Raw genomic sequence first — 54956 nt, forward strand, 5'->3', positions numbered from 1 at the left:
AGGTGAGCACCACCACCGCCCAGCGCTTCGCCAGCATCAAGATGACCCTGCTGAGCCTGCACGGCGCGCTGGCCACCCAGTCGCTGCAGCGCATCGCGGAGCAGGGCGCCCAGCTCGACAGCAACCTGGCGGCGGCGCGCGCCAAGGTGGTCGGCAACGTGGTCGCCACCGCCGCCAACGCGCCCGGCGACAACCGCCTGCGCCAGGCCGGGCAGTTGCGCGACATCGTCACCCAGACGGCCGCCCTGCAGCAGGTGGTGGAAGACGCCCGCCGCAGCAATGCCCAGAAGTTCGAAGAGGCGCGTGGCCTACTCTCGCAAGCCCGCACCGACCTGGCCCAGCTCGGCGCCACCATCCGCCCCGACCGGCCCTTCCAGCCCTGAGAGTTCCTTCGCCATGACCAAACTCACCCTCAACCTCGCCAAGCCCGGCGACGCCAAGCCGGCCGCGCTGTCCCTGAACCTCACCAAGGCCGAGCGCTTCACCGTCAAGCTGCTGTGGGACGGCGATGCCGACGTCGACCTGCATGCCCTGCTGTGCCTGGGCACGGCGTCCACGCCGCCGGCGCTGACGCAGGCCGACCAGATCCTGTCCTGCTACAACCTCGCGCCCAACGGCGTGCTGCCCAAGCAGGCCGACGGCCGTTTCGCCCTGCCCGGCGGCGCCCTGGTGCACAGCGCCGACGCACGCGACGGCCGCGCCGACGGCGTGGACGAATACATCGAGATCGATCCGGCGAAGATCCCGCTCGCCCCCGGCCAGACGGCCGAGGTGCCGCTGATCGCCATGCTGCATCCGGGCGACGGCAGCAAGCGTTTCCGCCAGGTGCAGAACGCGCGGGTGGAGATCGTCAACTCCAGCGGCCAGCAGCTGCTGCTGGCCGACCTGTCCGCCCAGTTCGCCAATGCGGTGGGTGTGCAGATGGGCACCATCATGTTGCAGAGCGGGCTGCCCGCCACCTTCTCGCCGGTGGGCGTGGGTTTCGAGCAGGACTTCAACCAGGTGCTCGCCTCCTTCCAGTGAACGCGCCCCTGCAGCCGCCCAAGCCGCGTGTGGTGCAGGGCGCCGCGCCGGCGGCCGAGCCTGTCGCGGCCGTGCCGCGCCAGCCGCGCACGGTGGCGGGCATGCCGGCTGCCGCCGCTCCCGTCGCAGCCGTGGCCGCGCAGGCGCCGCCGATGCCGCGCCGGGTGCCGGGCGTGGCCCGCCGCACCCTGGCGGTGACGGCGGCCGAACTGGGCCGGCTGTTTCCCGAACAGCCCGAGGCGGTGCTGCAGCCGGCCGCCGCGGTCCTGGCCGCCGTCTCGCCGGACGGCTTCGGCTGGCGCCAGGTGCAGGCCCTGGGCGCCGCCGCGCAGGAGCGTTTCGGCCGCGCCTCCGACCGGCTGCTCGCCGTGTCGCGCGACGAAGCCCAGCGGGCCGCCCTGCAGCATGTGGGCCGCCTGGTCGAACTGCTGGGCGAGATGCTGCCGGCCTATGGCGCCAGTGCCGGCCTGTGGTCGCGCCGCCCGCGGCAGCAGGACCTGCAGCGCGGCATGCGTGAGGTGGACCAGCTGCGCAAGACCCTGCGCGACCTGCTGCCCCGGCTCGACGGCCTGTGCGCCGACCTCGACCGCGCCCAGGCCGAACTGGATCAGGCCCGCCTGGAACTGGCCGGCGCCGCCCTGGCCTGCGAATACCTCAGCCGTCCCGAGCTGAACCTGCCGCGCGACGGCGCCGACCGCCTGCCCGAGCGCGGCCTGGAACTCTCGCGCGCCGCCGTCGCCGCCCTGCAGTCGCTGCAGCTGCTTGCCGCCCAGCACCAGTCCCTGGACAGCCTGCGCCGCCAGATCCGCGAGACGGTGCTGACGGCGCTGCCCGCCTGGCTGGCCACCTGGTCGGCCGCGCCGGCCGAGCCCAACGAGACAGAACGCTTCAACCTGCACCAGGCGCTGGTGCGCCTGATCGACACCTTCAAGAGCTGAGCCATGGCCATCACCCTCAACCTCACCAAGTCCGTCCCCAGCCTGAAGCTGGTGCTGGAAAAACGCGGCATCACCCGCATGCCGCAGCTGGAGATGAACATCGTCGCCGACGTCTCCGGCAGCTTCGAGGACGAGCACCGCGAAGGTGTCACCAACGATTTGTTCACCCGCCTGGCGCCCTGGGGCCTGAGCTTCGACCCCGACCGCCAGCTCGACGTGTTCACCTTCTCCAGCGGCCCCGGCTCGGCCCACCACGTGGGCTCGCTCACGGCCGACAACTACCAGGACTTCGTCGCCCGCCAGATCATCGCCAAGGTGCCCGGCTGGAACGGCGGCACCGACTACAGCTATGTGCTGGAGAAGATGCTGCAGCACTACGGCTGGCTGCCCAAGGCGGCCGGCTTCCTCGACGGCCTGCTCGGCCGCAAGCCCAGATCCGCCGCCCGCAAACGCACGCTCTGCGCCTTCATCACCGACGGCGACAACAACGACCATGCCCGCACCCGCCAGGTGCTGGCCGCCTCGCAGGCGCGGGCCGACGATGCCTACATCCTCTTTCTGGGTGTCTCCAACCAGGGCGCCGGGCATTTCCCCTTCCTGGAGAAGGTGGCCGACGAGTTCGGCAACACCGGCTTCAAACGCATCGCCGATGTGCGCTCCTTCGTGCAGAAGAGCGACGACGAGATCAACGAATTCCTGATCGATCCGGAACTGGCCGCCTGGCTCTCGAAGGCCTGAAGGCAGCGCGGCGGGCCGCTCCAATAAATTCTTAATGCGGGGCCGCGACCATCGCGTCCTTCGTGGCGCCCGCCACAACGCTTCAGGATTTTCGATGCCGCATCACCGCTCCGCCTCCGCCCGCCTTTGCCTTCGCCGACCCGCGCTGCTCCTGGGCGCCGCCGCCCTGCTGGCGGCTTCGGCCCAGGCCCAGGAAGTGCCGTCCGCCGCGCCCAGCTGGGGCGTGGGCGGCGGCGTGTTCTACGTACGCAAGCCCTACAAGGGCTACGACAGCGACACCAAGGTGCTGCCCTGGGTCTCCTACGAGAGCGAGCACTTCAGCATCCAGGTGCCGCAGATCGACTACAAGTTCTCGCCCGTCGGCCCGGTCAGCTTCCGCCTGCGCGCCCGCTACGCCCTGAACGACGGCTACGACGCCAGCGACTCGCCCAACCTGGCCGGCATGGCCGACCGCGATGCCAGCGTCTGGCTGGGCGCGGCGGCGGTGTGGAAGAACGACTTCGCCAATGTCTCGGCCGAACTGCTGGGCGCCACCGGCCAGAGCAAGGGCTCCAAATTCACCATCGGGCTGGACCGCAATTTCGGCTTCGGCTCCTTCGTGCTCACCCCGCGCATCGCCGCCGTGTACGCCGACAGGAAATACGTCGACTACTACTACGGCGTGCGCGCCGCCGAGGCCACCGCCAGCCGCGCCGCTTACGACGGCCGCTCCACCACCAACCTGGAACTCGGCCTGCGCCTGGGCTACGGCATCGACGCGCGCCAGAGCCTCTTCCTGGACGTGAGCGGCACCCGCCTGGGCTCCGCCATCAAGGACAGCCCGCTGGTCGACCGCTCCAGCGTCGGCGGCGTGCGCGTCGGCTACCTCTACCGCTTCTGAAGCCGCCCTGGCGATGCGCATCCTGCTGGTGGAAGACGACGAGATGCTGGCCGAGGGCGTCTGCGCCGGCGTGCGCCAGAACGCCTGGACGATAGACCACGCAGCCGATGCCGCCGCCGCCCGCATCGCCCTGGTGGACCACGACTACGACGTGGTGCTGCTCGACATCGGCCTGCCCGACGCCACCGGCTTCACCGTGCTGGAAGCCATGCGCAAGCGCGGCGACGCCACGCCGGTGCTGATGCTCACCGCACGCAGCCAGTTGAGCGAACGCATCAAGGGCCTGGACGCGGGCGCGGACGACTACCTGGTCAAGCCCTTCCAGTTCGATGAACTCGGCGCCCGCATCCGCGCCGTGCTGCGCCGCTCGCAGGGCACGGTGGTGCCGGTGCAGCGCTTCGGCGCGGTGCAGATCGACCGGGGCCGCAAGCTGGTCACCCGCGAGGGCGCGGCGGTCAACCTCAGTGCCCACGAGTTCGCCACCCTGCTGGCCCTGGCCGGGCGGCCGGGCCATGTGCTGTCGCGCCGGCAGCTGGCCGATGCGGTCTACGGCGAGGACGACGGCTCGGACAGCAACACCATCGCCGTCTTCATCCACCAGCTGCGCCGCAAGCTCGGCGAGGACTTCATCACCACCGTGCACGGCCGCGGCTACCTGCTGGCGGAGCCGGCCGCGTGAACTCGCTGCGCCAACGCATGCTCTGCACGCTGGGCGCCGGCATCGTGCTGTGCTGGGCGGTGTGCTGCCTGATCGTGGTGCTGGTGCTGTCGCAGAACCAGACCGGCATCTGGGACGACCGGCTCAAGAGCGTGGCGGTGAAGATCATGCAGGCAATCCCGGCCGGCAAGAAGCTGGCCATCAACCACGGCCCGGCCCTGCAGCTGCCGCTCGACGACCTGGACGGCATCGATCCTATGCACTTCCAGGTCTGGACACGCGAGGGCGATCGTTTCGAACTGCAGGTCCGCACGCCGGAGGCGCCCGCCACCGCGATGGCGCCGGCCTTCCCGACCGAGGGATTCTCCAGCGCCATGATCGAGGGGCGCCAATGGCGCGCCTATTCCATCGCCGACCGCCGCGGGCAGATCTATGTGCAGGTGGGCAGTCCGCAGAGCAGCATCGATGCGCGCTTCCAGCGGCGTGCCATCGGCTTCGTCGCCATCGTCACCTTCTTCCTGCTGCTGGCGGGCGGGCTGATGTTCCGGGTCGTCAAGCGCGCCCTGCGGCCGGTGAACGCGGTGGGCGCCGAGCTGCGCGCCCGCTCCGAATTCGACCTGCGCCCGCTGGCACCCGCCCGCCTGCCGCAGGAGCTGGCGCCGCTGGTGGACGCCTTCAACCACGCCCTGGCCCGGGTGGACCGCGCGGTGCAGGCCGAGCGCCGCCTGGTGGACGATGCCGCCCACGAACTGCGCACCCCCCTGGCCGCATTGCAGGCCCAGGCCCAGGTGGCCCTGCGCGCCGCCACCCTGCAGGACAAGGACGCCGCCCTGCACAAGCTGCTGGTCATCGTGGAGCGCAGCAGCCGGCTGTCGGAGCAGATGCTGGACCTGGCCCGGCTCGATGCCGGCGGCGCCGGTTTCGTGCCGGTGCCGCAGAGCCTGGGCGCCCTGGTCGGCCATGTGGTGCACGAATTCGAGGTGACGGCGCAGCAGTCCGGCCGCACCCTGCGCGCCGAGGTGTCGGACTGCGAGATCGCCTGCGACGTGGACGGCATCGGCATCCTGCTGCGCAACCTGATCGACAACGCCCTGCGCCATGCCGGCCCGGGCGGCGAGGTGGTGGTGGCCTGTGCGCGGGTCGTGGACGCTGCGGCCGGCAGCGTGCGCCTGTCGGTGCTGGACGACGGCCCCGGCGTGCCGCCCGAGGAGCGCCAGGAGATCTTCCGGCGCTTCCACCGGGTGGGCGGGCGCAGCGGCAAGGGGGCGGGCATCGGCCTGTCGCTGGTCGCGCAGATCGCCGCGCTGCACCAGGCCAGCATCGCCACCGGGCCCGGCCTGCATGGGCGTGGTTTCGGGGTGTCCGTCACCTTCGCGGCACATCCGCCGCTGGCCGACGACTGAAGGGCTGCCGGCCGCTCAGAACACCTTGCCCGGATTCAGCAACCCCCGAGGATCCAGCGCCGTCTTGAGCGTGCGCATCAGCGCGATCTGCTCCTGCGAGCGCGCATGCCCCAGCCACTGCCGCTTGAGTGTGCCGATGCCGTGCTCGGCCGACACCGTGCCGCCGTACTCCCGCACCAGCCCGTAGACGATCTGCTCGACCTGCTTCTTCGGCTGCTCGTCCACGCCCGGCTGCCACACGATGATGTGCAGGTTGCCGTCGCCGATATGGCCGTAGAACAGCGTGGTCGAGCCGGGGAAGGTCTCTTGCAGCTGCGTGCGGCATCGCGCCACGTAGTCGTCCATGCGGGCGATGGGCAGACCCACGTCGAAGGCCATGTGCTGCGGGAAATGCTGGTACAGCTCGCCGGTCGCATCGCGCACCGCCCAGAAGGCCCGGCCGTCGGCCACCGACTGGGCGACCACCGCGTTGGGGATGGTGCCCTGGTCCAGTAGGGTCTCCAGCCAGACCTCGAAGCGCGGCGCATCCTGCTCGGCATCGGTGCCCAGGGCTTCGATGAGCACGTAGGCGCCGTGCGGTACGTCGTCGCCCGCGAAGGGGCTGCGCACCAGGCCGGTGGCGAAGTCCCAGTATTGCGGCCACATCACCTCGAAGGCCGACAGCAGCGGGCCCAGGTTCTGCCGCGCCGACTGCAGCAGGGCCAGCACATTGGCGAAATCGGTCGCGGCGCAGATCGCCACCATGGTGGAGGCCGGTTTCGGCCAGAGCTTCAGCACCACCCGGGTGATCACGCCCAGCACCCCCTCGCTGCCGATGAACAGCTGCTTCAGGTCGAAGCCGGCGTTGTTCTTGATCATCTTGTTGAGGCTGGTGAGCACCGTGCCATCCGGCAGCACCGCCTCGATGCCCAGCACCATCTCGCGCGCCATGCCGTAGCGGATCACCCGGTTGCCGCCGGCATTGGTGGCCAGGTTGCCGCCGATGCTGCAGGAGCCGCGCGCGCCCAGGTCCAGCGGGCAGAAGAAGCCGGCGGCCGCGGCGGCTTCCTGCACCGCCTGCAGGGGCGTGCCGGCCAGCACCGTCATGGTGGCGCTGGCGGCATCCAGCTCCTCGATGCCGACCAGGCGTTCCAGCGACAGCGCGATCTCGTCGGAGCCGGCACGCGAGCCGCCGCACAGGCCCGTCATGCCGCCCTGCGGCACCACCGCCACGCCATGGGCCTGGCAGATGCGCAGCGCGGCCGAGACAGCGGCCGTGTCCGCCGGCCGCAGCACCGCCAGCGGGGTGGTGGCGGGCAGGCCGCTGTAGTCGTTGCGGTTGCGTTCGGGCACCGCATCGCCGGCCAGCACCGCGCTGGGGCCCAGGGCGTCGAGCAGTTCTGCCAGCAGGCTGGCGGTGTCGAGGTCGTCGCGTTTCATCATCCCCCCAGCAGGCGCGCGGGCCAGGTCACCAGCGCGGGAAAGGCCACCATCAGGAACATCACCACGAACTCGGCCAGCATGAAGGGCCAGACGCCGCGGATCACGTCGTCCATGCGGATGCGCGCCACCCCGGCCACCACGTTGAGCACGGTGCCCACCGGAGGCGTCACCAGCCCGATCGAGTTGTTGATGATGAAGAGCACGCCGAAGTAGATCGGGTCGATGCCGGCCGCCTTCACCACCGGCATCAGCACCGGGGTGAGGATGAGGATGGTGGGTGTCATGTCCATGGCCGTGCCCACCACGATCACCAGCAGCATGATCATCACCATCAGCAGCATCGGGCTGCCGACGAAGGGCTGCAGCAGCGCCACCACCTTGCTCGGCAGGTCGGCCACGGTGATCAGCCAGGCCGAGACCAGCGCGGCCGCCACCAGGAACATCACCACGCCGGTGGTGCGGGCGGCGGTGACGAACACGCCGTAGATCTGCGCGGGCTTCAGCTCCCGGTAGATCACCGTGGCCACGAACAGCGAATACACCGCGGCCACCACCGCGGCCTCGGTCGGCGTGAACACGCCGAAACGCAGGCCCACCAGGATGATCAGCGGCAGCATCAGCGCCCAGCCGGCCTTGCGCAGGGCGGTCAGCACCTCGGCGCGGGTGCTGCGGCGCGGCGGCGTGACCTGCTCCTTGCGCGCCAGCCACCACCAGGTGATCCACAGGGCCGCGGCCACCAGGATGCCCGGGAAGATGCCGGCCAAAAAGAGCTTGCTGATCGACAGGTTGGCCGCCACGCCGAAGATGACGAAGCCGATCGAGGGCGGGATGATCGGCCCGATCACCCCCGCCGCCGCGATCAGCCCGCCCGAGCGCGCCTTGTCGTGCCCGGCCGCCACCATCATCGGGATCAGCAGGGCCGACAGCGCCGCCGCATCCGCTACCGCCGAGCCCGACAGCGCCGACAGCACGCAGGCCGCCACGATGGCCACGTAGCCCAGGCCGCCGCGCACATGGCCGACGAGGGTCAGGGCCAGGTCCACGATGCGTTTGGACAGGCCGCCGGTGTTCATGATCTCCCCGGCCAGCATGAAGAAGGGCACGGCCAGCAGCGGAAAGCTGTCGGCGCCGTTGATGACGTTCTGCGCCAGGATCTGCGCATCGAACATGTCCAGGTGCCACATCAGGGCGACACCGCAGAGCAGCAGCGAGAAGGCGATCGGGATGCCGATGGCCATGGCGCCCAGGAGGGACGCGAGGAAGACGGTGATGGTCATGTCTCGTCTCCGCTCAGTGCTGTGCCTTGGCCAGGGCGGCCAGGCGGTTCTCTTCGGCCAGGCGGGCCTGAAGGGCATCGAACTCGGCCGTCTCCTCCGAATCCTTCACCATCACCAGCGCATCGCCCTGGAGCTGGCCGCTCAGCACCCGCCACAGGTCCCACAGCAGGAAGACGGCGGCCGACACGGCGAACACCATGCCCACGCAGTAGAACCAGCCCATCGACAGGCCGGTGGTGGGCGCCGTCACATCCATGTTGATCTTCGTCTGCGCCAGGCTGCCCATGAAGAGCAGCCAGCACACCCACAGCATCAGCAGCTGGCCGACCACCACGCAGACCTTCTTGCCCGCATCCGGCAGGCGGCTGACCAGCATGTCCACGCCCAGGTGGCCGTGGTCCTTCATGGCGACCACCGCGCCCAGGAAGGTGAGCCACACGAAAAGCCAGCGCGAGAGTTCCTCCGAGACGGTGATGCCGCTGTTGAAGGCGTAGCGCAGCACCACGTTGCCGAAGACCAGCACCACCATCACGGCCAGGGCGGCGGCCATGAGGAAGTCCAGCAGCCGGCAGTAGCGGTTCATCCAGTATTCCATTGGTCTTGTCTCCTGTTATTTTTTGGAAAAGGCTTGTGTCGTCTCGTCTAGATCGGCCGCGCGTCGAGCAGGCCGCGCCGCGCCAGGTTGCCGATGAAGGCGCGCAGGCCGAAGCGCCAGGGCGGCGCCGTCTCGCTGTGGGTCACCCGGTTGTGCAGGCCGCCCAGGCGGGCGCTGCGGATGCTCACCCGGTCGCCCAGCTTGTGGGTGAAGCCGCTGCCGGGCTGGTCGCGGTCCTCGATGGGCGCGAAGAGCGTGCCGAGGAACAGCATGAAGCCGTCCGGGTACTGGTGCGCGGCGATGGTCTGGCCCACGATATCGGCCGGGTCGCGGCTGATGCTGGCCATGGTGTTGATGCCGCGCAGCTGGTAGCCGTCCTCGCCGCTGACTTCCAGGTGCACCGTCTCGGCGCGCACGTCGTCCAGGCTGAAAGTGCCGTCGAACAGGCGGATGAAGGGGCCGATGGCGCAGGAGGCGTTGTTGTCCTTGGCCTTGCCCAGCAGCAGGGCGCTGCGGCCCTCGATGTCGCGCAGGTTCACATCGTTGCCCAGCGCAGCGCCCACGACCTCACCGCGGCTGTTCACCGCCAGCACCACCTCCGGCTCCGGGTTGTTCCAGGCCGAGTCGGCGCGTATGCCGATCTCGTCGCCGCTGCCCACCGAGGCCAGCACCGGCGCTTTGGTGAAGACCTCGGCATCCGGGCCTACGCCCACTTCCAGGTACTGCGACCACAGGCCCTGCTGCTGCAGCAGGGCCTTGAGCGCCATCGCCTGTTCGGAGCCGGGGCGGATGTCCGCCAGGTTGGAGCCGATCAGCGCCAGCACCTTGCTGCGCAGCAGCAGGGCGCGCGAGGCATCGCCGCCGGCCTGTTCCTCGATCACCCGTTCGATCAGGCTGCTGGCGAAGGTCACGCCGGCGGCTTTCACCACCTGCAGGTCGCAGGGGGCGAGCAGGAAGGGCTTGGCGGGATCGCGGCCGTCGAGCTGGCTGTTGGCCAGCAGCTCGTCGACGCTGCACAGGCGTTTGCCGGCGAGCCGTTTCATTTCGGCGGCCGGGGCGGCCGTCTCCAGCAGCGTGCTCACGGTGGGGAAAAGCTCGCTGATGTCGAACACGCCCTCGGGCCGCAGCACGGCCACCGAAGGGCCGTCGGTCCAGACGCGGGCCAGCAGGGTGCCGGCCAGCCCGTCGTCGGGCAGGATCTGTGGTGCTTGCATGGGAAAAAGGATCTCAGTGGTTGTGCCGGGGCGTCTTCTCGGCGATGCGGCGGTAGGCCAGCGCGAAGTCCAGCGTGGCGCCGTCGGCCAGCTGGCCGGTCTTCTCGCGGTAGAGCTGCTCCCAGGGCGAATGGCTGGCGGGAATCGGCGGGGCGGGCAGCTCGCGCTTGCGCCGGGCGATCTCTTCCTCGCTCACCAGCGCATTGCAGCTGCCGGTGTTGAGGTCGATGCGGATGGTGTCGCCGGTGGCCAGCCAGGACAGCCCGCCGCCCACCGCGCTTTCCGGCGAGGCGTTCAGGATGGAGGGGCTGTCCGCCGTGCCCGACTGGCGGCCGTCGCCCAGCGTCGGCAGGGTGCGGATGCCGGCCTGGATCAGCGCGTCCGGCGGCTGCATGTTCACCACCTCGGCCGAGCCCGGCCAGCCGATGGGGCCGGCGCCGCGCATCACCAGGATGCAGTTCTCGTCGATGCCCAGCGCCGGATCGTTGATGCGGTGGTGGTAGTCGTCCGAGCCCTCGAAGACGACGGCGCGGGCCTCGAACACGTTCTCGTGGCCGGGCTGCTGGAGATAGCGGGCGCGGAAGCTCTCGCCGATCACCGAGGTCTTCATGATGCCGAAGTCGAACAGATTGCCCGACAGCACCAGGAAGCCGGCGTCCGTCATCAGCGGCGCATCGAAGGGCAGGATCACCTCGCGGTCGCGCGACTGCCGGCCTTCGACGTTCTCGCCCACGCTGCGGCCGGTGACGCTGTGGCAGTCGCCGTGCAGCTTGCCGGCCTCGCGCAGCTCCCACATCACCGCCGGCACGCCGCCCGCGCGGAAGAAACGTTCGCCCAGGTACTTGCCGGCCGGCTGCATGTTCACCAGCAGGGGCAGGGCGTAGCCGTGGGTGGTCCAGTCGGAAGGATGCAGCTCCACGCCCGCATGGCGGGCCATGGCCTGGATGTGCACCTGCGCATTGCTGGAGCCGCCGGCGCAGCTGACGACCGACAGGGCGTTGAGGAAACTCTCCCGCGTCAGGATCCGGGAGGGCCGCAGGTCCTCGTGCGCCATCTCCACGATGCGTTTGCCGGTCTCGTAGGCCATCTGGCCGCGCTCGCGGTAGGGCGCGGGAATCGCGGCGCAGCCGGGCAGGGACAGGCCGAGCGCCTCGGCGACCGCGTTCATGGTGCTGGCCGTGCCCATGGTGTTGCAGTGGCCGGCCGAGGGCGCGCTGCTGCAGGCGCGGTCCATGAACTCCTCCTCGTCGATCTCGCCGGCGGCCAGCTGGCGGCGGCTGCGCCAGATGACGGTGCCGGAGCCGACCAGCTCGCCGTCGTGCCAGCCGTCGAGCATCGGCCCGCCGGAGAGCACGATGGCCGGGATGTCCACGGTGGAGGCGGCCATGATGCCGGCGGGCGTGGTCTTGTCGCAGCCGGTGGTGAGCACCACCGCGTCGATCGGATAGCCGTAGAGGATCTCCACCAGGCCCAGGTAGGCCAGGTTGCGGTCCAGCGCGGCGGTGGGGCGGCGGCAGTTCTCGAAGATCGGATGTACCGGGAACTCCATCGGAATGCCGCCCGCGTCGCGTATGCCCTCGCGCACCCGGCGCGCCAGGTCCAGGTGGATGCGGTTGCAGGGCGAGAGGTCGCTGCCGGTCTGGGCGATGCCGATGATCGGCCGGCCCGAGCGCAGCTCGGCGGGCGTGAGCCCGTAGTTCATGAAACGCTCCAGGTAGAGCGCGGTCATGTCCGAGCGTTCGGGGTCGGCGAACCAGTCGCGGGAGCGGAAACGGCGGGGTTCTGGTCTATCGGTCATCGCTGCCTTTGCTTTTTTCGCCTTACTTGCCGCGGGCCTTGTTCAGCTCGGCCATCATTTCGCGGGTGGTGTCCTCGCCGAATTCCTTGCTGAACTTGGCGACCACCGGCTGCAGCTTCTCGCGCAGCTTGGCTTGTTCCGCGGGCGGCAGTTCGGTGATCTGCATGCCGACCTTCTTCAGCTCGCCCAGGGCCTTGTCGGCCAGCGCGCGGATCGCCTTGCGTTCGAACTGGGTGGCTTCGGCGGCGGCTTCGCGCACGATCTTCTGTTCGTCGGCGTTGAGCGTGTCCCAGCTCTTCTTGGACAGCAGGAACACCCAGGTGCTGTAGATGTGGCGCGACAGCACCAGGTGCTTCTGCACCTCGTAGAACTTGCTGGTGAGGATGGTGGCGGCGGGGTTCTCCTGGCCGTCGACGGCGCGCTGCTCCATGGCCGAATACAGCTCGGTGAAGGGCAGGGGCGTGGCGTTGGCGCCCAGGGCGGCGAAGCTGTCGATGAAGAGCGGGCTCTGGATCACCCGCAGCTTCAGGCCGGCGAAGTCCTCGGCCTTGGTGATCGGGCGGCGCGAGTTGCTGGTGTGGCGGAAGCCGTTCTCCCAGTAGCCCAGGCCGATCAGGCCTTTCTCGGGCAGCTTGTCGAGCAGCTTCTTGCCGAAGGCGCTGTCGAGCACCGCGTCGGCTTCCTGCTCGTTGTTGAAGGTCATCGGCAGGTTGAGCACGCCGAAATCCTTCACCACCGAGACGAGGGTGGAGCTGTCGGGAATCGTCATCTCCAGGCTGCCGCCGCGCAGGGCCGAGATCATGGTGACGTCGTTGCCCAGCGTGCCGTTGGCGAACACCTTGGCATTGAGCTTGCCGCCGCTCTTGGCGGCCAGCCCTTCGCCGAAATGCTTGGCGGCGAGCGCCTGCGGATGGTCGTCGGTGATGCCGGTGCCGATCTTGAAGGTGTGCTCGCGGATCTGGGCGAAGGCGGTGCTGCCCAGCAGGGCCAAAGCGGCGGCCAGCGCCATGGTTTTCAGTTTCATGTCTTGTCTCCTGTCGTTGTTGGTTGGAACCGGCAGGCAGACTAAAAGACTCGGATAGCGTGGTCCAATCAGTGTTTAGGACAAGGTCATTCCATTCAGTTATCGGTGGCTTCCAGGATGTCGGGCAAACCCTTATCGATCACCTCGGTGTGCAGCCGGCTGCGTTTTCGGCACCTGCAGTTCCTGGACATCCTGGGCCGCAGCCGCAACCTGCGGGTGACGGCCGAGCAGATGCACATGACCCAGCCGGCGGCCACCAAGATCCTGCTGGACCTGGAGGAGATCTTCGACGCCCGGCTCTTCGACCGCCTGCCGCGCGAGATGCGGCCGAACGAACTCGGCCTCTTCGTGCTGCGTTATGCCGCCGCCGCGCTGCAGGGGCAGAACAAGTTCGTGGAGGAGTTCAACGCCCTGCAGCAGGGCGGGCACGGGCAGCTGGCCATAGGCGCCATCTCGGGCTCGGCCGCCGGCCTGCTCACCCGCACGATAGGCGAGATGCAGCGGTTGCGGCCCTTGCTGGTGCTGAAGGTCTTCGAGCAGAGCAGCGACCAGCTGATCCACTGGCTGAGCGACCGCAAGATCGACCTGATGATCGGCCGCTTCACCGACGAATCGCAGCGCGCGCGTTTCCAGTACGAACGGCTCTCGGGAGAAACCCTGCAGGTGGTCGGCGGGCCGCAGCATCCGCTGCGCGGCGTGGAAAACCTGGAGATGGAAAAGCTGGCGCACTGGCCCTGGCTGCTCTACCCGGAATCGACCGCGCTGAGGAAGGTGTCCGACGGCATCTTCCGCAGCATCGGCATGACACCGACATCGGGCGTGATGGAAACCCAGTCCTTCCTCTTCGCGCTGGAGTCGCTGCGCATCACCGACATGCTCTCGCTGCAGCCCACCGCCCTGGTGGACAAGTACGTGGCCAAGGGCCTGCTCTCGCGCATCTCGGTCGATGTGCCGAAAGTGATGCCCGACTACGGCATGCTGACCCGCCTGGGCGAGGTCACGCCGCCGCCGGTGCTGGCCTTCATGGCGGTGCTGCGGGACGTCGCCGCCGAGGCGTCGGAGCCGCAACCGGAGTGATCTCCTGGGCCGCCGGCTGGGCCTTGCCGGCGGCGCTGCGCAGGCACTGCACCAGCATCTCGGCGGCCGGCGACAGGCGTGCGCCGCGCCGGGTGACGATGCCGAAGGGCTCGTGGCGCGAACGGATCTCCAGCGGCAGGCGGCTGGCGATCTGGTGCTCCTCGCAGAAGTCCATGGTGGCCGAGGAGACGAGGGCCACCAGGCGCGGGTCTTCCTTCAGCATCAGCATGGTGACCAGCGAAGACGAGGTCTCGATGGGGTAGGGCGGCAGGTCGAGCCCGGCCTCGCGGAACTCGCGCTCCAGCAGCTTGCGCAGCGGCATGTTGCCGGGGTAGATGATCCACTGGTATTTGGCCAGCTGCGCCAGCGTCACCCGTCTGGCCTTGGCCAGCGCATGGCGCGGGCCGACGGCCACGGACACCGATTCGTCCATCAGCGGCTCGTAGTCGAACTGCTCCACCTTGCTGGTGACGGTGGTGCGGCCGATGGCCAGGTCCAGCCGGCCGTCGTCGATGGCGTTGAGCAGTTCCAGGCTGGTGCTTTCCCGGATCTCGATGGAGAGCGCCGGCTGCAGCCGGCGCAGCTCGGCCAGCGCATCGATCAGCACCGAATGCAGCGCGCCGGTGATGGCGCCCACGGCCACCCGGCCGCCGCTGCCGCGCAGCACGCCGTTCATCTGCTCGCGCAGATGGCCCAGGTCGGCATCCATCAGCCGGGCATGGCGGATCAGGCACTGGCCCAGCTCATTGGGATAAACCCCTTGTTTGGTGCGCACGAAGAGTTCGGAGCCGAAGGTGGATTCCACCTCGCGCAAGGCCTTGGTCAGCCCGGGCTGGGTCATGTTCAGGCGTTCCGCCGCGCGGTTGACGCTGCCGCATTCCTCCAGCGCCACCAATAAGGAGAGCTGGCGGAAACGCAGGCGTGCGCTGATGGAAGAGAGGCTGGGTATCACCGTAATTCCTCGAAGCTATAACCCCATGTGAAGCTCTCACTATGCAGCAAGCGGGGCGCCGCCGAGAATTTGCGCTCTCAAGGAGACTCTCAGATGAAGTTGCTACGTTACGGCCCCCGGGCCAGGAGCGCCCCGGCCTGCTCGACGCCACCGGCACCCTGCGCGACCTTTCCGCCCATGTGCGCGACATCGACGGTGCGGCCATCGGCCCCGCCTCGCTGGTCAAACTAAAGGCGCTCGACCCCGCCACGCTGCCGGCCGTGCCCGGCTCCCCGCGCCTGGGCGCCTGCGTGGGCAGCATCGGCAAGTTCGTCTGCATCGGCCTGAACTATGCCGACCATGCGGCCGAATCGAACATGCCGATCCCGGCCGAGCCGATCATCTTCAACAAGTGGACTTCCGCGGTGGTCGGCCCCAACGACGACGTGAAGATCCCGCGCGGCTCCGAGAAGACCGACTGGGAAGTGGAACTCGGCGTGGTCATCGGCACGGCCGCCAGCTATGTGGAAGAGGCCGATGCGATGAAGCATGTGGCCGGCTACTGCGTGATCAACGACGTGTCCGAGCGCAACTACCAGCTGGAACGCGGCGGCACCTGGGACAAGGGCAAGGGCTGCGACACCTTCGGCCCCACCGGCCCCTGGCTGGTGACGGCCGACGAGATCCCGGACCCGCACAGCCTGGACATGTGGCTGGAGGTGGACGGCAAGCGCTACCAGACCGGCAACACCCGCACCATGATCTTCAACGTGCCGCAGCTGGTGTCCTACCTCAGCCGCTTCATGAGCCTGCAGCCTGGCGACGTGATCTCCACCGGCACCCCGCCCGGCGTGGGCATGGGCATCAAGCCGCAGGCGGTCTATCTGCGTGCCGGCCAGACCATGCGCCTGGGCATCCAGGGCCTGGGCGAGCAGCAGCAGAAGACGGTCGCCGCCTGAGGCCGCCACCATGGTCCACTACGACTACGAAGGCCGCACCGCGGTCGTGACCGGTGGCGCGCAGGGCATCGGCTTTGCCATCGGCAAGCGCCTGCTCGCGGGCGGCGCCAAGCTCTGCATCTGGGATGCCGACCCGGAGGCGATCGAGGTGGCCAAGGCCGCTTTCGCCAGCGATGCGGTGAGCGCGGTGCAGGTCGACGTGACCGACTACGCCCAGGTGGAGGACGCCGCCGCGCTCACCGAGGCCGTCTCCGGCCCGGTGGCGATGCTGGTGCACAGCGCGGGCATCGCCGGCGCCAACAAACCGGTGGCCGACTACGAGATATCGGAGTGGCGCCGGGTGCTGGGCGTGAACCTGGACGGCGCCTTCCATGTCAACCGCGCCCTGGTGCCCGGCATGGTGAAACGCAACTACGGCCGGGTGGTGAACATCGCTTCCATCGCCGGCAAGGAAGGCAATCCCAATGCCAGCGCCTACAGCGCATCGAAGGCCGGCGTGATCGCGCTGACCAAGAGCCTGGGCAAGGAGACGGCGGCGAGCAACGTGGCGGTCAACGCCATCACGCCTGCGGCGGCGCGCACCAAGATCTTCGAGCAGATGTCGCAGCAGCACATCGACTACATGCTCTCGAAGATTCCGCGCGGACGCTTCGTGGAGGTGGACGAGGTGGCGGCCATGGTGGCCTGGCTGGTGTCCGAGGAGAACTCCTTCACCACCGGCGCGGTGTTCGACCTTTCGGGTGGGCGCGCGACCTACTGATCGCCCGGCATTTCACAAATACAACAGAGACAAAACCATATGAAGACCAACCGGCGCCAAGCCATCGCGGCAGCCTGTGCGCTGGCCTGGGGCGGAGGCTCTACCTTCGCCGTCCAGGCCAGCGACTATCCCAACAAGCCGATCGAACTCATCGTGCCGGTGGCGGCCGGCGGCGGCACCGATCTCGTCGGCCGCGCTTTCGCCGAATCGGCCAAGAAGTACCTGCCGCAGCAGCCGATGATCGTGAACAACAAGCCGGGCGCCAGCGGCGCCATCGGCACGGCGGAGCTGATCAATGCCAGGCCGGACGGCTACAAGATCGGCATCGTCATCTGCGAGATCACCATCATCCCCAACATGGGGATCACCAAGTACACGGCGGCCGACGTGCGGCCGATCGCCCGCCTGAACGCCGACCCCTCGGCCATCTCGGTGCGGGCTGACGCGCCCTGGCAGACGGTGGAGGAATTCATCGCCGATGCCAGGAAACGCAAGGACCCGGTGGCCATCGCCAATGCCGGCATGGGCTCGATCTGGCACATGGCGGCGGCGGCCTTCTCCGAGAAGCTCGGCCTGCCGGTGAACCATGTGCCCTTCCTGGGCGCCGCGCCCGCCGTGGTGGCCCTGCTGGGCGGCCATGTGGATGCCATCACCGTCAGCCCCGGCGAGGTGGCCCAGCATGTGGCGGCGGGCAAGCTGCGCACGCTGGCGGTGATGGCCGACCAGCGGGTCGGCGGCATGTTCGAGAAGGTGCCCACACTCAAGGAGCGCGGCATCGACCTGTCGGTGGGCGTGTGGCGCGGCCTGGCCGTGCCCAAGGCCACCCCGGCCGACATCGTGGCGACGCTGAGCGACGTGGCGGCGAAGGCGGCGGACGACGCCGTCTTCCGCGACGCGCTGCAGAAAGCCAACCTCGGCTGGGCCTACGCGGATGCCGCCGGTTTCCAGAAGACCATCGACCACGACCGCGCCTTCTATGCGGAACTGGTGCCCAAGCTGGACCTGAAGAAATGAAGCGATTGCAAGGCAAGACGGCCGTGGTGACGGCCGCGGGGCAGGGCATAGGCCGGGCCACGGTGCTGGCCATGGCGGCCGAGGGCGCCGAGGTATGGGCCACCGATATCCGGGCCGACCTGCTGGCCTCGCTCGACGGCACGCCGGGCGTGCGCACGGCGGTGCTGGACGTGCTGGACCATGCGGCCATTTCCAGCTTCTTCGAAGGGCTGGCCCGGGTGGACGTGCTGTTCAACTGCGCGGGCGTGGTGCATTCCGGCACCGTGCTGCAGGCCAGCGACCGCGACTGGACCTTCGCCATGGACCTGAACGTGCGCTCCCAGTTCTGGACCATCCAGGCGGTGCTGCCCGGCATGCAACGCCAGGGCGGCGGCAGCATCGTCAACATGGCCAGCGTGGCCAGCAGCGTGAAGGGTCTGCCGGGGCGCTGCGTGTACGGCACCAGCAAGGCGGCGGTGATCGGGCTGACCAAGTCGGTGGCGGCGGATTTCGTCGGCGCGCGGGTGCGCTGCAACAGCATCTCGCCCGGCACGGTGGACACGCCCTCGCTCGGCGACCGCATCGCCGCCAGCGCCGATCCGGCCAAGGCGCGCGAGCAGTTCATCGCCCGCCAGCCCCTGGGCCGGCTGGCCACGGCCGAGGAGATCGCGCCGCTGGTGGTGTTCCTGGCCAGCGACGAGTCGTCCTTCGTCACCGGGCAGAACTACGCGATCGACGGCGGCATCTCGATCTAGTCGCGCGGGATTTCAGCCCGCGGCCGGCGCCTGCCGGTCCCAGCCCCCGCCCAGGGCCTTGACCAGCAGCACACTGGCCAGCAGGCGCCGGCGCGCCAGGCCGACCGCCAGCCTTTCGTTGTTCAGCGCGGTGGTCTGGGCCAGCACCACGTCGGTGTAGGGCACCACGCCCAGGCCATAGCGGCGGGTGAGCAGCGCCAGCGCCTGGTCGCTGGCATGGACCACCCGGTCCTGCACCAACGCCTCCTGCCGCAGCACACGCAGGGCCTGCAGCTCGTCCTCCACCTCCTGGAAGGCCACCAGGGTGCTGTGCCGGTAGTCCTCCACGCTGGCGTCGTAGCCGGCCTGTGCCTGCGCGGTGCGGGCCTGGCGGGCGCCGCCGTCGAAGATCACGCCGGCCAGCGCCGGGCCCAGGGCCCAGAAGCGGCTGGGCGCGCTCAGCAGCTGCGACAGGGCGGCGCTCTCCACGCCGCCGCTGCCGCCCAGGGTCAGGGCCGGGAACATGCTGGCCTCGGCCACGCCGATCTGGGCGTTGGCCGCGGCGGCGCGGCGTTCGGCCGCGGCCACGTCCGGCCGGCGCTGCAGCAGCTGGGAGGGCAGGCCGACCGGGATGTCCGGCGGTGCGGCGATGGCGCTCCGTCCCGGCCGGGACGCGTCCGCGGCCGGCGCCAGCGTGTAGCTGGAGGCCGGCACGCCGATCAGGGTGGCGATGGCGTGTTCGGCCGCGCCGCGCTGCAGCGCGATATCGGCCAGCTGCGCGCGGGCGCCGTCGAGCTGGCTCCGTGCCAGGGAGATGTCCACGCCGGAGGCGATGCCGATGCGCTGGCGCTCCTGCGTGATGGCCAGGGCCTTGCGGTAGGCCTGCACGGTGGCTTCGAGCAGGCGGCTTTCCGAATCGAGGGTGCGCACCAGGAAATAGCTGCTCGCCAGGTCGGCATGCATGGCCAGGCGCACCGTCTCCACATCGGCCGCGCTGGCCTGGGCGCCGGCGGCGGCGGCTTCCTCGCCGCGGGCGATGCGGCCCCACAGGTCGGGCTCCCAGGACACCGACACGGGCAGGATGAAGTCGTTGGTCGTTCTGCCCGCCAGCGAGCGGCCCAGCACGTTGTTGGACACCCGGGCGCGCGAGGCGTTCAGCCCCACGCCGACCTGCGGCGCGCCGGCCGCCTCGGCGATCCGGATCTGCGCCCGGGCCTGGCGGTAGCGGGCCATGGCCGCGCGCAGGCTGCGGTTGTCCACGTCCACCCGGGCCTGCAGGCGGTCCAGGACGGGATCCCGGAACAGGGTCCACCAGTCGCCGCGCAGTTCGGCGTCGGCCGGTTGCGCGCGCGCCCAGCCGGGCGTTTCGCGGAATGCCTGCGGTGTCTCCACCACCGGCGGCCGGTAGTCGGGGCCCGCGGCGCAGGCGCCCAGCAGGGTGGCGGCGGCCAGTGACAGGGCGGCCAGGGCCGGCAAGGTGCGGACCATGGTCAAGCTCCCGCCTGGGGCGTGACGACCTGCACGGCCTGGCCGGCCAGCAGGGAATCCGGCGGGTTCAGCACCACCGCCATGGCGGGCGTCAGGCCCTCCAGCACCTGCACCTGGGTGCCGCTGTTGCGGCCCAGCCGCACCGGCTGCAGGGCGATGGTGTTGTCGGCCCGCACCACCGCCACCCGCACGCCTTCGGGCCGCATCAGCAGGGCGGTGGAGGGCAGGCTGAGCCGGGGCTGGTTGTCTGCCAGACGGAAGCGCACCTGGGCGAAGCTGCCGGGCAGGAAGACATGCTCGCGGTTGTCCACGTCCACCTCCACGTGCAGGGTGCGGGCCACCGGGTCGATCGCCTCGGCGCGCCGGCTGATGGTGCCGGCCAGCATGCGGCCGGGCTGGTCGGGCGCCTCCACCGTGGCGGGCTGGCCGACGGTGGCGGCGTAGGCGTCGGCCTCGGGCACGTCGGCGGCGATGCGCAGTCGGCTCGACGATGCGATGTGGAACAGCTCCACGCCCGCGCTGGCGGCCGAGCTGCCGGCGTTGATCAGCGTGCCCACCTCCAGGTTGCGCGCCGTCACCACGCCGTCGAAGGGCGCCAGCACCTGTTTGTACGAGGCGGTCTTGCCCAGGCGGGCCACGTCGGCCTGGGCCTGCGCCACCAATGCGGCCTTGGCCTGCGCGTCGGCCACCTTCTGGTCGATCTCCTGCCGGGTCACCGCTTCGGTGCTGCCCAGCGCCTGCCAGCGCTCGGCGGTGACACGGGCCAGGTCGGCATCGGCCACGGCGCGGACCTGCGCCGCCTGCGCCTGGCGCAGGCTGTCGTCGAGTTCGGGCGCCTCGATCTCGGCCAGCAGTTGGCCGGCCTTGACCGGGGCGCCGATGTCGACGGTCCAGCGTTTCACATAGCCGCTGGTGCGCGCATAGATCGGCGTGTCGGCGAAGGCCATGACACGCGCCGGCAGCAGCAGCTCGCGTGTCGCCGGGCCGGTTTGCGCATGCACCACCGCCACCGGGGTTAGGGCCTGGGCCTGCGTCTGCTGGCGCAGTCCCGCCTGCGCGTGGATGCGGGCCGGCAGCAGCAGCGCCACCAGCACGCCTGCCACCAGGAAGGGCGCTGCCATCGCGGCGAGGCGGAATGTTCGGGAGTGGCCGGCGCGGGCTGTAGGGTTCGGAATGCTTTGGGCCATGGTTCAGGCTTCGAGGATGGAGGGGGATGCGGTGTTCGAGGCGATGCGGCGCCGGGCGCGCCAGCCGTGCACCAGGGCGAAGACCAGGGGAACGAAGAACAGGCTGACGACGGTGCCGAACAGCAGGCCGCCGAGCACCGCGCGGCCCAGCGGCGCGTTCTGCTCGCCGCCCTGGCCCAGGCCGATGGCCATGGGCACCATGCCGATGAGCATGGCCAGCGCCGTCATCAGCACCGGCCGCAGCCGGCCGGCGCCGGCTTCCAGCGCGGCCTGCGCCGCCGCCATGCCGCCGGCCAGCTTCTCGCGGGCGAAGTTGATGACCAGGATGCTGTTGGCGGTGGCGATGCCCACGCACATGATCGCGCCGGTCAGCGCCGGCACGCTGATGGTGGTGTGGCTGAGGAACAGCATCCAGGCGATGCCCGCCATCACCGTGGGCAGGCCGGTCAGGATGATCAGCGGATCGAGCCAGGACTGGAAGTTCACCACCATCAGCAGGTAGACCAGCAGGGCCGCGAACACCATGCCCTGGGCCAGGCCGGTGAAGGATTCGTGCATGGTCAACACCTGGCCGCGCACCACCACGCTGGCGCCCTTGGGCAGGTCGGCCCGGCTGTCCTGGACGATGCGCTCGATTTCGGTGGCCACGCCGCCCAGGTCGCGCGACTGCACCGAGCCGAACACGTCCACCACCGGCTGGGCGTTGTAGTGCGAGACCACCGCCGGGCCGCTGGCGAAGCTGAAGTCGCCCAGGTTGCCCAGCAGCGCGCCCACGCCGCCCGCCGGCTGGCCGGCACCGGTCACCGGGATGTTGGCCAGGGCCTGCAGCGAGTCCATCTGGTACTGCGGCGTCTGCACCGCGATCAGGTAACTCACGCCGTTGGCCGGGTTCAGCCAGAAGTTGGGCGTGGTCTGCGCGCTGCCGCTCAGGCTGACCAGCAGGTTGCCGGCCGCGTCGCGCGGGCTCAGGCCCATCAGCTGCGCCTTGGTGCGGTCGATGGCCACATGGATGCCCGGCTGGTCGCCCGGCTGCTGCACCCGCAGGTCGGCGATGCCGGGGATGGTGCGCAGGCGCGCCATCAGCCGGGCGGCGTAGGCGCGGTTGGCCGCGCCGTCCTTGCCCACCACCTGCACGTCGATCGGCGCGGGCGAGCCGAAGTTGAGGATCTGCCCGACGATGTCGGCCGGCGGGAAGGAGAAGGTGGTGCCGGGGAAGGCCCGGGGCAGCTGTTCGCGCAGCTGCGCCAGGTAGCCGGCGGTGGGGGCGTGCCGGCCGGCCAGGGTGATCAGCACTTCCGAATCCGATGCGCCGATCACGCCCGAATTGCTGTAGGTTAGGTTGATGCCGCTGACCGGCACGCCGATGTTGTCGAGCATGCTGCCCAGCTCGGCCGGCGGCACGATGCGGCGCACGGCGGCCTCCACCTCGTCGGTGAGCCGGGCGGTTTCCTCGATGCGCAGGCCGGTGCGGCCGCGCAGGTGCAGGCGGATCTGGCCGGTGTCCACGCTGGGGAAGAAGTCCTGGCCCAGCGTGGGGATCAGCAGCAGCGAGCACAGCGAGAAGGCCAGGAAGAGCGCGGCCACCGTGCCGGCCGAGGCGATGCCGCCCTCCAGCACCCGGGTGTAGCCGGCGCGCAGCTGCTCGAAGCGGCGCTCGAAGCCCTGCTGGAAACGCTGGGCCATGCCCGGGCGGCGGCCCTTGTCCGCCTCCTCGTCCCGGGCCTTGAGCAGGTAGGCGGCCAGCGTCGGCACCACGGTGCGCGACAGGATGTAGGAGGCGATCATGGCGAACACCACCGCCTCGGCCATGGGCACGAAGAGGTAGCGCGCCACGCCGGTCAGCAGGAACATCGGCAGGAAGACGATGCAGATGCAGCCGGTGGAGACGAAGGCCGGCACCGCGATCTCGCCCGCGCCTTCGAGGATGGACTGATGCAGCGGCCGGCCGTTCTGCAGGTGGTGCTCGATGTTCTCGATGGTCACCGTGGCGTCGTCCACCAGGATGCCCACCGCCAGCGCCAGGCCGCCCAGCGTCATGATGTTGATGGTCTGGCCGATGGCCGACAGCACCACCAGGGAGCACAGGATGGACAGCGGAATGGTCACCACGATGATCAGGGTGGCCCGCCAGCTGCCCAGGAACAGCAGGATCATCAGGCTGGCCAGTGCCGCGGCCAGCACGGTCTCGTGCACCACGCCGTCGATGGCGGCGGTGACGAACACCGACTGGTCGGCCAGCGCCTGCAGCGTCACGCCCGCGGGCACGGCGGCCTGCAGCTTGGGCAGCATGGCCTTGACCTGGGCGACGATGTCCAGCGTGGAGGCGCCGCCGCTTTTTTCCACCTGCAGCAGGGCGGCGCGGCCGCCCGCCTGCTTGACGATGTTCTGCTGCGGCGCGAAGCCGTCGTGCACCGTGGCCACGTCGCGCACATAGGTCACGCCGCCCTTGCCGTCGCGGCCGGAGCGGATCGGCAGGTCGTTGAGTTCCTGGATGCTGGCCGGGCTGCCGTTGGTGTCGATGTTGTATTCCAGCGTGCCGATGCGGGCGCTGCCGGTGGGCAGGATCAGGCTCTGGGCGTTGATCGCGTTGACCACGTCCATCGGCGCCAGGCCGCGCGCCTGCAGGGCCGGGCCGTCGATGTCCACCATCACCTGGCGCACCTTGCCGCCGAAGGGCAGGGGCGTGGCCGCGCCGCGGATGGTCGCCAGCTGGGTGCGCACCACCGTGCCGGCCACGTCGTAGAGCGCCTGCTCGGGCAGGGTCTTGCTCGACAGGGCCAGCTGGATGATGGGCACGGTCGAGGCGTTGTAGGCCAGCATCAGCGGCGGCTGCGCGCCCGGCGGCAGCTGCTTGACGGCGGCGGCGGATTCGGCGGCGATCTCGGCCAGCGCCCGGTCCAGGCTGGCGCCGGGCTGCAGGAAGATCTTCACCACCGACACGCCGCTCAGCGCCTGCGACTCGATGTGCTCGATGTCGGCCACGCTGGTGGTCAGCGCCCGTTCGTAGCCCGAGACGATGCGCTGCTCCATCTGCTGCGGCGCCAGGCCGTTGTACGACCAGATCACGCTGACCACCGGGATGTTGATGTCCGGGAAGATGTCGGTCTGGGTGCGGTAGATCGTGAGCGGGCCGACGATGAGGATCAGCAGGGCGAGAACGATGAAGGTGTAGGGGCGGCTCAGCGCGAGCTTCACGATCCACATGGAGGGTCTACCTTTGGCTTCGGGGCGATGGAGCGCCGATTCTTGGAAGACCCCGCGCACGCCTTGCGCACAGCTCCATTGCAAATTTGTCATCATCGGCAGCCTCGAAAGCAGGCAAGGTGGCGCCCATGCGGATACTCGTGGTCGAAGATGAGAAGCGGCTGGCCGACTACCTCCACAAGGGGCTGGCCGAGGCCGGCCATGTGGTGGACGTGGCGCACGACGGCATCGACGGCCGCCACATGGCGCTGACCGGCAGCTACGACGTGGTGGTGCTCGACGTGATGCTGCCCGGCATCGACGGCTTCGAGGTGCTGGCGGCGATCCGCCAGGGCTCGCAGGCCGCGGTGCTGATGCTCACCGCCCTGGACGCGGTGGACGACCGGGTGCGCGGCCTGCATACCGGCGCCGACGACTACATGGTCAAGCCCTTCGCCTTCAGCGAGCTGCTGGCCCGGCTCGATGCCCTGCAGCGGCGCGGCGTGCGCTCCAGCACCCGCGACGCGACCACGCTGCAGGCGGCCGACCTGGTGATGGACCTGATGCGCCGCCGGGTGATGCGCGGCGGCACCCGCATCGAACTCACCGCCAAGGAGTTCAAGCTGCTCGGCCTGCTGCTGCGCCGCCAGGGCGAGGTGCTGTCGCGCACCGTGCTGGCCGAGCAGGTGTGGGACATCAACTTCGACAGCGGCACCAACACGGTGGACGTGGCCATCCGCCGCCTGCGCGCCAAGATCGACGACGCCTTCGAGCCCAAGCTGCTGCACACCGTGCGCGGCATGGGCTACATGCTGGAAGCGCCGTGAGGCTGCTGCCGCCGACGGGATCGATGGCGCTGCGCCTGGCCGCCATGCTGGCCCTGCTGGCCGTGGTGGTCTTCGCCAGCGTGGGCGCGGTGCTGCACTGGAGCCTGGCGCAGGAGCTGCGCTTCAGCGAGCAGCTGCAGATGGAGGCCAAGGCCCATGCGGTGGAACTGCTGCTGGAGCGCAGCCAGGCGCCGGTCACGGATTTGCAGCGCGAGATCGCCGAGCTGCAGGCCGGCGACGGCGACCTGCGCATCTGGCTGGTGGACCGGGCCGGCCATATCGTCTTCGGCCGCCCGGACCTGCCGTTTGGCGCGGGCGAGGACAGGCAGCCGCTGGTGACCATAGAGCGCACCGTGGACCGCTCCGGCCCCCATGCCGGCCTGCGCATCGTCGTCGGCCTGCATCCGCGCGCGCGCCTGGCCCTGATGCGGCGCTTCGACCGCACCACGCTGCAGGTCTGCCTGGGCGGCATCCTGGCGACCGGCCTGCTGGCGGTGCTGGTGGCGCGGCGCGGCCTGCGGCCGCTGCGCCGGCTGTCGGCGGACGCGGCCGGCATCTCGCCCCTGTCGCTGTCGCAGCGCCTGGCCGCGCCGGCCGGCGCGCAGGAACTCGACCCCCTGGTGGAGAGCTTCAACCAGACGCTGGACCGGGTGGAGCGCGCCTACCGGCAGCTGGAGAATTTCAGCGCCGACGTGGCCCATGAACTGCGCACGCCGCTGGCCGTGATGATGGCCGGGCTGGAGGTGTCCCTCTCGCGCGAGCGGCCGGTGCAGGAGATGCGGGAGACCGTGGGCACGGCGCTGGAGGAGGTGCGCGAACTCTCGTCCATCGTGGACGACATGCTGTTTCTGGCGCGCGCCGACCGCGGCGAGGCGGCCGCCGACCTGCTGCCGGTGGCGCTGGAGGAGCAGGCGGCCCAGGTGATCGACTTCCTGGACGCCTCGATCGAGCAGGGCGGCCACCGCGTGCGGGTGGAGGGCCGGGCGACGGTGCAGGCCAATGCGGCACTGGTGCGCAGGGCCATCTTCAATTTGCTGGGCAATGCCTTGCGCCACGGCGCGCAGGGCAGCGAGGTGGTGCTGTCGCTGGAGCCGACGCAGCACGCGGGCGGCGCGCGGCTCTCGGTGCGTAATGCCGGGCCGGGGCTATCGGAGGCTGACTGCGGCCGCATGTTCGACCGCTTCTGGCGGCGCGAGGGATCGCGCTCGCGCTCGCACGAGAGCGAAGGCCATGGCCTGGGGCTGAGCATCGTGCGCGCGGTGGCGCTGATGCATGGCGGCGATACCTTCGCCTCCTCGCGCGGCGGCGTGACCACCGTCGGCCTGAGCCTGCAGGCCAAGGATGCCGGCGCGCGCGAGGCTTGAAGGCGCCGGCTTATTCCTGGCCGGTGGGCAGGCCGCCGGCATGCACCGCACGCGCGGCGCTGGCTTCCACCCGCTTGCGGGCCATCTTGTCGTGCTCGATCTGGGCCTGGTCGACCTGGCCGTAGCCCGAGATCACGTTGTAGGCGAAGGGGGCGGTCGTGGGGCCCTTGGCCGGGGCGGCCGCCGGGGTCGGGGCGAAGGCCTTGCCCGAAGGCTGGCTCTGGTCGACCTGGCCGTAGCCGGAGACCACGCTGTAGGCGAAGGGTTGGGCGGCCATGGCCGGTGCCGAGACGGCTGCGGCGACCAGGGCTGCGGAGGCGAGGAGGGTGCGGTAGAGCGTCATGAGAGTTCCTTGAAAAACCGCCGCGCTGACAGAGGAGGGTTGGCGTCGGTGAAGGTGACTCTAAGAATCGGCCGGGCTCAGATTCCGCACGATCGGATTACAAAACTGCCATCTGCCGTGCGTGTGCACGGCGCCGTTCAGCCCGCCGCCAGCAACCGCGCGATCGCCTCGGGCAGCCCCTGGTGGGCCTTCTGCGGCGGCGGCGCGAAACTGCCGCTGCGCGCCCGCCCCGGCTGCAGCGCCACCATCGAGACGGCATGGCGCACCGCGCTGGAAACGCCTTCGACCACCGGCACCGGCAGCTGCCCGCGCAGGCTGCGTGCCAGGCCCGCCAGCGGCGCGCCGGCCAGGATGATGACCTCGGCGCCGTCCTCGGCCACCACCTGTTCGCACAGCGCCTTCAGGCGTTCGCCATGGTCGGCCTGCACCGCGCCTATGCTGGCCAGCGGCCGGTCGAGCGCGCGGATGCTGGCCAGGCGCTGCTGCAGGCCGTGCCACTCCACCACCTCGCGGTACCAGGCCTGGATGCGCTGAGAGATCGCCACGATGGAGAAACGGTGGCCCAGCAGGCAGGCGCTGGCCAGGGCCGATTCGGTCAGGCCCAGCACCGGCACCGGCAGCACCTCGCGCAGGGCGGCCAGGCCCGGGTCGCCGAAGGCCGCGACGATCACCGCGTCGTGGCCCGCATGGTGTTCGGCCGCCAGCTGCGCGGTGGCGTAGGCGCCGATCAGGGCTTCGAAGCGGGTCTCGATATAGGCCACGCCGAAAGGCGCGGTCATGACCGTGATCTCGCAGCCCTCGGGCGCGCTGGCGCGGGCCTCGGCGGCGATCAGCTCCGAGACGCTGTCGGAGATGTTGGGGTTGATGAGCAGCAGTTTCATCGGGGTGCCCGCCTGCTCAGCGCTTGCGCGGCATCAGCGTGGGCGCGCCGCAGGCCAGGAACTGGCCGCGGCCGGCGCGGCCGTGGAAGGTGCTGCCGTCCCACACCACCTCGCCGCGCGACAGCGTCAGGCCCGGCCAGGCCCTGAGCTGCATGCCGGCGTAGGGCGTGTAGTCCACCTCGTGGTGCAGCATGGCGTTGTCGAGGGTCAGCTCGCGTTCGTCCCACACCACCAGGTCGGCATCCGCGCCGATGGCGATGCTGCCCTTGCGGGGGTGCAGGCCGTAGGCCTTGGCCGGGTTGGTGGCGGTGAGTTCCACGAACTTCTGCGCGGTGAGCCGGCCGGCCAGCACGCCTTCGGACCAGAGCAGGGGCATGCGGGTCTCGATGCCCGGGATGCCGTTCGGGATGTGGCGGAAGGCCACCTCCTCGCCGCCCGGATGCTTGCCTTCCACCCCCTCGTACTTGAAGGGCGCATGGTCGGAGGAGAACACGGTGAAGAGGCCATCGGCCAGGCCGTTCCAGATCACGTCCTGGTTGGACTTGTCGCGCGGCGGCGGGCTGCAGACGCAGCGCGCGCCCAGGTAGCTGCCCTGGCCGTCGCTCTCGATGCCCAGGTCCTCGGCGGTCAGGAACAGGTACTGCGGGCAGGTCTCGGCGAAGATGTTCAGGCCCAGGCCGCGCGCCCAGCGGATCTGCTCCACGGCGTCCTTGCCCGACACATGCACGATGAGGATGGGCACGTCCACCAGCTGCGACAGCGAGATCGCCCGGTGCGTGGCCTCGCGCTCCACCAGCATCGGCCGCGAATGCGCATGGAAACGCGGCGCGGTGCGGCCCGAGGCTTCCAGGCGTTTGGTCAGCCATTCGATGCAGTCCGAGTTCTCGGCATGCACCATGGCCATGGCGCCGTGCTTTCGCGCCACGTCCAGCACGTCGAGGATCTGGCCGTCGTCCAGCTTCAGATCGTCGTAGGTCATGTAGAGCTTGAAGGAGGTGTAGCCCTCGGCGATCAGGGCCGGCAGCTCGCGGTTCAGCACATCGGGCGTGGGGTCGCTGACGATGAGGTGGAAGGCGTAGTCGATGTGGGCCTTGCCGTTGGCGCGGCGGTGGTAGTCGTCCACCGCCTCGCGCAGCGAATGGCCCTTCTGCTGGGCGGCGAAGGGGATGACGGTGGTGGTGCCGCCGCAGGCGGCGGAGCGGGTGCCGGTGTCGAAGTCGTCGGCCATCCTCACCGGCGGGGCAGTGGGCTGGTCGAGATGGCAGTGGGCATCGACGCCGCCGGGGGTGACGTTGCGGCCGGCCACGTCGATCTCGCGCTCGCCCGGCGCCAGGCCGCGGCCGAGGGCGGCGATCATGCCGTCCTTGATGCCGATGTCGCAGTCGAATTCGTCGGCGGCGGTGATGGCGTGGGCGTTGCGCAGCACCAGGTCGAAGGCGGGGGATGGGGTGGTGTACATGTCTTGTCTCGCGGTGGGGGAGAGGTTCAGGAAGCCATCCAGCCGCCGTCCACCATCAGGGTGGTGCCGGTGACGAAGCTGGTCTCGGGGTCGGCCATGAAAAGTACGGCCTGGGCCACGTCCTGGCTGCGGCCCAGGCGCGGCCAGGGGGTGCGGCGGGTGGCGCGGTCGAGCACGACCGGATCGACCGCGCGGCCGCCCGCCCCGGTCTGGATCTTGCCGGGGGCGACGGCATTGCAGACGATGCCGGCGGCAGCGTAGTCGGCGGCCACCTGGCGGGTGAGGTAGTCGATGCCGGCCTTGCTGGTGCCGTAGGCCAGGTCGCCGGGGGCGGCGATCATGCCGTGCTGGGAGGAGAGGTTGACGATGCGGCCGCGCACGCCCTGGGCATCGGCGGCCTGGCCGGCCATCTGGCGGATGGCGGCGCGGCAGCAGCGAAAGACGCCGCCCAGGTTCACGTCCAGCACGCGCTGCCAGTCGGTTTCTTCCAGTTCCAGCAGCGGCCGGGCGTGGCGGATGCAGGCGTTGTTGACCAGCACGTCGAGGCGGCCGAAGCGGGCGACGGTGCCGTCCACCAGGGCCTGCACCTGGGCGGTGTCGGAGACATCGGTGCGCTCGAAGACGGCGGTGCCGCCTTCGTGAGCGATGACCTCGGCGGTCGGCGCGCCGCCCTCGATCACCTCGGTCGTCACATCGGCCAACACCACCGTGGCGCCATGCCGGGCGAACAGCCGGGCGATGGCGCGGCCGATGCCCGAGGCCGCGCCGGTGACGATGCAGACCTGGCCGGCCAGGCGTTGCGCGGCGGGGGCCAGTGCGGCTTGTGGGTTGTCGGTGTTCATGGCGCGTGGGCCCGCCAGGCCAGGAAGTCGGCCGCGGCGGCGGGAAGGTCGTAGGAGGGCGGAAACCGATGTCGGCGCGCAGGGCCTCGATGTCCATGCTGGCGCGGTCGTAGGCGGCGTAGTAGTCGATGTTGGGGGGCTCGCCGGGGGCGGCGATGCGCCAGTCCAGGCCGGGCAGGTCCAGCGCCAGGCGGCGGCACCAGTCGCTCACCGTCCATTCGAAGCCCGCGGCCAGGTTGTAGACGGCGCGCGGCGGGCGCGGCATGTCGAGCAGGGCGGCCAGGGCGGCTGCGGCGTCGCGCACATAGAGCCAGTCGCGCCGGCCCGGGCGGGGCAGGCGCACCGGCTCGCCGCGCTCGGCCCGGCGCAGCACCTGCAGCGGGGCGCTGGGGGTGTCGCGCAGCTCGCTGCCGCCTTCGTAGGGGCCGAAGCAGGTGCCGATGCGGCCGACCGTCAGGTCCAGGCCGTGGAGTGCTGCGAGTCGCAAGGCGCCGGCCTCGGCCGCCTGCTTGCTGATGCCGTAGAGGCCTTCGGGGCGCTGCGGTGTCAGGTCTTCGTAGAGCGGCGTCGGCTCCGCGCCGCAGGCGCCGTAGACCGATCCCGAGCTGCCGTGCACCACCCGCTCGACGCCGCACTGCGCGGCGGCCGCGATGGCGTTCCAGGTGCCGCCGATGTTGACGGCCGCGATGGCCGCCGGCGTGCCGCGCTCGCGGGCCGCATCGGCGGTGATGGCGGCCAGGGTGACCAGCCGGCGCGGCCGGTGCCGCTGCAGGGCGGCGCCGAGCGCGGCCGCGTCGGTGACGTCGCCCGTCTCCATGAGGAAGCGGCCGGGCAGGGCGGCGAAGTCGGCCAGCACGGAGGGCAAGGGCGCGGCCAGGTCGAAACCCACCACCTCCCCGCCGCGCCGCAGCAGGTGTTCGGCCAGCGCCAGGCCGACGAATCCGCTGGCCCCGGTGATGAAGGTCGACATGCCCCGTCCGCTCAGGCGAAGGCCTGCATGGCCGGCACTTCCTCCGGCCGCAGCAGCGAAAGGATGTGGCGCTTGTAATCGTTGAAGCGCGGCGAGGTGGAGTCGCGCGGCCGCTCCAGGTCGATGGGCAGCAGTTCGCGGATGCGGCCCGGCCTTGCGGACATCACTGCCACATGGGTGCCCAGCGCCAGCGCCTCGTCGATGCCGTGGGTGACGAAGACGATGGTGCTCTGGCTCTCGCGCCAGATGCGCACCAGCTCGGCGTGCATGTCCATCTTGGTCTGCTCGTCGAGGGCGCCGAAGGGCTCGTCCATCAGGATCACCTCGGGGTTCATCAGCAGCGCCCGGGCGATGCCCACACGCTGGTTCATGCCGCCGGAGAGTTCGCTGGGAAAGTGGTTCTCGAAACCCTTCAGGCCCACCATCTCGATGAAACGCTGGGCTTTCTCGCGCCGCTCGGCCTTGGGCGCGCCGCGCATCTGCAGGTGAAAGGCCACGTTCTCCCACACCGGCAGCCAGGGCATGAGGTTGGCCTGCTGGAAGACCACGCCGCGGTCCGCGCCCGGCTGGGTGACGACCTGCCCGCCCACCGTGACGGTGCCGGTGCTGGGGTGGTCGAAGCCCGCGATCATGTTGAGCAAAGTCGATTTGCCGCAGCCGCTGGGGCCCAGCAGGCAGAGGAATTCGTTGCGCGCCACGCTGACGCTGACCTCCTCCAGCGCGACGACCGGCTTGCCGCGCTTGGCATCCTGGAACAGCCGCGAGACGCGGTCGATGGTGATGAGTGCCATGGGTTTCAGCCTTCCTTGGCCTGCAGGGTGGAGCCCTTTTGCCAGCGCAGCACATGCGCGGCGACGAGCTTGATGACGAGGTCGCTGAGAAAACCCAGCAGCCCGATGCTGGCCATGGCGGCGATCACCAGGTCGTAGCGCAGGAAGTAGTACGAGTCCCAGAGCACGTAGCCCACGCCGCTCTTCACCGCCACCATCTCGGCGGTGACGGTCAGCATCCAGGCCGAGCCGATGGCGATGCGCAGGCCCGAGAAGATGCTGGGCAGCGCGGCCGGAAAGACGATGTAGCGCAGCAGCTTGCCGGGCGATCCGCCGGTCATGGCACCGGCGCGCAGCAGGTTGCGGTCCACCGTCTTCACGCCGTGGATGGTGGACAGCAGCACCGCGAAGAAGGAGCCGAGAAAGACCAGGAAGATGGCCGGTTTGTCCGCGATGCCGAACCAGATGATGGCCAGCGGAATCCAGGACACCGGCGGCACCGGCCGCAGGATCTGCAGCGTGGGCTCGATCAGCTTTTCCACGGTGCGCGACCAGCCGATGGCCATGCCGAGGCCGATGCCGAGCAGGCCCGCCAGGGCGAAGCCGGCGAAGACCCGCATGGCGCTGTGGGCCACGTCGAAGATCCAGTTGCCGCTGTAGTTCTGGGTGTTGCCGTCGATGGCGAAGATCCAGTCGGCCCAGGCCAGGAAGACCTGGGAGGGCGCCGGCAGCAGGGCCGGCGGTAGCACGCCCGAGCGGGAGAAGACCTCCCAGCCGGCCAGCACCAGCACCGGCACGATGGCGCGCTCGATGCGGCGGTAGAGCCGGCGCCAGGGCGCCAGCGGCGCCGCGGGTGCCGGCGCAACGGACACGGGCGTGGACGCCATCTCAGTAGCCCAGTTCGGTCTTGGGCTTGCCGGTCACTTTTTCGAGGAACTGGTAGTCCATGTTCTTCTCGATCTTGGCCGACACGTCGGAGTTGATGTATTTCAGGTCGCGCATCATGGCGCCGATGGCCACGGCCGAGGCGCGGTGCATCTGGTAGTCGGGGTAGAGGTTGTCCACCGCGCCGGCGGCGATGGCCTGGTCCAGGCCGGTGATCTTCTGGATGGTGGCCACGAAGAGCGGCTTGTCCTTGCCGATCAGGTCGTTGACCTTGACGATGGAACGCACGGTTTCCTCGACCGCCTTGGGCTTGGCGGCGATCACGTCGGGCCGGGTCAGGATCAGGTTGGTGAGCTTGCCGGCGGCCTGGTCGTAGGGGAAGGCGAAGAACTTGGCGGCCTTGACCTGGCGGATCTGGGTGGCGAAGGGATCGACCGAGCAGATCAGCTCCACCTCGCCGCGGCGCAGGGCCTGCACATGGTCCGAAGGGTTGGGGATGTTGATGAACTGCACGTCCTTGTTGACGTCGATGCCGTGCTTGGCGAAGGCGCCGCGCATGTGGATGTCCTGCGCATTGCCGCGCGAGGCGGCCACGCGGAAGGGCTTGCCCTCGGCCTTGTACTTGGCGATGAGTTTCTTCAGGCCGTCCCAGTCGTTCTCGGCCAGGGGCAGGTCGTTGCCGACCAGGATCTGCGAGCCGCCGTTGACCTGGCCGGAGATGGCGACCAGGTCGAAGCCCTTGTCCAGCGCCGTGGCGTAGTGCAGGTAGGTGACCTGGGCCACGTCGATGCTCTTGGACAGCAGGGCGGTGAGCACGTCGTTGCCGGTGTTGAAGCCGATGGCTTCGAGCTTGATGCCGGTGGCGTGCTCGGGTGTCAGCGCCAGCGGGGTGCAGTGGGCGCACTTGGCATAGCCGAGCTTGATGGTGTTGTCGGCCTGGGCATGGCCGGCCAGCGGTGCCACGGCGGCCACTGCGAGCAGCAGTTTCGCGATCAGTCTGAACATGGTGGGAACTCCTGGAGGGGAAGGGCGGAGAAGGGGTCTCCGTCTTTCCGAGCAAGGGGCGTGCCATGTGTGTATCCAATGCGATTGCATTATGGATACAGTTTTCGGGGCGCCATTTTCCCCGGGGAGCGGGCTCGGACCGGATGGCTTTTTGGTGCCGCCCATGCACCGTTTCGACAAACCGGCGCACTGAATTGGATACACCTTCTGGTGCACCGGCGTTCAGCCGAGCAGGACTTCCTCCAGGTCGACCTCGACCTCCTGGCCCCGGTCCAGCCGCAGGGCGCTTTCGATATGGCGCAGGTGCTCTTCCATCAGGCCGGTGGCGGTCGCCACGTCGCCGGCCTCGATCGCATCGATCAGCCGCAGGTGCTCGTCGTTCGGGCAGGCCGAGGCCAGGGGGGTGTCGAAGGTCAGGATGGCCAGGCAGGTGAGCGGGGTCAGCTCCCGCATCATCCGCGCCAGGATGCTGCTGCCGGACAGCTCGGCCAGCAGCACGTGGAATTCGCCGGACAGGCGCACGGCGGTGCGCCGGTCGCCATCGGCGTGGGCCTGGTGTTCGCTGCGCACCAGGGTGCGCAGCTGGGCGACGGCGCCTTCGGCCCGGCCGGCGGCCATGCGTTCGATCAGGCGGGCGACCACCGAGGGCTCCAGCGTGCGGCGCACCGCCAGCACGTCTCGGGCTTCCTCCACGGTGGGTGTGGACACGAAGGCGCCGCGGTTGGGTATCAGCGTGACCAGCTGCTCCACGGCCAGGCGCTGCAGCACGCCGCGCACCTGGGTGCGGCTGACGGCGAAGAGTTCGGCCACCCGTTCCTCCGGCAGCTTGGTGCCGGGCAGCAGCCGGTGTTCGACGATGGCCTTGTAGATGCGCTCGTGGATATCGGCTTTGGAGAGCGGCGCGGCGCGGGAGGTGGAGCGGGGCATGGGGTATTGGATACAGGAACTTCAGGGATCGTACTCAAAACCCGTGCCGATGGCACGAATCTCGCGTCATGCCCCGCATTCCATCACCGAGACCCGACCCCCATGAACCGCCATCTGCTCGGCATGCTGACGCCGTCCTCCAATACCGTGCTGGAGCCGGTGACCTCCGCCATGCTGGCCGAAGTGCCCGGCGCCAGCGCGCATTTCGGGCGCTTCCGGGTGACCGAGATCGCGCTGTCGGGTTCGGCCCTGGCGCAGTTCGATCCGGCCGGCATCCTGACCGCGGCCGGGCTGCTGGCCGATGCGCGCTGCCCGGTGATCGGCTGGAGCGGCACCTCTTCTTCCTGGCTGGGCTTCGATGCGGACGAGCGGCTGTGCGCGCAGATCCAGGCGCATACCGGCGCCTTGGCCTGCACCTCGGTGCTGGCGCTCAACGAGGTGTTGAAGACGACGGGTGTCTCGCGCCTGGGCCTGGTCACGCCCTACCGGCCGGATGTGCAGGCCGCCATCGTCGCCAATTACGCGGGCCTGGGCATCGCCTGCACCGAGCGCCATCTGGGGCTGCAGGACAACTTTTCTTTTTCGGAGGTGGACGACGACCAGATCCGCCGGATGGTCGCGGAAGTGATGGACCAGCCCGAGGCGACCCGGCCGCAGGCCATCACCATCCTCTGCACCAATGTGCGCGGCGCCCCGCTGGTGCCCGAGCTGGAGGCGCGCCACGGCGTACCGGTGTACGACAGCATCGCGACCGTGGTGTGGAAGGCCTTGCGCCTGGACGGCGCGCCCCTGGCGCCGCTGGCGGGCTGGGGCTCGATCTTCTCGCTGCCGCAATGACCGCTCAGGCGCTGGCCCGGACCTTCTCGGCCCGCTGCGGCAGCAGCAGCACGGCCAGCACGATGAAGACCAGCAGCGCGGCCGAGGCGCCGTAGCGGCTGAGCGCCAGGCCGCCGTTGGCCAGGGGTTTGTCCAGGAAGTCGCCCACGGTGGCGCCCAGCGGGCGGGTCAGCACGAAGGCGGCCCAGAACAGGGCGGTGCGGGAGATCTTCGTGCCGTAGTAGAGCCCGATCACGACGAGCAGGCCCGCGCCGAACACCACCGCCCCCCAGGCGTAGCCCAGGCCCAGCCCGCCCTTGTCGTCGGCGGTCCAGTCGCCCAGGGCGGTGCCCAGGGTCTGCGAGAACAGGATGGTGAGCCAGTAGAAGAATTCGGCCTTTCTCGAAACGATCGAGTCGATCGAGATCGAACCCTGGCTGCGCTGCCAGGTGAACAGCGTGGCCAGCAGCAGCGCCACCAGGATGCAGGTGCCGCCCAGGTAGCCGATGCCGAGCGAGCGGTCCAGCAGGTCGGCCAGGGTGGTGCCGACGGTGGTGGTCGTCACGATGACGAGCCAGAAGAGGGCGGGGTGGAATCTGGTCGCGCGCACCTGCAGGGCGACGGTGGCCAGGAAGGCGACGGCGAAGATCGCGGTGCCGACCGCATAGCCCAGGTTCATCGACATGGTGACGGCGTCGCCGCCGGTCTCGCCGAGCGTGGTGGCCGCGATCTTCACGATCCAGAAGCCCAGCGTGAGCGCGGGGACCTTGCCGAGTGTCTCTTCGAGTTTTGCCACTTGCTGCCCTCCGGATGGTGGATTCGAAAGGCCACCTTAGGGCCGCGACACTTAATCCAGGATTAAGGGCCTGCGCGGCTGGCTCATTCCACCATCTGGCTGGCCACGCCTTCGAGCAGTTCGCGGTCGTGGATGGAGGGCAGCTCCATCAGCGGGCGGCGGCTCACGCTCCACAGTCGCATGTCTTCATCGGTGTGGAAGACCTGCTCGGTCGGCATCTTCGGCCACGCATCCACCCGCAGCCACATGCGCAGCAGATGGCGGCGCTGCGACAGCTCCTTGTGGTCCTGGTAGTCGGTGCGGCCGTGCACCATCATGCGGTTGTTCAGGAACTGGATGTCGCCTTCCTTGAAACCCATGTCGAGATAGTGCTCCGGCGATGCGGCGGCCTTGCGGGCCAGCAGCAAGGCCTGGGATTCGGCTTCGCTGAAGGGGCGCTCGCCGCTCTTCTCGGCCAGGCGGGCGTAGCCGGTGGGCAGGTAGCAGGTGATCTCGCCCTGGTGTTCGGTGAAGAAGGGCACCGGCTTCTCGCTGAAGGTGCGGGTGGCGCGGCGGCCGTCTTCCTCGGTGCGCTTGAGCCAGAGGCCTTTGCGCAGGATGTCCAGCGCCTCGGGATGGTGTTCGGCCAGGTAGTTGTGCACGGTGAGCGCGCTGCTGATGCGGCTGTCGCCGCCGCTGATGGCGGTGCGCAGGCACATCAGGCCGATGATGTCGCAGGAGTCGGTATGCATCAGCTGGCCGCCGCCCTTGCGGTAGCCGCGGCCCTTGGGATCGAGGTCGCTCACGTCCACCACATGGCCGAGCAGGTCGCCCAGGTAGGACTGGGTCATGGTGCGGCCGATGTAGCTGCCCAGGCCGAAGTAGATGCGGGCCATGTCGTCGTCGGAATACTGCTGGCGCGGCAGGCCGCGCAGCATCAGGAAGCCGCAGCCTTCGCGCAGGCGCTGGGGCAGGGAGGCCATCAACTGGCCGACGCTCTGCAGCGGGAAGTTTTGCGGCGTGATGTCCGGGAAGTCGACATCGCCCTGGGCGAGCAGGTGGCGCAGCGCCTGGTCGATCTCCTGCAGCTGCGCGGGGGAGAGTACGTGCAGGCCCTGCTGGGTCCAGTCGATCTCCGGGCCTTTCCAGGCACCGGGCGAGACGATGGGCGAGCCGAGGTGGTTGATCTTGGGGTTCATGGCGGTCTCCTGTCGGGCGGTGGATGTGTGGATGGGATCAGGCGGTGGCGGGCGCGCGCCGGCCGGTCGAGATGGCGCCCTCGTCCACCAGCCGCTGGAATTCGCTGTGCGGCAGCAGCGGCGACAGCAATTCCCGGTTGTGCTGGCCGAGCGTGGGCGCCGGCATACGGAAGGCGCCCGGCGTGGCTTGCAGCCGGGGCGTGATGTTGTGCATGGGCAGGCTGCCCAGCTCGGCGTCGGGCAGCTGCACGATGCTTTCCCGCTCGATCACATAGGCATCGGTGCCCAGGTGGCGGGCATCCTGGATCGGGCCGATGGTCACGCCGGCCCGGTCGAAGAAGGCCAGGTTCTCGGCCAGGGTGCGGTCCTGCACGAAGGCGCCGACCAGGCGGTCGACCTCCTCGATGTTCTTCAGCCGAGCGGCGTTGGTGGCGAAACGCGGGTCGTCCAGCAGCGCGCCGTGGCCGATGCTTTCGAAGAGCCGCCGCGCCATGCTGTGCGAGGCGGTGGACAGGCACACCCATTCGTCATCGAGGGTGCGGTAGGCATTGCGCGGCGCGGTGGTGCTGGAGCGGCTGCCGGTGCGGCTCTTGAGTTTGCCGGTGAAGTGGTGGTTGGCCACCTGCGGGCCGAGGATGGACAGGGTGGGTTCGAACAGCGACAGGTCCACCACCTGGCCGGCGCCGCCCTGCACCTTGACGTTCCACAGCGCCGTCATGGTGGCGCTGGCGCCGTAGAGGCCGGTGGTCATGTCGCCCAGGAAGATGGGCGGCAGCACCGGCTCGCGGTCGGCGAAGCCGTTGATCGCCGCGAAGCCGCTGTAGCCCTCCACCAGCGTGCCGAAGCCGGGCTTGTGGCGATAAGGGCCGGTCTGGCCCCAGCCGGAGATGCGGGTGATGACCAGGCGCGGGTTGATGGCGTGCAGCACTTCCGGCGCCAGGCCCATGGCTTCGAGCACGCCGGGGCGAAAGCTCTCCACCAGCACGTCGGCGCCGGCCACCAGCTGCTTGACCAGCCCGATGCTCTCCGGCCGTCGCAGGTCCAGGCCGACGCTGCGTTTGTTGCGGGAGTAGGTCTTCCACCAGATCTCCATGCCCTCGGTGGTGAAGTGGCGCAGCGAATCGCCTTCGGGCGGCTCGACCTTGATGACATCGGCGCCGAAGTCGGCCAACTGCAGCGTGAGCATGTTGCCGGCCACCAACCGGCTCATGTCGATGATGCGCAGGCCGTGCAGCGGACCGCGGGCGGCGGCATCGAAGGTCTTGGAAGGCAGAGCGGACATTTTTTGAAAATAGACGAGATGTCTATTATTGATTCTGGTCAAAGGGGACGGGCCTGTCAATCGCTTAGGATCGAATCCGAACCAGCGCAAACCCGAGGAAGAGGACGATGAAGAAAGCAGCGCAGCCAGACATCGAAGAGGCCGGCGACAAGGCAGAAAAGGGCGAGAAGGGCGAGAAAGGCGTGGCCTCGGTCAACCGCGCGCTGTCGGTGCTGATGGCCTTCGAGGACAGCGTGGACGGCATGACCCTGGCCGAGCTGACCGCCGCCACCGGCCTCTACCACAGCACCATCCTGCGGCTGTGCGAATCGCTGGAGCAGTTCCGTTTCCTCAAGCGCCTGCCGGACGGGCGCTACCTGCTGGGGCCCATGCCCTTCCACCTGGGCATGGTCTACCAGGGCTCCTTCCACCTGCGCGACCATGCGCTGCCGGTGATCCGCGAGCTGACCCAGCGCACCCACGAGACCTCGGCCATCTATGTGCGTGAGGGCGAGGACCGGGTCTGCCTGTTCCGCGTCGAGATGCCGCGGGCGGTGCGCATGAACGTGCGCGAGGGCGAGCGGGTGGACCTGGACAAGGGCGCGGCGGGCAAGGTGCTGCTGGCCTGGTCGGAGGCAGCGTCGCTGCCCGGCGGCAAGGGTCGCGGCGAAGGCGCGGAGTACGACCATATCCGCCGCGCCCACTACGCGATCTCGCTGGCCGAGCGGGAGACCGACAGCGCGGCCATCGCCTGCCCGGTGTTCGGGCTGGGGCAGAAGGTGGTCTGCGCGATCTCGGCCGGCACGCCGCTGTACCGCTTCGACCAGGCGGCCTTCGAGAAGAACCTGCCGCTGGTGATGGCCGCGGCGGCGAAGCTCAGCACCGACCTGGGCGGCGACGGCTCGGTGTTCGCCGCGCCGCATGCCGCGCCTTTCCGCAAGATTCCGGCGCGTCGGCATTGAGCCCGTTCAGTCGGCGGTGATGTTGCGTTCCTGGGCCAGCTTGCGCCACTTGACGACCTCGGCCTGCAGGTAGTCGCCGAACTGCTCGGGGCTCATATTGCTGGGCTCGGTCGATTCGCGGGCGAAGAGTTCGCGCATCTCGGCGGTGTCGGCCACGCTGCGGATCTCGCGGTTGAGGCGGTCCACCAGGGGCTTGGGTGTCTTGGCCGGCGCGAACACGCCCCACCAGGATTCCACGCTGAAGCCCGGCACCGATTCGGCCAGCGCCGGCAGGCCGGGCATGAAGTTCGAGCGTGTGGGCGAGGTCACCGCCACCGGCCGGATCATGTTGCCCTTGAGCGGGCCGGCCACCGAGGCGGCGGTGGTGATCATGATCTGCAGGTTGCCGCCCATCATGTCGGCCACCGCATTGGAGATGCCCTTGTAGGGCACGTGCACCGCATGGCCGCCGGTGCTGGAGTTGAGCAGCTCGCTGGCCATCTGGCCGATCGAGCCCAGGCCGGCCGAGCCGTAGTTGATGTCCTTGGCGGGACTGCGGATGGCCTTGAGCACATCGGCCGGGGTCTTGTAGGGCGTGGCGTTGCCGACGATCAGCAGCATCGGCCCGCGGTTGAGCAGGGCCACCGGCGCGAAGGACTTGATGGGGTCGTAGGGCAGCTTGGTGGCGACCGCGGCATTGGTGGTGAAGCTCACCGAATTCAGCAGCAGGGTGGCGCCGTCGGGCTCGGCCGTGGCCACCGATTGCGCGCCGATGGCGCCGCTGGCGCCCGGCTTGTTCTCGACGATGAAGTTGACGCCCAGCTTGACGGAGAGCTTCTGCCCAAGCGCCCGGGCGAAGAGGTCATTGCTGCCGCCCGGCGAGAAGGGCACCACGATCTTGATGAGCTTGGGCAGGGCCGGTTCCTGCGCCTGCAGGGCCGAGGCGCCTAGCAGGCAGCAGAGGGCGAGCAGGCCCCGGGGCAGCATCTTTTTCATCGTGTCTCCGTGAATAGACGGGTTGTCTAAAATTTGGAGGCCAGTCTCGATGAAATAGACGCGATGTCCAATCATGGAATTCCCGGGGCCGGCGGGCCGGTTTGTCAGCGCCGGTTACATGGCGCAGATCTTCTCGCGCAGCGGCGCCGCGTCGCGGCTGAAGTGGCGCAGGGTGCCGGTGGGGTTCCAGTCGTCGCCGTCGATGCTGTAGCTGGAATCGAAGGGCCGGGCGTTGGTGGTGGACTGCGCATACAGCGGCGTGGTGTAGGCCGCCAGCACCGCCAGGTGGAACCGGCCGTCGGGGCCGAAGGCCAGGCCTTCGCCCTCGGTGCGATTGGGCTCGTCGTAGTGCAGCAGCTCGATCACCGAGCCGCTGACCGGGTCGACCTTGTAGATGCGCTTCCTCTTCAGGTCGCTGCCGGTGACGGCGTCCTTGGTGTCGGCGGCTGCGTAGAGCATGCCCTTGTAGACCTTGGCGCCCTGCACCCGTTTGCCGTCGAAGCTGCTTTGCAGCGGCACCGAGCGCAGCAGGGTGAAGGTGGCCAGGTCGAAGACATTGAGCTTGCCCGCGGCGGCGGTGCTCCAGGTGACGGTGTAGGCCAGCTTGCGCGGGCCGTCCACGGCCACCCATGGCACGCCGTCGGCATGTTCGGCGCGCGGCAGGGCGTATTTGGTGCCGGTGTAGAGCAGGGTCCTGGCGTCGAAGACGGCGATGTAGGCCTGCTGGGAGGAGTCGTCCTCGTCCTCGATCGGCGCATAGAGCTTGCCGTCCAGGATGTCGATGTCGCCGATATGGCCCAGGTGCACGCCGGCCGGGTTGGCGGCGTATTCGGCCTGGATCTCGCTGGGCAGGGCCAGCGGCTGGGTGAGGGTGCCGGTGAAGCTCGCATCGGCCCGTTGCAGGCCGTAGCGCCAGGAGAAGACGGGCGTGTCGCCGTCGTAGGCCATGCCCTGGCCCTTGAGGGTGGCGGGAATCTTCGCGGCCTCGTCGTTGCTGAGGTAGGCGAAGCCCGAGAGGTCGCCGGCCGCGCTGGCCAGCACGGCCTGGACGCGGTCGAGGTAGCTCTGCAGCACCGACATGTCGTTGGTGAACAGCGTGCGATGGGCGGTGTCCTCGGTCCAGGTCTCGGCATCGAGCACCGCGTTGGCGGCCTGCAGCGCGGTGGCCACCGGCATGCTGCGGCCGACGAGGCGGGTTTCCAGCACCATCAGATCGGCCTCGGACAGGGCCGAGAGCTGGGTGCCGGCGGCGGCGGGCGTGGCGATGGCGGGGATCTCGACGCCGTTGCTCGGGTCCTGGTCCTTGTCCAGGGCCAGCAGCAGGCTGAGCAGCTTGCCGAGGTCGGCGCTGCTGCCGCAGTCGCGCGTGGGCAGCAGGTCGAACAGGGTGATGCTGGCCTTGGGCGCCAGGGTGGCGAGGGTGACGCCGGCCAATTCGAAGCTCAGGCTGCTGGCGGTCTTGGCGGTGAAGCTGGTGCTGCCAGCGGCCAGCGCCACGCCATCGACCTTCACCGTCAGGCCGGTGAGGCCGGGCCATGCGGAGAGCTGGACCTGGGTGGTCGGCGCGATCGCCGGCACGTCGGGTACGTTCGGCTGCACGATGGCGGGCGCGGTGGCGTCCGCCACCACCGTCTGGTTGCCGCCGCCGCAGGCCGCCAGCGCCAGTGCGCAGGCGACGGACAGGGCCGTGGGACGAAGGCTGCGGCGCTGCGCGCGCAGGGAGATGCGGAGGCTTTTCATGCGGATGGGCGGCTGGTGGGATGAAGCCGTCCATTCTTCGGCGCCGGTATGACGTGCTTGCTAAGAACCGGGCCGATGCATGAATTTGGAGGAAATTGTCGAAGCTTGCGCGGACTTACTGCGCAGCTTCAGCCGCCGAGGTGGCCGGCATCCAGCGAGGGCGGACGCAGCAGGTCCCGGTCCACCCCCATCGCATCGCTGGCGCGTTCCACCGCCTGCCAGAGGGCGGCGGGCATCTTCAGGATTTCCTCAGGCGTTTCGGCGCGTGCGATCCATGCGCCGACTTCGGCATGCTGCTCGGGGGTGAGCAGGTCGAGGTTGAGCATTTCGTCGATGGTCTTCATTCGTTCGGTCCCTGGCTGGTCATGCCGCATCGTAGGCGACATGGCCAGCCGGCCTATTCAGCCGTGGCGCCGGATCGGCGTACGGCATCGCCCCACTTCAGGATCTCGGACTGGATGAAGCGGTCGAACTCGGCGCCGGTGGAGGGCGAGGCGATGGAGCCGCGGTCGCCGATGAAACGCACCATCTGCTCGGACTTCAGGATGTCGGTCACTTCCTGCTGCAGCCGGGCCATCACCTCGGGCGGGGTGTGCGCCGGCGCCATCAGGCCCAGCCAGCCCACGCCTTCGAAGCCCTTGAGCGCGGCGATGCCGGTCTCGCGCATGGCCGGCACATCGGGCAGCTGCGCCGAACGGGCGGCGGAGGTGACGGCCAGCGGCACCGCGCGTTTGCTCTGGATCAGCGGCAGGGCGGCGGTCACCGAATCCACCATCAGCGGCACCTGGGCGGCCATGAAGTCGGCCTGCGCCGGGCCGCTGCCGCGGTAGGGGATGTGGGTGATGAAGGTGCCGGTGGCGGCCTTGAACATCTCGGCCGACAGGTGCTGGGTGCCGCCCACGCCGGCGCTGGCGTAGTTGAGCACGCCCGGCTCGGCCTTGGCGCGGCGCACCAGTTCCGCGATGGAGGTGATGCCCGAGGCCGGCGTGGCCAGGAAGACCAGCGGCACCTTGGCGATCAGCGAGATGCCGGCCAGCTCGGTCTTCACGTCGTAGGGCAGCTTCTTGTAGAGCGTGTGGTTGACCGCCATGGCGCTGCCGGCGACCAGCAGGGTGTAGCCGTCCGCCGGCGCATGGGCGACCAGCTCGGTGCCGATATTGCTGCCGGCGCCGCCCTTGTTGTCCACCACCACCGGCTGGCCCAGGCGCTTGCCGAGCTGCTCGGCCAGGGCGCGGGCGAAGATGTCGGTGGCCTGGCCGGGCGGAAAGGGCACCACCATGCGGATCGGCCGGTCGGGCCAGGCGGCGGCCCGGGCGGGCAGGGTGCCGAAGCAGGCGGCCACGGCGGCGGCTGCCGCGAGGCGGATCAGGGTTTGTCTCTTCATTTTTTCTTCTGCCGGCATCGGGGCCGGCCTTCGCGGTGAATCCGCGTTTTTAACCCGGATTCGGGTGGCTGCTAGCGGGCGTCCTCGTCCTCGACGAATTCGGCGGTGATGCGGTCGGCGCCGATGGCGGGTTCGACCAGGTCGCCGCGGCTCGGCAGGATCTCCCAGCGCTTCTCGCGCAGGCCGCCGCGCACGGCGACCACATGTAGCTTGAGCTGGATGTTTTCCTCCACGGCGTCCCAGACGCCGCGGTAGACCAGTTCGCCGTCTTCCTCGACGAAACCGTTGGAGATGTCGATGCCGGAGAACTCCTCGGCATCGAAATACAGGCCGAGCAGGGTGGAATCGCCGCGGATCTTGTAGGTGACTTCGACCGATCCGTTCAGCTGGAAGCGCATGTCAGGTCCTCTCTGGTTGGAAGCCGAGGATTCTGGCGCCTGCCGGTGCGGCTGGTGTAGCGATGTTTCCCCGGGAAACCCCGATGCGGCTTCAGCGCAAAGCCGCTGCCTGGCCGGCGCTGACGAAGGGGCGCTCGCGCATCCACTTGGTGGCCACCCACTTCTCGCCGGCCGAGACGGCGCTGCTGGCATGCAGCAGGGCGGGATCGACCTCGCCGCTCTCGTTGCAGTATTCGAAGTAGACCGCGTTGCCGCGCTGGGGCGACACCGATACGCCGAGTTCCGGGAACACCGTCTCGCCGCCGCCCTCGGGTTCGTGCAGGTAGGTGACCAGGGTGCTGACCCGCTGGCCGCTGCGGGCGATGGAGGCCTGGTTGGCCTGATTCGACGGCTCCAGGTAGTCGTGGTGCGGCGCGCTGCCGGCACCGGGCGGGTAGTACAGCAGCTGCAGGCCCTCGCCGTGCGACTCGGGCAGGTTCATGAGTTCGGCGCAGAGACGGTCGATGCGCGCGACCAGCGGGTTCTCGGCCGGCAGGAAGAACATGCCCAGGCTGCCGCGCAGGCCGGTGACGGTGTCGCGGCCGGTGGCCGGATCGACCACGGTGGAGGGCTTGAGCCGTGGCCGCGCCATGCCGATCAGCCGGGCACATTCGTCCGCATCCAGCACGCCCGACAGCACGGCGCCGGCCTGGCGGTGGAAGCGTGCGGCCACGCGGACGGCGCGGCCGGCGGCCTGCAGCACAGGGCCGGGCGGCAGGCGGGCGATGTCTTCCAGCTCGACGGTATGCAGGGGCGGCGGCAGGCCCAGCGAGCGGGCGCGTTCGAAGGCGCCGACGATGGCGCGCGAGGCGCGCGGCGGGATGCCCTGTTCGTCCAGGGCTTCGACCACCGCGGGCGGTGCCCAGCCCTGGGCGAGCTGGGCGGCGATCCAGTCGCCCAGCGCGGGCGGGAAGCGGGCGAGTGTGGGCATGGCGGTGTCGGGCCTAGAGCTGGTCCACGGCCACCCATTGCGGGTCGCGCCACTGGAAGGTTTCCTGCAGCTGGGCCTTGCCGGCGCCGTGCACCACGCCGGCCACGACCGGGAAGACCTGCTGGATCTCGCTGTCCTGCGTCCACGGCGCGGCCTCGACCTGGTAGGTGTAGCTGACGACCGCCTGGCGCTGCGCGCCCTGGCCGTTCAACTTCCAGCCGACGACCTTGTCGAGCGTGAGATGGGCGGCGCAGAAGTCGTGCGCCGGCACCGGCTTGCCGCCCTGGTTCATGGTGCCGTGCACGATGTAGAACTTGCGGCCGGCGTCGGTCAGGTCGAAACGGCGCACCTTCATGTGGTGAAGGGTGCCTTCGTCGTCCACATCGACTTCGGCCACGCCGGAGGCGACCAGGCCCAGGCGCTCCAGGGCCGGCATCTGGCGTGCGTCGCGGCTGCCGACGTCGATGTCGTGCTGGGTGACGTCGATCGGCCAGCGGCTCTTGCCCAGGCAGAGGTCGCCGCGATCGGCCAGGTATTTCTGGGTGGCGGCGCCCAGCACTTCGGCATTCGGTTCGCTGGTGTGGGAGCAGGCGGACAGGGCCAGGGCGGCTGCCAGGGCGGCGGCGGAAAGAGTCGTCTTCATCGGGAAATCGTTCATTGGATGCAGGGGCTGCCGGCGGGCGGGGCGGGCGCGTCGGCCGCCTGGGTCTTGTAGCCGTCGTCCAGGGTCTTGAGGAAACACTGCAGGTCGGCCAGGTCCTGTTCGGACATGGGCGGCTTCGTGTGGCGGGCACGGCCGTCCATGGGCATCTGGGTGTCGATGTTGGCGACGAAACGCGGGGGCAGGTCGTCGTACTTCTGCACCTTGCCGCCGACGTACTGGGTGGTGATCAGGCCGTAGGTAGGGAAATCGGCATCCGGTTGGGCCTTGGGCTTGCCGCCGACGGTGGGATACCAGATCTCGGGCATGGTGTCGCGGGTGTTGTAGAAGCGCAGGACCTGCTCCAGCGAATGCATGGCGCCGTTGTGGAAGAAGCTCTTGCGGGTGGCCACGTTGCGCAGCGTGGGGGCCTTGAACATGCCGCAGAAGGTGTTGCCGGCGACGGGCGGATGGTCGCTGCGGTCGGGGCCGCACAGGCCCAGGTCGAAGTGCCTGGCGTCCTGGTTGGCGGCGATCTCGCGGTTGCGCGGCACGCCGATGGCCTCGTAGGAGAAGTCGGTGAACAGCGCCGAGGCGCCGTTCAGGCCCGCGCCCTGGTAGTGGCAGGAGGCGCAGTTGCCGGTCTGCGGATTGGAGAAGACACGCAGCCCGCGTGCCTCGGCGGCGGTGAGGGTGCCGCCGATCTTGTTGCCGGCGTAGCGGTCGAACTTGCTGGTGTAGGGGTGGAAACTCACGTCTTCGAGCTGGTAGGCCTGCAGGGCGGAGGTGGCCTGCATGAAGGCCTTGTGCGGATCGTCGAAGACCTGGGCGCCGAAGGCCTGGCGGAACTGCTCGGCATAGGGGCCGTTGCGGATCTTCTGGATGACGTCGGCTTCGCTGGTGTTGCCCATTTCGTTGGGCGCCAGCAGAGGGATGGGGGCCTGATCGGCCAGGGTGGCGGCGCGGCCGTCCCAGGCGAAACCGCCGCCGGGGCCGGGAACACTCACGCCGTCGGGGTTGTCCAGCAGGTCGGCGTAGGGCGGGGTGGTGTCCTTGTAGCGCAGCGAGGGCACGGCGCGGGTGCCGGGCGAGGCCAGGTCGCCGCCGCCGAGCTGCACCGCCAGGTCGTTGGGCGGGCCGTAGGCGTGGCCAGGATCGTGGCAGGTGGCGCAGGACATCTTGCCGGAGCCCGAGAGGCGGGCATCGACGAACATCACCTTGCCCAGTTGCGCGGCGGCGCTCAGCGGCCGCTGCACGGGTTCGAAAGGATCGCGGGGCGCGGCCGGTGCGCTGGCGACGGCCGCCGGTTTCTCGGGGACGGCCGAGGCGGTCTTCGCGCCGCCGTCGCAGCCCGCGAGCGTGGCCAGTCCGAGCAGGCAGCACAGGCCGACGGGGCCGAGCACGGAACGGCGCGCCCGGGCGCGCCAGGGGGAAGTTTTTTGCATGGTCTGAAAAGAGGACCGGGCCGCGGCGCAATGCCGCGGCCCGGCCTGGGGGGGCAGGCTTACTTCAGTGCCCAGACGTTGGTCTGGACGGCATCAGGTCCGACCTGTGCGGCGGTCGCCACGTCGGCCGACTGCTTCTGCGTGTAGGTCGCCGGGGCGGTCCACGCATGGTTGATCGGGCGGACCGAATCGAAGTGCGTGTCGGCGCTGCCGGCGTACTCGGGCAGGTTCAGGATGTTGGCGGCGATGAAATGCTCGGTGTACTTCGAGCGGTTCATGTAGGAGCCTTCCACGGCCGGGTCGGCCAGGCCGAACATGTCCTGGAAGGTGCGCACCAGTGCGAAGTGGCTGTAGGCGTCGCCGTCCGACACACCCTTGGGCGCCGTGCCCTGGTTGGTCAGGATGCCGAAAATCGACTGGCCGTGGCCGCGATTGCCCTTGAAGTAGTTGTTGACGGTGGTGTCGGGCGAGAAGGTGCCGTCGGCGTTCTGCTTGAGCGGGTTGGCGACCGTGCTGTTGGACACGTTCCAGCCGCAGCAGGAGTTGAAGCCGGAGGTGGCATTGCCTTCGTCGAACATCAGCACGATCGCGACACGCTTCTGCGGGTTGTTCCACAGCGGCGAGGCCTTGATCTTGGCGACCAGCTTGTCCACGGCGTTGTCGCCGCGGGTGATGATGGCGCCGCCGGTGGCGTTGGGCACGTTGTTGGCCACGCTGACGCAGTCGCTGGCGGTGCGGGTGGTGCCGGTGGACGTGTCGGTGCCGGTCAGGCCGATGCCGTGCATGTCGTCGCACTGGTCGGGCACGACGAAGTTCAGGGTGCCGACATTGCCGCTGGCCAGGTCGGTGCCGAGCTGGTCGACGTCGTAGCTGGCCGGCACGGTGTACTTGGTGCTGGACTTCAGCACGGCGTCCCACTGGCCGCCGCCCATGGTGCGGTTGCTGTACTTCCATTCCGGCGCGCTGCGCACGTTCTGGTAGGCCATGCCCGGATGGTGCTTGGTCTTGTACAGGCCGGCCGGCAGGGGCAGGTTGAGGGTGGCGCTGCCGAGCGCGGTGGTGTTGCCGCCCACGGTGCCGACGGCATAGGTGTGGTCGACCGCGCTGACGGTGCTGTCGGCCACGCTGTCGGTGCGGTAGTCCTGGCCCGGGTTCATCGACTCGTTGTAGGTGCGCCAGGTCATGCCGGCGGCGCTGAGTGCGTTGAACAGGTTGGGCTTGCCCACGATGTTGTGGTTGACCGCGGCGGTCTGGGTGCAGCTGGCGGCGAAAGGCGAGCTGGCCAGGCCCGGCTGGTCGCTGGTGGGCAGGGGCAGGTCCTGCGGAGCGTTGGCGCCGGTGGCGTCGCAGTTCCACTGGCTGTCGTCGGTGATGCCGAAGTCGTCGGCGCCGCCGAGGGCGGTGTAGTTGGGCTCGCTGGGGTTGCCGGTGGCGTAGTAGCTGGTGAGCTGATTGCCGGCCTTGAGCAGGGCGTTGATCTTGGGCGCGTAGGCCGAATTCAGGATCGACAGCGTGGCCTTGTTCTCCAGCATGACGACGAACACGTTGTCGTAGCGCGGGATGCCTTCGACGTTGAAGGCGGCCTGCTGCGACTGCGCGAAGGTGATCTTGGCGCGGGTGTCCTTGGCGGTGGGCACGGTGGCCTGGGTGACGTTGGTCATGGCGACCAGGCGCGGATCGCCGCCCGGGGTGGCCAGGTCGTCGGGATACAGGTCGCCGCGGTCGAGCTTGGTGGCGGCGTAGGTGAAGCGGTTGTCCAGCGACTTGGCTTCGGCGAGCATCGCCTTCTGGTCGGCGCCGGTGACGGTGGCGGCGTCGGCCAGCACGTTGTTCACGGACACGCCGATGCGGGTGGCGACGTTCTGCTTCTCGACGGCGTAGGTGGTGCCGTTGGCTTCGGTCAGGCGGGTGACTTCGCTGGACAGCGGGCTGATCACCACGCCGCCGGTCTGCTCGACCACCTGGGCCAGCGAGGCGCGCAGCACGTCGCGGCTGGCGACCTTGGCGCCGGTGCCGCTGTTGGTGGCGCTGGTGCCGATGTCGGCCAGCAGCGCGGCGCGTGCCGGCAGCACGATGCTGAAGGCGCCCTTGCTGTCGGTGGTGACGGCGCTCTCGCCGGCATCGCAGACGCCGTTGGCGTTGGCATCCACGCAGACCTTGGCGCCCTGGTAGTAGGCCGCGGCGATGGTCGGGTCGGTGGCGCTGCCGGCGGTGAAGTTGGTCGCGGTGACGACACCGGTGAGGGTGACGGTGGTCGGCGAGGTCGAGGCCGAGCCCGGATCGACGACCATCGAATTGCCGCCGCCGCCGCAGGCGGCGAGTACCGCCGTGGCCAGCAGCGTCAGCGTCGTGTTCAGGACGCGCGCGTGGGGTTTGTACATGTGGATTTCCAGGATGTTTGTGAATGCCGCCTGCTCCGGATCCGCTTCATTTGCGTATGAATGGCGGTGGAAGGTTGCCGGCGGACATTAATTTCCTGTCATGACAATTCATTGACGAAGCATGAATGTTTACCTGGGCGGTACTTCATTGGAAGCGGATTGAAAGCTTCCGGAAGGCTGCGCTGGTCGCCCCTGCTTCTGGATATGCAAGTGCTTGTGGTTTCAGATGATTTGTTTGGATCGAATATCGCATCGATTATTCGAGTCGAATGTCGATAATTCGATCGACGAAGACTGCGATTTACCCGGGTTTCTCTCTTGGAATATCCCTGTCGCGATTATTGTTCGCGATGCCTCGCCCTTCGCCGGCGCAAGGCTAGACGGCCCGCGGCATGTGTTTGTCGATCACCCGCCGGATCAATGACCCCACTTCGCGCGCCGCCCGCGATGCGGGCCGTGCGGGCGTGCGGCCCAGCACCAGCTGACGCTGGATCTGCGGCTCCACGATCAGCGAGGTGCGCATCGGCCGGTTGGCGGGGATGCCGGCGACCGAGTGGCCCGAGGCGATCGCATAGGCCTTGCCGCAGGAGGCCAGGGCCTGCTGGATCTGGGTGGAGTCGGCTTCGGCCACCACGTTGAGCACCACCTCGTGCTTGCGCGCCAGCTGCTCCAGCAGGAGCCGGGTGGAGCTGGGCGCGCTGGGCAGGATCAGCGGGGCGCCGCCCAGCGCCTTGAAGGGCACCTGCGGGTTGCGGGTCAGCAGGCTGTCGGGTGCGCCGGTGAGGTAAGCCTCCACATCGCACAGCAGCTCGAATTCGGAGGACTTGCGGCTGCCGTAGCGCAGGGTCACGCCGAGGTCGACCGCGCCGCTGGACAGCCACTGTTCCACATGCCCGGCGGAGCCTTCCTGCATGCGCAGCACCACGCCGGGAAAACGCAGGCGCAGTTCGTCGAACAAGGGCACCAGCAACACATCGCAGAGCGAAGGCAGCAGGCCCAGGCGCACTTCGCCGGCGGGCTCGGCGGCGCCGGAGACGATGTCGCGCGACAGGTTCTCGGCTTCCCGCAAGACCGCCTGGGCGCGCGGCAGGATGCGCTGGCCCAGGTCCGACAGCTGCAGGCCGCGGCCGGTGCGCAGGAAGAGTTTGCCGCCGCACTCGGCTTCGAAGCGGGCGAGTCGTCGGCTCACGGCGGGCTGTGGGGAGCCGACCAGCGCCGCCACGCGGGTCAGGCTGCCCTCGGCCACGATCTGCGCGAAGAGCTGCAGATGCGACAGGTCCCAGTGCGGATCGGTTTTGGTGCTCATGCTTTTTCCGGTATGGCTGCTATGCGCCAGCACAGCCAAAACCGGACGGCGCGCGATTCTATAGTGGCCCGAAGAACAACCAAGGAGACAGCCAGATGACCTTCGGCCAGGGCGCGCTGCGGCGCGCCATTCTTTTCTCGGCCCTCGTGGCGGCGGCTGCCGCGAGCCCGCTCGCCCATGCGCAGAACTATCCTGACAAGCCGGTCCAGCTGATCGTGCCCTACACCCCGGGCGGACTCACCGACAGTCTGGGCCGGATCATCGCCACCAAGCTCGCCGAACGCTGGGGCAAGCCGGTGCTGGTGGACAACCGGCCGGGCGGCGGCTCGACCATCGGCACCGCCCATGTGGCGGCCTCGCCGGCCGACGGCTACACCATCCTCGAAGGCAGCATAGGCCTGATCACCAACCCCTACCTGATGCCCAAGCTGGCCTACGACCCGAAGTCGCTGGCGCCGGTGGCGCTGGTGGGCACGGCGCCGCTGATCATCGTGATCAACCCCAAGATCCCGGCCAAGACCCTGCCCGAGTTCATCGCCTACGCCAAGAGCCGGCCCGAGGGGGTGACCTTCGCCTCCTCCGGCAACGGATCGAGCCCGCACATCACCGCGGCGCTGTTCGCCGCCAAGGCCGGCATCAAGGTGACCCATGTGCCCTACAAGGGAACGGCGCCGGCACTCAACGACCTGCTGGGCGGGCAGGTCAATGCCGCTTTCGACACCCGGCTGACCGAGCAGTACCTGCAGGCCGGCAAGCTGCGCGCCATCGCCGTGGCGGACGACCACCGCATGGCCAGGCTGCCCGACCTGCCCACCATCGCCGAGGGTGGCGTGCCCGGCGTGGTGGCCAAGAGCTGGTTCGGCTTCTTCGTGCCGGCCGCCACGCCCAAGGCGGTGCGCGACAAGCTGGCGCGCGACATCCTGGCGGTGGCGCAGATGCCCGATGTGCGCCAGCGCATTTCCGACATCGGCCTGGAGCCGGAGACCCTGGACACCGCGGCCTTCGAAAAGTTCTACCAGGAAGAGAACCGCAAATGGGGCGAGGTCATCAGCACCCAGCACATCACCCTCGAATGAACGCCATGGAATTCCAGACCCTGCAGCTGTCCGTCGATGGCGGCGTCGCCGTGCTCACCCTGGCGCGGCCGCCGGTCAATGCGCAGAACGCCTTGCTGCGCGCCGAGATCACCCAGGCCTTCGACATGCTCAACGACAGCGAGGCGGTGCGCTGCATCGTGTTGACCGGCCAGGGCAGCTGCTTTTCGGCCGGCGCCGACCTGAAGGACCGGCCCTCGGCCGAGGAGCCCGGCGCCTTCTGGCGCCACAACCGCCATGTGCGCGAGAGCTTCAACGCCATCGCCGAATGCAGCAAGCCGACCATCGCCGCCATCAACGGCGCGGCCATCGGCGCGGGCTTCGCGCTGGCGGTGTCCTGCGACATCTGGCTGGCCGCCGACAGCGCCTATGTGCAGATGCCGGAGATCAACGTCGGCCTGGCCGGCGGCGCGGCGCTGCTGCAGGGCGTGTTCGGCAAGTCGCGCGCCCGGCGCATGTTCTTCACCGGCATGAAAGTGACGGCCCAGGAGCTTTACCGCCTGGGCCTGGTGGAGGCCTGCGTGCCGGCGGCCGAGCTGATGCCGCAGGCCCTGGCCATCGCCCGCGAGATCGCCGCCAAGAGTCCCACCGGCCTGCACTACGCCAAGGAAGCGATGCGGCTGACGGCCGTGATGCCCGAGCGCGAAGGCTACCGGCACGAGCAGAACATGACCCATGCGCTGTCGCGTACCGCCGATTCACAGGAGCTGCGCGCGGCCTTCCTGGAAAAACGCGCGCCGCGCTTCGACCGCAGCTGAGCCGCATGCCCACCGACACCCTTGACCGCATGACATCCTCACCCTCGCTCCTGACCCCGCAAGAAGAAGCAGCCTTCCGCGCCGAAGTCGAGGCCTTCGCCCGCGAACATTGCCCGCCGCAGGTGCGGGCGGCGGTGGCGGCCAATGCCAAGCTGCACCGCGCCGAATACAGCGCCTGGCAGAAGGCGCTGCATCGGCGCGGCTGGTCGGCCCCCGGCTGGCCGGTGGAGTACGGCGGCACCGGCTGGGACCAGAAGAAGCGCTACGTCTTCGAGGAAGTCACCGCCGCGCTCGACTGCCCGCCGCAGTACCACCACGGCATCGGCCACATCGGCCCGGTGCTGATGGCCTTCGGCAGCGACGAGCAGAAGGCGCGCTATTTGCCGGGCATCCTGAACGGCGAGGACTGGTGGTGCCAGGGCTATTCGGAGCCCGGCGCCGGCTCCGATCTGGCGTCGCTCAAGACCCAGGCGGTGCGCGACGGCGAGGACTACATCGTCGACGGCCAGAAGATCTGGACCTCGCACGCCCAGGAAGCCGACCTGATGTACACGCTGGTGCGCACCGATGCCAGCGGCCGTAAGCAACAGGGCATCACCTTGCTGCTGATCCCGCTGGATACGCCGGGCATCACCCGCCGGGCGATCCAGACCATCGACGGCTGGCACCATGTCAACGAGATCTTCCTCGACAAGGTGCGGGTGCCGGTGGCGCAGCGGGTGGGCGAGGAGGGCCAGGCCTGGTCCTATGCCAAGTACCTGCTGGACCGCGAACGGGTGGGCGCCAGCGCCATCCCGCAATTGACGCAGCTGCTGCGCTCGGCCCAGCGGGCGGTGCGGGCCCATGTGGATGCGGCGCGGCTGCCGCGCGGCCGTCACGCGCTGGAGGAGCGCCTGCTCTTGGCCGAGGCGGCGCTGATCGGCGTGCGCGAGCTGGCGGTCAAGGCGATCGACGATGCCAGGCACGGCCGGCCGCTGGGCTCGCGGCCCTCGGCGCTGAAGCTGCGCTGCTCGGAGCTGTCGCAGGAGATCGTCGCCATCGGCATGGATGCCGCCGGCCCGGCCTTGGCGAGCAGCTTCCGCGACCCGGAGCAGCAGGGCGGCGCCGAATGGCTGGGCGATGCCAACTGGCTGCACAACTACCTCTTCTACCGTTCCAAGACGATTGCCGGCGGCACCAGCGAAGTGCTGCGCAATGTGATCGCACGCGAAATTTTCGGAGCCTGAACCCATGGCCTTTCAAGCACAGCCGGCCTTTGCCGGCGAGATGTACGACGCCGCGCTGCGTTTCGCCGCCGACGTGAGCGCACGGCAGCACGACGCCCTGGGCGCCGTGCAGGATGCCGCGCGCACCGCTGGCGAACTGGGCTGGCCGGCCCTGCTGGTGCCCGAGGCGCTGGGCGGGCTGGAAGCCGGCCTGCCGGACCTGGCCGCCGTGGCCGAGGGCTGCGGCCGGGCCGGCCTGTTCCTGCCGCTGGCCATGCTCTGCCATGCGGTGCCGCTGGCGCTGCGCCGCTGCGGCAGCGCGGCGGCGCTGGCCTTGCTGGCGCGGGTTGCCGACGGCAGCGCCACCGTCGCGCTTGCGGCGGGCGACCTGCGCGCCACCCTGGCCGAGGACGGCGGCTGGCGGCTCGACGGCACGCTGCCGGGCATCGCCGCGGTGCGTGCCACCCACTATTTGATCGATGGCGGCCAGGCGGACCAGCCGCTGTGGATCGTGCCGGCGCACGCCGCCGGCCTGCAGGCCGGCGCCGCCTATCCCGGCATGGATGGCGCGCCCCGCCTGCGCTTGCGCCTTGATGGCATGGCGGTGCCGGCGGCGCATGCGCTGCAGCCTGGCCCGGGCTGGCACGAAGAAGTGCTGCAGGCCGGCGTGCTGGTGACTTCGGCGCTCTGCGTGGGCGCCATGGGCCGGCTGGTGGAGCTGACCATCGAATATCTGTCCACCCGCAAGCAGTTCGGCGTGGAGCTGGCGAGTTTCCAGGTGCTGCGCCACCAGGTCGCCGACATGTATGTGGGCTACGAGAACTTCCGGGCGCTGGCCCAGTCGGCCATCGATGCCGCCGAAGGAGAGCGCCTGCCGGCGCCACGCCTGGTCTCGCTGCTCAAGCTGCAGCTGGGCCGCACCGGCCGCCGCATGGGCGAGACGGCGATCCAGGCGCATGGCGGCATGGGCATGACCGAGGAGCTGCCGGCCGCCCGCCTGGCGCGCCGCCTGGTGGCGGCCGAATTCGAATACGGCGGCAGCGCCGAACATCTCGAACGTGCGCAGGGCACGGTCTTCGCCCACGAGGTAGC

Annotated in this window: 50 protein-coding genes and 2 pseudogenes (2 of these 52 running past the window's edge); 20 read left to right on the plus strand and 32 right to left on the minus strand. The window is 69.5% G+C overall.

Annotation, left to right across the window (positions count from 1 at the left end; genetic code table 11):
• From GT347_RS22380 to GT347_RS27875, 7 genes are all read left to right on the plus strand, one after another.
• On the plus strand, positions 1-383 hold the end of the coding sequence (locus tag GT347_RS22380) for a hypothetical protein (protein WP_160554289.1). The gene continues 847 nt to the left of window position 1, outside the view; 383 of the gene's 1230 nt are visible here — the last part of the coding sequence; its start codon lies off the left edge, out of view; its stop codon occupies positions 381-383.
• Between the two features lie 13 nt (positions 384-396).
• Positions 397-1023: a TerD family protein gene (locus GT347_RS22385; protein ID WP_160554290.1), complete on the plus strand. Its 627-nt coding sequence runs from the start codon at positions 397-399 to the stop codon at positions 1021-1023.
• A complete protein-coding gene (locus GT347_RS22390) occupies positions 1020-1961 on the plus strand; it encodes a hypothetical protein (RefSeq protein ID WP_160554291.1) in 942 nt (313 codons plus the stop codon). Before GT347_RS22385 ends, GT347_RS22390 begins: the two co-directional genes overlap by 4 nt.
• 3 nt (positions 1962-1964) lie before the next feature.
• Positions 1965-2699: a VWA domain-containing protein gene (locus GT347_RS22395; protein WP_160554292.1), complete on the plus strand. Its 735-nt coding sequence runs from the start codon at positions 1965-1967 to the stop codon at positions 2697-2699.
• 94 nt (positions 2700-2793) lie between these two features.
• Positions 2794-3579: a MipA/OmpV family protein gene (locus tag GT347_RS22400; RefSeq protein ID WP_229722434.1), complete on the plus strand. Its 786-nt coding sequence runs from the start codon at positions 2794-2796 to the stop codon at positions 3577-3579.
• A 13-nt stretch (positions 3580-3592) separates the two neighbouring features.
• Positions 3593-4258, plus strand: coding sequence for a response regulator transcription factor (locus GT347_RS22405; protein WP_160554294.1), 666 nt, complete (start codon positions 3593-3595; stop codon positions 4256-4258).
• On the plus strand, positions 4255-5640 hold the full coding sequence (locus tag GT347_RS27875) for an ATP-binding protein (protein WP_160554295.1): 1386 nt from the start codon (positions 4255-4257) through the stop codon (positions 5638-5640). Before GT347_RS22405 ends, GT347_RS27875 begins: the two co-directional genes overlap by 4 nt.
• A gap of 15 nt (positions 5641-5655) precedes the next feature.
• Here the strand turns inward: GT347_RS27875 and GT347_RS22415 are convergent, their stop codons facing one another.
• The 6 genes from GT347_RS22415 to GT347_RS22440 are packed head-to-tail and all read right to left on the minus strand — an operon-like array spanning position 5656 to position 12970.
• Complete coding sequence (locus GT347_RS22415) at positions 5656-7062, minus strand: FAD-binding oxidoreductase (RefSeq protein WP_160554296.1); 1407 nt, start codon at positions 7060-7062, stop codon at positions 5656-5658.
• Complete coding sequence (locus GT347_RS22420; protein ID WP_160554297.1) at positions 7059-8339, minus strand: TRAP transporter large permease subunit; 1281 nt, start codon at positions 8337-8339, stop codon at positions 7059-7061. Before GT347_RS22420 ends, GT347_RS22415 begins: the two co-directional genes overlap by 4 nt.
• Positions 8340-8352: 13 nt before the next feature.
• Positions 8353-8934: a TRAP transporter small permease gene (locus GT347_RS22425; RefSeq protein WP_160554298.1), complete on the minus strand. Its 582-nt coding sequence runs from the start codon at positions 8932-8934 to the stop codon at positions 8353-8355.
• Positions 8935-8981: 47 nt separating this feature from the next.
• Positions 8982-10148, minus strand: coding sequence for a fumarylacetoacetate hydrolase family protein (locus GT347_RS22430; RefSeq protein ID WP_160554299.1), 1167 nt, complete (start codon positions 10146-10148; stop codon positions 8982-8984).
• A 13-nt stretch (positions 10149-10161) separates the two neighbouring features.
• Complete coding sequence (locus GT347_RS22435; protein ID WP_160554300.1) at positions 10162-11946, minus strand: IlvD/Edd family dehydratase; 1785 nt, start codon at positions 11944-11946, stop codon at positions 10162-10164.
• Positions 11947-11968: 22 nt separating this feature from the next.
• Positions 11969-12970 (minus strand): TRAP transporter substrate-binding protein, encoded by a 1002-nt coding sequence (locus GT347_RS22440; protein WP_160554301.1) that lies wholly within the window; start codon positions 12968-12970, stop codon positions 11969-11971.
• Between the two features lie 117 nt (positions 12971-13087).
• Between GT347_RS22440 and GT347_RS22445 the strand changes: the two genes are divergently transcribed.
• A complete protein-coding gene (locus GT347_RS22445; protein ID WP_160554302.1) occupies positions 13088-14047 on the plus strand; it encodes a LysR substrate-binding domain-containing protein in 960 nt (319 codons plus the stop codon).
• On the opposite strand, the gene GT347_RS22450 is transcribed toward GT347_RS22445, so the two are convergent.
• Positions 13992-14999, minus strand: a complete 1008-nt coding sequence (locus GT347_RS22450; protein ID WP_160554303.1) for a LysR family transcriptional regulator — start codon at positions 14997-14999, stop codon at positions 13992-13994. The two genes, GT347_RS22445 and GT347_RS22450, sit on opposite strands and share 56 nt — an antisense overlap.
• 93 nt (positions 15000-15092) lie before the next feature.
• Between GT347_RS22450 and GT347_RS22455 the strand changes: the two are divergent.
• From GT347_RS22455 to GT347_RS22470, 4 genes and pseudogenes are all read left to right on the plus strand, one after another.
• A pseudogene (locus tag GT347_RS22455) lies at positions 15093-15937 on the plus strand (fumarylacetoacetate hydrolase family protein).
• A 10-nt stretch (positions 15938-15947) separates the two neighbouring features.
• Complete coding sequence (locus GT347_RS22460) at positions 15948-16697, plus strand: SDR family oxidoreductase (protein ID WP_160554304.1); 750 nt, start codon at positions 15948-15950, stop codon at positions 16695-16697.
• 39 nt (positions 16698-16736) lie between these two features.
• Positions 16737-17711: a tripartite tricarboxylate transporter substrate binding protein gene (locus GT347_RS22465; protein WP_160554305.1), complete on the plus strand. Its 975-nt coding sequence runs from the start codon at positions 16737-16739 to the stop codon at positions 17709-17711.
• On the plus strand, positions 17708-18445 hold the full coding sequence (locus GT347_RS22470; protein ID WP_160554306.1) for an SDR family oxidoreductase: 738 nt from the start codon (positions 17708-17710) through the stop codon (positions 18443-18445). Before GT347_RS22465 ends, GT347_RS22470 begins: the two co-directional genes overlap by 4 nt.
• 12 nt (positions 18446-18457) lie before the next feature.
• On the opposite strand, the gene GT347_RS22475 is transcribed toward GT347_RS22470, so the two are convergent.
• The 3 genes from GT347_RS22475 to GT347_RS22485 form a co-directional block, all read right to left on the minus strand.
• Complete coding sequence (locus GT347_RS22475) at positions 18458-19912, minus strand: efflux transporter outer membrane subunit (RefSeq protein ID WP_160554307.1); 1455 nt, start codon at positions 19910-19912, stop codon at positions 18458-18460.
• 2 nt (positions 19913-19914) lie between these two features.
• Complete coding sequence (locus GT347_RS22480) at positions 19915-21033, minus strand: efflux RND transporter periplasmic adaptor subunit (RefSeq protein ID WP_160554308.1); 1119 nt, start codon at positions 21031-21033, stop codon at positions 19915-19917.
• Positions 21034-21102: 69 nt separating this feature from the next.
• Positions 21103-24303: an efflux RND transporter permease subunit gene (locus GT347_RS22485; protein ID WP_160554309.1), complete on the minus strand. Its 3201-nt coding sequence runs from the start codon at positions 24301-24303 to the stop codon at positions 21103-21105.
• Between the two features lie 128 nt (positions 24304-24431).
• On the opposite strand from GT347_RS22485, the gene GT347_RS22490 reads away from it, so the two are divergent.
• Positions 24432-25109 carry a heavy metal response regulator transcription factor gene (locus tag GT347_RS22490; protein ID WP_160554310.1) on the plus strand — a complete coding sequence of 226 codons (678 nt, stop codon included), beginning with the start codon at positions 24432-24434 and terminating at the stop codon, positions 25107-25109.
• On the plus strand, positions 25106-26473 hold the full coding sequence (locus tag GT347_RS22495) for a heavy metal sensor histidine kinase (protein ID WP_160554311.1): 1368 nt from the start codon (positions 25106-25108) through the stop codon (positions 26471-26473). Before GT347_RS22490 ends, GT347_RS22495 begins: the two co-directional genes overlap by 4 nt.
• Positions 26474-26483: 10 nt before the next feature.
• On the opposite strand, the gene GT347_RS22500 is transcribed toward GT347_RS22495, so the two are convergent.
• The 9 genes and pseudogenes from GT347_RS22500 to GT347_RS22540 all read right to left on the minus strand — a co-directional run bounded on the left by GT347_RS22500 (position 26484) and on the right by GT347_RS22540 (position 34555).
• Complete coding sequence (locus GT347_RS22500) at positions 26484-26816, minus strand: hypothetical protein (protein ID WP_160554312.1); 333 nt, start codon at positions 26814-26816, stop codon at positions 26484-26486.
• 137 nt (positions 26817-26953) lie between these two features.
• Positions 26954-27697, minus strand: coding sequence for an aspartate/glutamate racemase family protein (locus GT347_RS22505; protein ID WP_160554313.1), 744 nt, complete (start codon positions 27695-27697; stop codon positions 26954-26956).
• 16 nt (positions 27698-27713) lie between these two features.
• A complete protein-coding gene (gene hydA / locus GT347_RS22510; RefSeq protein WP_160555487.1) occupies positions 27714-29156 on the minus strand; it encodes a dihydropyrimidinase in 1443 nt (480 codons plus the stop codon).
• 26 nt (positions 29157-29182) lie between these two features.
• Complete coding sequence (locus tag GT347_RS22515; protein ID WP_160555488.1) at positions 29183-29998, minus strand: SDR family NAD(P)-dependent oxidoreductase; 816 nt, start codon at positions 29996-29998, stop codon at positions 29183-29185.
• A 220-nt stretch (positions 29999-30218) separates the two neighbouring features.
• A pseudogene (locus GT347_RS28095) lies at positions 30219-30968 on the minus strand (NAD-dependent epimerase/dehydratase family protein); the annotation flags it as partial.
• 11 nt (positions 30969-30979) lie between these two features.
• On the minus strand, positions 30980-31759 hold the full coding sequence (locus GT347_RS22525; protein WP_160554314.1) for an ABC transporter ATP-binding protein: 780 nt from the start codon (positions 31757-31759) through the stop codon (positions 30980-30982).
• Positions 31760-31764: 5 nt separating this feature from the next.
• Positions 31765-32625: an ABC transporter permease gene (locus GT347_RS22530; protein WP_160554315.1), complete on the minus strand. Its 861-nt coding sequence runs from the start codon at positions 32623-32625 to the stop codon at positions 31765-31767.
• 1 nt (position 32626) lies between these two features.
• Positions 32627-33628, minus strand: a complete 1002-nt coding sequence (locus GT347_RS22535; protein ID WP_160554316.1) for an ABC transporter substrate-binding protein — start codon at positions 33626-33628, stop codon at positions 32627-32629.
• 222 nt (positions 33629-33850) lie between these two features.
• Complete coding sequence (locus GT347_RS22540; RefSeq protein WP_160554317.1) at positions 33851-34555, minus strand: GntR family transcriptional regulator; 705 nt, start codon at positions 34553-34555, stop codon at positions 33851-33853.
• 102 nt (positions 34556-34657) lie between these two features.
• On the opposite strand from GT347_RS22540, the gene GT347_RS22545 reads away from it, so the two are divergent.
• On the plus strand, positions 34658-35392 hold the full coding sequence (locus GT347_RS22545; RefSeq protein WP_160554318.1) for a maleate cis-trans isomerase family protein: 735 nt from the start codon (positions 34658-34660) through the stop codon (positions 35390-35392).
• A 4-nt stretch (positions 35393-35396) separates the two neighbouring features.
• Here GT347_RS22545 and GT347_RS22550 read toward each other — a convergent pair whose 3' ends face one another.
• The 3 genes from GT347_RS22550 to GT347_RS22560 all read right to left on the minus strand — a co-directional run bounded on the left by GT347_RS22550 (position 35397) and on the right by GT347_RS22560 (position 38627).
• Positions 35397-36167: a COG4705 family protein gene (locus GT347_RS22550; protein WP_160554319.1), complete on the minus strand. Its 771-nt coding sequence runs from the start codon at positions 36165-36167 to the stop codon at positions 35397-35399.
• A gap of 83 nt (positions 36168-36250) precedes the next feature.
• On the minus strand, positions 36251-37345 hold the full coding sequence (locus tag GT347_RS22555; protein WP_160554320.1) for a TauD/TfdA family dioxygenase: 1095 nt from the start codon (positions 37343-37345) through the stop codon (positions 36251-36253).
• A 37-nt stretch (positions 37346-37382) separates the two neighbouring features.
• Positions 37383-38627 carry a CaiB/BaiF CoA transferase family protein gene (locus GT347_RS22560; protein ID WP_160554321.1) on the minus strand — a complete coding sequence of 415 codons (1245 nt, stop codon included), beginning with the start codon at positions 38625-38627 and terminating at the stop codon, positions 37383-37385.
• Between the two features lie 215 nt (positions 38628-38842).
• Between GT347_RS22560 and GT347_RS22565 the strand changes: the two genes are divergently transcribed.
• A complete protein-coding gene (locus GT347_RS22565) occupies positions 38843-39568 on the plus strand; it encodes an IclR family transcriptional regulator (protein ID WP_407704170.1) in 726 nt (241 codons plus the stop codon).
• A 6-nt stretch (positions 39569-39574) separates the two neighbouring features.
• Here GT347_RS22565 and GT347_RS22570 read toward each other — a convergent pair whose 3' ends face one another.
• The 10 genes from GT347_RS22570 to GT347_RS22615 all read right to left on the minus strand — a co-directional run bounded on the left by GT347_RS22570 (position 39575) and on the right by GT347_RS22615 (position 50807).
• Positions 39575-40543, minus strand: a complete 969-nt coding sequence (locus GT347_RS22570; protein ID WP_160554323.1) for a tripartite tricarboxylate transporter substrate binding protein — start codon at positions 40541-40543, stop codon at positions 39575-39577.
• A 114-nt stretch (positions 40544-40657) separates the two neighbouring features.
• The gene (locus GT347_RS22575; protein ID WP_160554324.1) at positions 40658-42283 is read right to left on the minus strand and encodes a hypothetical protein; all 1626 of its coding nucleotides are present in this window, start codon (positions 42281-42283) and stop codon (positions 40658-40660) included.
• Between the two features lie 128 nt (positions 42284-42411).
• Entirely contained in the window at positions 42412-42627 is a 216-nt protein-coding gene (locus GT347_RS22580) for a hypothetical protein (protein WP_160554325.1), read from the minus strand.
• A 53-nt stretch (positions 42628-42680) separates the two neighbouring features.
• On the minus strand, positions 42681-43667 hold the full coding sequence (locus GT347_RS22585; RefSeq protein ID WP_160554326.1) for a tripartite tricarboxylate transporter substrate binding protein: 987 nt from the start codon (positions 43665-43667) through the stop codon (positions 42681-42683).
• A 71-nt stretch (positions 43668-43738) separates the two neighbouring features.
• A complete protein-coding gene (locus GT347_RS22590; protein WP_160554327.1) occupies positions 43739-44065 on the minus strand; it encodes a hypothetical protein in 327 nt (108 codons plus the stop codon).
• Positions 44066-44156: 91 nt separating this feature from the next.
• Positions 44157-45035 (minus strand): 2OG-Fe(II) oxygenase, encoded by an 879-nt coding sequence (locus GT347_RS22595; RefSeq protein ID WP_160554328.1) that lies wholly within the window; start codon positions 45033-45035, stop codon positions 44157-44159.
• A gap of 13 nt (positions 45036-45048) precedes the next feature.
• Positions 45049-45678: a hypothetical protein gene (locus GT347_RS22600; protein ID WP_229722436.1), complete on the minus strand. Its 630-nt coding sequence runs from the start codon at positions 45676-45678 to the stop codon at positions 45049-45051.
• Positions 45679-45689: 11 nt separating this feature from the next.
• Complete coding sequence (locus tag GT347_RS22605) at positions 45690-47120, minus strand: cytochrome-c peroxidase (RefSeq protein WP_160554330.1); 1431 nt, start codon at positions 47118-47120, stop codon at positions 45690-45692.
• A 59-nt stretch (positions 47121-47179) separates the two neighbouring features.
• Positions 47180-49501 carry an alkaline phosphatase family protein gene (locus tag GT347_RS22610; RefSeq protein WP_160554331.1) on the minus strand — a complete coding sequence of 774 codons (2322 nt, stop codon included), beginning with the start codon at positions 49499-49501 and terminating at the stop codon, positions 47180-47182.
• A gap of 376 nt (positions 49502-49877) precedes the next feature.
• Entirely contained in the window at positions 49878-50807 is a 930-nt protein-coding gene (locus GT347_RS22615) for a LysR family transcriptional regulator (protein WP_160554332.1), read from the minus strand.
• A gap of 95 nt (positions 50808-50902) precedes the next feature.
• Between GT347_RS22615 and GT347_RS22620 the strand changes: the two genes are divergently transcribed.
• The 4 genes in view from GT347_RS22620 to GT347_RS22635 are tightly spaced (at most 5 nt apart) and all read left to right on the plus strand, a layout consistent with a single transcriptional unit that may run on beyond the window.
• On the plus strand, positions 50903-51883 hold the full coding sequence (locus tag GT347_RS22620; protein WP_160554333.1) for a Bug family tripartite tricarboxylate transporter substrate binding protein: 981 nt from the start codon (positions 50903-50905) through the stop codon (positions 51881-51883).
• 5 nt (positions 51884-51888) lie between these two features.
• Complete coding sequence (locus GT347_RS22625) at positions 51889-52659, plus strand: enoyl-CoA hydratase/isomerase family protein (RefSeq protein ID WP_160554334.1); 771 nt, start codon at positions 51889-51891, stop codon at positions 52657-52659.
• 5 nt (positions 52660-52664) lie between these two features.
• Positions 52665-53885 carry an acyl-CoA dehydrogenase family protein gene (locus GT347_RS22630; RefSeq protein WP_229722437.1) on the plus strand — a complete coding sequence of 407 codons (1221 nt, stop codon included), beginning with the start codon at positions 52665-52667 and terminating at the stop codon, positions 53883-53885.
• A 4-nt stretch (positions 53886-53889) separates the two neighbouring features.
• Positions 53890-54956, plus strand: the 5' portion of a protein-coding gene (locus GT347_RS22635) for an acyl-CoA dehydrogenase family protein (protein ID WP_160554335.1). Its footprint extends 7 nt past the window's final position; only the first 1067 of its 1074 coding nucleotides appear in the window; its start codon is at positions 53890-53892; the stop codon falls past the right edge of the window.

This window comes from Xylophilus rhododendri (genome assembly GCF_009906855.1).
Taxonomy (GTDB): Bacteria; Pseudomonadota; Gammaproteobacteria; order Burkholderiales; family Burkholderiaceae_C; genus Xylophilus; species Xylophilus rhododendri.

What these genes read in the sequence shown, in the direction of transcription:
- GT347_RS22590 (WP_160554327.1), bottom strand. Translation starts at nt 44,065, where the DNA reads ATGCGCTTCCAGCTGAACGGATCGGTCGAAGTCACCTACAAGATCCGC.
- GT347_RS22600 (WP_229722436.1), bottom strand. Translation starts at nt 45,678, where the DNA reads ATGAAGACGACTCTTTCCGCCGCCGCCCTGGCAGCCGCCCTGGCCCTG.
- GT347_RS22430 (WP_160554299.1), bottom strand. Translation starts at nt 10,148, where the DNA reads ATGCAAGCACCACAGATCCTGCCCGACGACGGGCTGGCCGGCACCCTG.
- GT347_RS22405 (WP_160554294.1), top strand. Translation starts at nt 3,593, where the DNA reads ATGCGCATCCTGCTGGTGGAAGACGACGAGATGCTGGCCGAGGGCGTC.
- GT347_RS22480 (WP_160554308.1), bottom strand. Translation starts at nt 21,033, where the DNA reads ATGGCAGCGCCCTTCCTGGTGGCAGGCGTGCTGGTGGCGCTGCTGCTG.
- GT347_RS22605 (WP_160554330.1), bottom strand. Translation starts at nt 47,120, where the DNA reads ATGCAAAAAACTTCCCCCTGGCGCGCCCGGGCGCGCCGTTCCGTGCTC.
- GT347_RS22445 (WP_160554302.1), top strand. Translation starts at nt 13,088, where the DNA reads ATGTCGGGCAAACCCTTATCGATCACCTCGGTGTGCAGCCGGCTGCGT.
- GT347_RS22415 (WP_160554296.1), bottom strand. Translation starts at nt 7,062, where the DNA reads ATGATGAAACGCGACGACCTCGACACCGCCAGCCTGCTGGCAGAACTG.
- GT347_RS22625 (WP_160554334.1), top strand. Translation starts at nt 51,889, where the DNA reads ATGGAATTCCAGACCCTGCAGCTGTCCGTCGATGGCGGCGTCGCCGTG.
- GT347_RS22485 (WP_160554309.1), bottom strand. Translation starts at nt 24,303, where the DNA reads ATGTGGATCGTGAAGCTCGCGCTGAGCCGCCCCTACACCTTCATCGTT.
- GT347_RS22385 (WP_160554290.1), top strand. Translation starts at nt 397, where the DNA reads ATGACCAAACTCACCCTCAACCTCGCCAAGCCCGGCGACGCCAAGCCG.
- GT347_RS22425 (WP_160554298.1), bottom strand. Translation starts at nt 8,934, where the DNA reads ATGGAATACTGGATGAACCGCTACTGCCGGCTGCTGGACTTCCTCATG.
- GT347_RS22500 (WP_160554312.1), bottom strand. Translation starts at nt 26,816, where the DNA reads ATGACGCTCTACCGCACCCTCCTCGCCTCCGCAGCCCTGGTCGCCGCA.
- GT347_RS22470 (WP_160554306.1), top strand. Translation starts at nt 17,708, where the DNA reads ATGAAGCGATTGCAAGGCAAGACGGCCGTGGTGACGGCCGCGGGGCAG.
- hydA (WP_160555487.1), bottom strand. Translation starts at nt 29,156, where the DNA reads ATGTACACCACCCCATCCCCCGCCTTCGACCTGGTGCTGCGCAACGCC.
- GT347_RS22490 (WP_160554310.1), top strand. Translation starts at nt 24,432, where the DNA reads ATGCGGATACTCGTGGTCGAAGATGAGAAGCGGCTGGCCGACTACCTC.
- GT347_RS22440 (WP_160554301.1), bottom strand. Translation starts at nt 12,970, where the DNA reads ATGAAACTGAAAACCATGGCGCTGGCCGCCGCTTTGGCCCTGCTGGGC.
- GT347_RS22560 (WP_160554321.1), bottom strand. Translation starts at nt 38,627, where the DNA reads ATGTCCGCTCTGCCTTCCAAGACCTTCGATGCCGCCGCCCGCGGTCCG.
- GT347_RS22420 (WP_160554297.1), bottom strand. Translation starts at nt 8,339, where the DNA reads ATGACCATCACCGTCTTCCTCGCGTCCCTCCTGGGCGCCATGGCCATC.
- GT347_RS22620 (WP_160554333.1), top strand. Translation starts at nt 50,903, where the DNA reads ATGACCTTCGGCCAGGGCGCGCTGCGGCGCGCCATTCTTTTCTCGGCC.
- GT347_RS22565 (WP_407704170.1), top strand. Translation starts at nt 38,843, where the DNA reads ATGGCCTTCGAGGACAGCGTGGACGGCATGACCCTGGCCGAGCTGACC.
- GT347_RS22615 (WP_160554332.1), bottom strand. Translation starts at nt 50,807, where the DNA reads ATGAGCACCAAAACCGATCCGCACTGGGACCTGTCGCATCTGCAGCTC.
- GT347_RS22540 (WP_160554317.1), bottom strand. Translation starts at nt 34,555, where the DNA reads ATGCCCCGCTCCACCTCCCGCGCCGCGCCGCTCTCCAAAGCCGATATC.
- GT347_RS22395 (WP_160554292.1), top strand. Translation starts at nt 1,965, where the DNA reads ATGGCCATCACCCTCAACCTCACCAAGTCCGTCCCCAGCCTGAAGCTG.
- GT347_RS22570 (WP_160554323.1), bottom strand. Translation starts at nt 40,543, where the DNA reads ATGAAAAAGATGCTGCCCCGGGGCCTGCTCGCCCTCTGCTGCCTGCTA.
- GT347_RS22525 (WP_160554314.1), bottom strand. Translation starts at nt 31,759, where the DNA reads ATGGCACTCATCACCATCGACCGCGTCTCGCGGCTGTTCCAGGATGCC.
- GT347_RS22505 (WP_160554313.1), bottom strand. Translation starts at nt 27,697, where the DNA reads ATGAAACTGCTGCTCATCAACCCCAACATCTCCGACAGCGTCTCGGAG.
- GT347_RS22545 (WP_160554318.1), top strand. Translation starts at nt 34,658, where the DNA reads ATGAACCGCCATCTGCTCGGCATGCTGACGCCGTCCTCCAATACCGTG.
- GT347_RS22595 (WP_160554328.1), bottom strand. Translation starts at nt 45,035, where the DNA reads ATGCCCACACTCGCCCGCTTCCCGCCCGCGCTGGGCGACTGGATCGCC.
- GT347_RS22465 (WP_160554305.1), top strand. Translation starts at nt 16,737, where the DNA reads ATGAAGACCAACCGGCGCCAAGCCATCGCGGCAGCCTGTGCGCTGGCC.
- GT347_RS22610 (WP_160554331.1), bottom strand. Translation starts at nt 49,501, where the DNA reads ATGTACAAACCCCACGCGCGCGTCCTGAACACGACGCTGACGCTGCTG.
- GT347_RS22630 (WP_229722437.1), top strand. Translation starts at nt 52,665, where the DNA reads ATGCCCACCGACACCCTTGACCGCATGACATCCTCACCCTCGCTCCTG.
- GT347_RS22460 (WP_160554304.1), top strand. Translation starts at nt 15,948, where the DNA reads ATGGTCCACTACGACTACGAAGGCCGCACCGCGGTCGTGACCGGTGGC.
- GT347_RS22575 (WP_160554324.1), bottom strand. Translation starts at nt 42,283, where the DNA reads ATGAAAAGCCTCCGCATCTCCCTGCGCGCGCAGCGCCGCAGCCTTCGT.
- GT347_RS22475 (WP_160554307.1), bottom strand. Translation starts at nt 19,912, where the DNA reads ATGGTCCGCACCTTGCCGGCCCTGGCCGCCCTGTCACTGGCCGCCGCC.
- GT347_RS22530 (WP_160554315.1), bottom strand. Translation starts at nt 32,625, where the DNA reads ATGGCGTCCACGCCCGTGTCCGTTGCGCCGGCACCCGCGGCGCCGCTG.
- GT347_RS22515 (WP_160555488.1), bottom strand. Translation starts at nt 29,998, where the DNA reads ATGAACACCGACAACCCACAAGCCGCACTGGCCCCCGCCGCGCAACGC.
- GT347_RS22555 (WP_160554320.1), bottom strand. Translation starts at nt 37,345, where the DNA reads ATGAACCCCAAGATCAACCACCTCGGCTCGCCCATCGTCTCGCCCGGT.
- GT347_RS22535 (WP_160554316.1), bottom strand. Translation starts at nt 33,628, where the DNA reads ATGTTCAGACTGATCGCGAAACTGCTGCTCGCAGTGGCCGCCGTGGCA.
- GT347_RS22585 (WP_160554326.1), bottom strand. Translation starts at nt 43,667, where the DNA reads ATGAAGAGACAAACCCTGATCCGCCTCGCGGCAGCCGCCGCCGTGGCC.
- GT347_RS22580 (WP_160554325.1), bottom strand. Translation starts at nt 42,627, where the DNA reads ATGAAGACCATCGACGAAATGCTCAACCTCGACCTGCTCACCCCCGAG.
- GT347_RS22400 (WP_229722434.1), top strand. Translation starts at nt 2,794, where the DNA reads ATGCCGCATCACCGCTCCGCCTCCGCCCGCCTTTGCCTTCGCCGACCC.
- GT347_RS22435 (WP_160554300.1), bottom strand. Translation starts at nt 11,946, where the DNA reads ATGACCGATAGACCAGAACCCCGCCGTTTCCGCTCCCGCGACTGGTTC.